Raw genomic sequence first — 57,071 nt, forward strand, 5'->3', positions numbered from 1 at the left:
TGCAGCGGGCATCTGGATGCTGCTGCAAGCTGAATTCCTGGCCATCGTGCTGGTATTGGTGTATGTCGGCGCCGTGATGGTGCTGTTCCTCTTCGTGGTCATGATGCTCGATATTAATATCGATCGCATGCGCGAAGGCTTCTGGGGCTATCTGCCTTTGTCGGTGACGGTGGGCGTGATCATCGTGCTGGAAATGGCCGCTGTCTTGTGGCACGGTTTCCGCAACTTTACGCCTAGCATCGCGCCGGTGAACGTCAACCTGGGCGGCACCAAGGAACTGGGCATGCTGATCTACACGAAATACGTGTTCGCCTTCGAAATCGCGGCCGTCGTGCTGCTGGTCGCCATCGTTGCCGCAGTCGCATTGACTTTGCGCAAACGCAAGGACACCAAGCATTTTGCTCCGGGCGATGCCGTGCGCGTCAAGCGCAACGATCGTCTGAAGATCATCAAGATGGACGCGGTTGTCGAGCGTCCTGCCGCTGAGCCGGAAGTTAAGGAGGCACCATGACATTATCGCTCACACATTTCCTGGTCCTGGGCGCGATCCTGTTCGCAATCTCGATCGTCGGTATTTTCCTGAACCGCAAGAACATCATCGTATTGCTGATGGCAATCGAATTGATGTTGTTGGCGGTGAATATGAATTTCATCGCGTTTTCCCATTTCATGGGCGACGCGGCCGGTCAGATCTTCGTTTTCTTCATCCTGACGGTTGCCGCCGCTGAGTCGGCTATCGGTCTGGCTATTCTGGTGGTGATGTTCCGTAATCTGGATACCATCAACGTCGAAGACCTGGACAGCCTCAAAGGCTGATGTTTTTCAGACTCGATCTCTCGAATAATAACGATTAAGGTTCATCATGGCGGGGCAACTCCTCAACCCTAACCTCCTTCTTGCCGTACCGCTGGCGCCGCTGGCCGGTGCTGCGATTGCAGGCTTGCTTGGCACCCAGTTTCTGGGTAATTTGGTCGGACGCAAGACGTCGCATACCGCGACGATCCTGGGCGTACTGATTGCGTTCATCCTGTCGGTGCAGACACTGCTGGCAGTGATGGATGGCGCGACATTCAATGGCACGATCTATAACTGGATGACGATCGGCACCCTGAAGATGGAAGTGGGCTTCCAGATCGATTCGCTGTCGGCGATGATGATGTGCGTGGTCACCTTTGTCTCCCTGATGGTGCACATCTACACGATCGGCTACATGAAAGACGACGAAGGCTATAACCGCTTCTTCGCCTACATCTCGCTGTTCACGTTCTCGATGCTGATGCTGGTCATGGCCAACAACTTCCTGCAACTGTTCTTCGGTTGGGAAGCCGTGGGCCTGGTCTCTTACCTGCTGATCGGCTTCTGGTACCAGCGTCCGACGGCCATCGTCGCCAACATGAAGGCTTTCCTGGTCAACCGCGTGGGCGACTTCGGCTTCATCCTGGGCATCGGCCTGCTGCTGGCCTACGCCGGCAGCATGAACTACCAGGAAGTGTTCGCCAAGAAAGAGGAACTGGCGCTGTTGAGCTTGCCGGGCACCGACTGGGCCTTGCTGACCGTTGCCTGCATCTGCCTGTTCATCGGCGCGATGGGTAAATCGGCGCAGTTCCCGCTGCACGTGTGGCTGCCTGACTCGATGGAAGGTCCTACCCCGATCTCGGCACTGATACACGCCGCGACGATGGTGACGGCCGGTATCTTCATGGTCTCGCGCATGTCGCCGCTGTTCGAACTGTCCGACACGGCACTATCGTTCATCCTGGTGATCGGCTCCATCACGGCGCTGTTCATGGGTTTCCTGGGCATCATCCAGAACGACATCAAGCGCGTCGTCGCTTACTCGACCCTGTCGCAGCTCGGCTATATGACCGTCGCGCTGGGCTCGTCCGCGTACTCCGTGGCCGTGTTCCACCTGATGACGCACGCTTTCTTCAAGGCATTGCTGTTCCTGGGCGCCGGTTCCGTCATCATCGGCATGCACCATGACCAGGACATCCGCAACATGGGTGGCTTGCGCAAATACATGCCGATCACTTGGATCACGTCCCTGGTCGGTTCGCTGGCCCTGATCGGCACGCCGCTGTTCTCCGGTTTCTACTCGAAAGACAGCATCATCGAAGCTGTCGAAGCGACGCACATCTGGGGTGCTGGCTTTGCCCAGTTCGCTGTGCTCGCTGGCGTCTTCGTGACCGCCTTCTATTCGTTCCGCATGTATTTCCTCGTCTTCCACGGCAAGGAACGTTTCGGCCAAGCGCACGCGCACGGTCACGACGACCATCACGCACCGAAAGCGGCCCATGGCGCGCACGGCGATGCGCATGACGATCATGGTCATGAAGAAGACGAAGACGAGCACGCGCACCACGGTCTGGAACCTGGCCAGAAGCCGCATGAATCGCCGTTCGTCGTGTGGTTCCCGCTGGTGATGCTGGCGATCCCGTCGCTGCTGATCGGTTACCTGACCATCGGCCCGATGCTGCATGGCGATTTCTTCAAGGGCGTGATCTTCGTTGGTGAAAACCATCCAGCAATGCAAGAGTTGTCGCATGAATTCCACGGCGCGATGGCGATGGCGATCCACGGCCTGTCGACGGCACCGTTCTGGCTGGCATTGTCCGGCGTGGTGGCAGCTTACTATTGCTATATGGTCAACCCGCGTGTACCGGCCTGGTTTTTTGCCAAGTTCCACGCGATCCACACCTTGCTCGACAACAAGTACTACCTGGATAAGTTCAATGAAGTCGTGTTCGCCGGCGGTGCCCGTTTGTTGGGCAATGGCCTGTGGAACTTCGGTGACAAGAAGCTGATCGACGGTTTCGTCGTCAATGGCAGCGCCAAGGCCGTCGCCTGGCTGTCCTCGCTGTCGCGAGTGTTGCAGACCGGCTACATCTATCACTATGCATTCGTGATGATCCTGGGCGTGCTGGGCTTCCTGATCTATTTCCTGCCATTCTGGCCCGCTAAGTAAGCTGACCTGATAAAAGAATACTGAGAACCATGATGCAGTCTACGATTTCTACATTACCTCCTTACCTGAGTCTGTCGATCTGGGTGCCGATCATTTGCGGCGTCCTGGTCCTGGCTCTCGGCCGTGACAGCAAAGCGGGCTTCACCCGCTGGCTGTCGCTCGCTGGCGCCGTGCTCAGCATGCTGTGCACCTTGCCGCTGATCCAGCATTTCGACAACGCCGCACACGGCATGCAATTCGTCGAAAAAGCACCGTGGATAGCGACCTTCAATATCTGGTACTCGCTGGGTATCGACGGTCTGTCGCTGTGGTTCGTGCCTCTGACGGCCTTCATCACGGTCATCGTCGTCATTTCCGCTTGGCAAGTGATCGAGAAGCGCGTCGCCCAGTACATGGGTGCCTTCCTGATCCTGTCGGGCTTGATGATCGGCGTGTTCTGCGCGCTCGACGGCTTGCTGTTCTACTTCTTCTTTGAAGCAACCCTGATCCCGATGTTCATCATCATCGGTATCTGGGGCGGTTCAAACCGCGTGTACGCGTCGTTCAAGTTTTTCCTGTACACCTTCTTTGGGTCCTTGCTGACCTTGGTTGCCATCATCTACCTGCGCAATGTGTCGGGCACTTTCGACATCCTGGCCTGGCACGCGTTTAAGCTGACGATGCACGAACAGATCTTCATCTTCTTGGCCTTCCTGATGGCGTTTGCCGTCAAAGTGCCGATGTTCCCGGTCCACACGTGGTTGCCGGACGTCCACGTGGAAGCGCCTACCGGCGGTTCCGCCGTACTGGCCGCCATCATGCTGAAACTGGGCGCCTACGGTTTCCTGCGTTTTTCGCTGCCGATCACGCCCGACGCCAGTCACTACCTGTCCGGTTTCATGATCGCCTTGTCGCTGATCGCCGTGATCTACATCGGTCTGGTTGCCCTGGTGCAAACTGACATGAAAAAACTGGTCGCCTATTCGTCGATCGCGCACATGGGTTTCGTCACCCTGGGTTTCTTTATGTTCAACGACATTTCGGTGCAGGGCGGTATCGTGCAGATGGTCTCGCACGGCTTCATCTCCGGCGCGATGTTCCTGTGCATCGGCGTGCTGTATGACCGCATGCATACCCGCAACATCGCCGACTACGGCGGCGTCGTGAATCGCATGCCGAAATTTGCTGCCTTCTTCGTGCTGTTCTCGATGGCTAACTGCGGCTTGCCAGCCACGTCCGGCTTTGTCGGCGAGTTCATGGTGATCCTGGGCGCGGTGCAATTCAACTTCTGGATCGGCTTGCTGGCTGCAACGGCACTGATCTGGGGCGCGGCGTACTCGCTGTGGATGGCCAAGCGCGTGGTGTTCGGCAAGATCAAGAACAAGCATGTGGCTGAACTGACCGACATCAACAAACGTGAATTCTTCATGCTTGCTGTGCTGGCCATCGCCGTGCTCGTGATGGGTCTGTACCCAGCCCCGTTCACCGACACGATGCAAACTTCGGTTGCCGACCTGCTGCAGCATGTCGCCATCAGCAAGTTGCCTTAAATAGAAGACCGATAACATGACTAATGCACCTAATCTGGTACCGCTGTACGCGGAAATCTTTCTGCTGATCGCCACCTCGGCGATCTTGCTGATCGATATGTTCTTGCCTGCGGCGAAGCGTTCGATCACCTATGCGCTGTCGCTGCTGACCTTGGCCGGCTGCGCCTTGCTGACCGTGGGCGACTTCAACGCGGGCACCACCGTCTACACGTTCCACAATATGTTCGTGTCGGACCCGATGTCGCAGTTGCTCAAACTGTTCTCGTACGGCGCCGTGGCGCTCACCCTGATCTACTCGCGTACCTATGCCACCGACCGCAGCATGCTGTCGGGCAACCTGGGCGGCGAGTTCTACGTGCTGGCCCTGTTTGCACTGCTGGGCCAGATGATCATGATCTCGGCCAACAACTTCCTGATCATCTACCTGGGTCTGGAACTGATGTCGCTGTCGCTGTACGCGCTGATCGCCTTGCGCCGTGACAATGCCAAGGCCACGGAAGCGGCCATGAAATACTTCATCCTGGGCGCACTGGCTTCCGGTTTCATGTTGTACGGTATCTCGATGCTGTACGGTGCCTCCGGCACGCTGGACCTGGGCGAACTGCGCGTGGCGCTGGAAAACGGCAAGACCAACGGTACCATCATGGTCTTCGGCCTGGTCTTCCTGGTCGCCGGCCTGGCCTTCAAACTGGGCGTTGTGCCATTCCACATGTGGGTGCCTGACGTGTATCAAGGTTCGCCGACGGCCGTGACGTTGCTGCTGGGCGCGGCGCCGAAACTGGCTGCGTTTGCCATCACCCTGCGTCTGCTGGGCGAGGGCTTGCTGCCGATGGCGCATGACTGGCAGCAAATGCTGCTGGTGCTGGCCGTGATGTCGCTGGCGATTGGTAACTTCACCGCCATCGCGCAAACCAATTTGAAGCGCATGCTCGCGTATTCGACCATCGCGCAAATGGGCTTCGTGCTGCTGGGCCTGCTGTCCGGTACCGTGGACGCAGCCAACAACACCCTGAACGCGGCTGGCGCAGCGACCGCCTACGGCGCCGCGATGTATTACGTCATTACCTATGTGTTTACCACCCTGGGTACCTTTGGCGTGATTATGTTGCTGGCACGTAACGGTTTTGAAGCGGAAGAACTGGCTGACTTCAAGGGCCTGGGCAAACGCAGCCCGATCTTCGCGCTGGTGATGACGCTGTTCATGTTCTCGCTGGCCGGCGTGCCGCCGCTGATGGGATTCATGGCCAAGTACTCGGTGCTCGCTTCCGTGCTGGCCACGGGCCAGTTGTGGCTGACCATCGCTGCCGTGCTGTTCTCGCTGATCGGTGCCTTCTACTATCTGCGCGTCGTGAAAATGATGTGGTTCGACGAGCCGACCGACAGCAACGCATTGGTCGTGCATGGCGACATGCGCGTCGTGCTGGCCCTGAATGGCGTGTTCGTCCTGGCGCTCGGCGTGATGCCTAACAGCATCCTCGCTGCCTGCGCCACTGCCATCACCAAGACCCTGGCGTCCTGATCGATGGATGTCACCGCCTCAAGTTGGCTGCTGATCGCCCTGGGTATCCTGGGCGCCAACCTGCCATTCTTGAACGAGAAACTGTTTGCCGCCGTGCCCTTGAAAAGGGCGCAGCTGGCAGAGGGCGGCAAAAGCTGGCGCAAGCCGCTGGCACTGCGCTTGCTGGAGATGGTAATTCTGTACTTCATCGTCGGCGCCGTGGCGTTCGGTCTCGAAGCGCGCATCGGTAACGCATTCCCGCAGACGTGGGAGTTCTATGCGATTACCGGCTGTCTGTTCATGGTGCTGGCGTTCCCAGGCTTTGTCGGACGCTACTTGCGTAAACGCCGTTAGCAGCATCTACCGAAAGCGGCGCCTCTGGCGCCGTTTTTTATTGAACATAAGGAAATGCATGGATACCCAATCCACCGATACGCAATTGATTGAAACCAAAGTGGACGGCGAGCTCGTCTACCAAGGCGGCTTCCTGCGCGTGCAGCGCGACCGTGTCGCCCTGCCTGACGGCAAGATCACGGCGCGCGAATTCATCCTGCATCCGGGCGCCGTCGTCATCCTGCCGCTGCTCGACGATGGCAGCGTACTGATGGAACGCCAGTACCGCTATCCGCTGGACCGCGTGTTTATCGAATTCCCGGCCGGCAAGATCGATGCGGGAGAGTCGCACCTGGCGTGCGCCCAGCGCGAGTTGCTGGAAGAGACTGGTTATACGGCCAGCGACTGGCATTTCGTGTCCACCATTCATAACGCCATCGCCTATTCCGACGAACACCTGGAACTGTTTTTGGCGCGTGGCCTGGTGGCCGGTGAGCGCCAGCTCGACGACGGCGAATTCCTCGAAACGTTTACGGCCACCGTGCCGCAGCTGCTCGACTGGGTCAAGGATGGCACGATTACGGATGTCAAAACCGTCATCGGCATCTTCTGGCTCGACAAGATCACCAGCGGCGCCTGGCAAACGGCTTGATCCTGCGCATGCGTAAGGTGATTTTCCTGCTGCTTGCCGGTGTCACCTTCGGTGCCCATGCGCAGGCCCGCACGCCGTTCCAGGTGCGCTGCGAAGACACGATCAGCAAGACGGTGTCGGTACTGACGGCGCAGCAGAACGGCTACAGCATCGACACGCATCTGCCGTACAAGGCCTTGACGGTGATGAAGGGCATGGCACGCGCCAATACCTGGGTGCTGGGCTTGACGAAGACCGAGTCGCAAGTGCAGATTGGCCTGGCCGGACCGATGTTGCAAGACCCTGCCAGCGGCTACGAATGTGTGGCGCCACAGATTTCCGTCAAGCTCAATTACGCTCCCGTGGTCATTTACATCGGCCGCGAGTTCGCCCCCGGCACTTGCGCGTATGATGAAATACTCACGCACGAGCTGCGGCACATGAAAACCTATATGGAACATTTGCCGCGCGTGGAAAAGACCGTGCGCGCGGCACTGGCCAAGCGCTTCGAGGCCCGGCCCTTGTACGCGCCCAGCGGAACGGCCAAGTCGGCGTTGGCGCGCGAGATCGACACGGGCTGGTTGCCGTACGTCAAGGCCGAGATGCGCAAGGTGGAAGTCTTGCAGGCGGCCATCGATACACCGCAAGAATATGCGCGCCTGAGCAAGGCGTGCAATGGCGAAATCCAGACTATATTGGCCGGCAAGACACAAGCCGCCCAGCACTGACACGACAAGGAAACGCATGCCAGCAGTACCGAATCGCCCCCGTTATTTTGCGCTGATCCCCGCCGCTGGCGTGGGCGCGCGCATGCAAGCGGGCAGTCCCAAGCAATACCTGCCCATCGCGGGCAAGCCCATGCTGCGCCACGCCGTGGACGCCTTTCTCGCCAGCGCGCTGATTGCGCACACGTATATTGTCGTCAGCGCTGACGATGGGCAGATCGATGGCCTGCTGCCAGATCAAGGCGCGGAGCACGGCGTCACCGTGTTGCGCTGTGGCGGTGCCACGCGCATGGACACGATCTTGAATGCCTTGCAGGCACTGCACGCCTGCATCGATGCCCACGACCAGGTGCTGGTGCACGACGCAGCGCGGCCCGGCCTGACGCCGGCGCTGATCGCAAAGCTCATCAACGAGGTGGGCGCGCATCCGGCAGGCGGCTTGCTGGCCTTGCCCGTGGTCGATACGGTCAAGCGGGCGGGGGCGGACACGGGTGGCGCCAGCATGTCGGCCCAGACGGTGCCGCGCGACGGTCTGTGGCTGGCGCAGACGCCGCAAATGTTTTCCTATGCCTTGCTGCACCAAGCGCTGTCGCAAGCGCCCGATCCGCACGCCATCACGGACGACGCCAGCGCCGTCGAAGCGCTGGGCCTGGCACCCATGCTCGTCGAGGGCCATCCGCGCAACCTGAAGGTGACCTTGCCGCGCGACATACACACGGCCGAGCTGTATTTGGCCCATTCTTCGCCCATTCCTGAATTTTAAAGAGACTTGCATGCACACGACGACTCCCGTACTGCCTTTCCGTATCGGCCAGGGCTATGACTGCCACGCGCTGGTGGAAAACCGCGACCTCATCATTGGCGGCGTGAACATCCCGCACCACTTGGGCTTGCTTGGACACTCCGACGCCGACGTGTTGCTGCACGCCATCACGGATGCCATCTTCGGCGCCGCCGCGCTGGGCGACATCGGCCGCCATTTCCCCGATACGGACGCGCAATTCAAGGGCGCCGATTCGCGCACGCTGCTGCGCGAAGCCGCGCGCCGCGTGCAAGCGAGCGGTTATAGCATTGGCAATATCGACGCCACCATCATCGCCCAGCGCCCGAAGATGGCGCCGCATATCGCCGCCATGTGCGCCAACGTGGCCGAAGACCTGGGCGTCGCTGTGGGGCAGGTCAACATCAAGGCCAAGACGAATGAAAAGCTGGGCTACCTCGGACGTGAAGAAGGCATCGCGGCCGAAGCCGTGGCCTTGCTGCTGCGCGCCTGAGCCAGCGCCTTCGCATTGTCCTCCGGCAGGACAGAGATCGTGCTTGCGACTTCCTGGCTGGGATATCGACCGCTTCGCCGCCGGGCGTCGTGGCGCAGTCGCACGCCAGGCGCCATCTTCGCTTAAGATGGCGCCTTTCTTCCAGTGAAGGTGGCGCTGATGGCCCGAGATACCTATGCATACCGGCACGTTGCCGTCGAATCGCGCGCGATCAATGGCCATGTGGAAATTCGCCCCGTACCGGGCCAGGCTTTTTCGCCGGAACTGGCCGTGCAGTGCTCGCGTCGTCTGGTCGATCTGCTGCGCTACCCGCTGGGTAGCCGGTTCTTATTATTGGCCAAGCTGACGGACCGCCTGGGCGGCACGCCCTTCCTGTATGCCTATCATGGTGACGCAGACGTCGTGATGACGCCGGCCGAAGTGAGCAAATTCCTAGGCGAGTTTCGCCGCGGGCGTATCTGAGGCGGCTTTCTTGCTATGCCATGCAGGCCGCGCCGGTGGTGTTTGCATGGGGAAGTCCTGAAAGGCGAGAGGTTTTTAACCGGTCGGTATATAGTCAGTCCGGGCAGACATGGTTGTCAATAATTTTTACCGAACGGCATGAAACAAGACAAAGAAGTGCAAGCCCCCAAGGCGAAAATGGGCCGTCCGCGCACCTTCGACGCGGATGAGGCGCTCGATTGCGCCATGAAGGTGTTCTGGGAAAAAGGCTATGAAGGCAGTTCTTTGCCGGAATTGACGAAAGCCATGGGCATGAACCGGCCCAGCCTGTATGCCGTCTTCGGCAATAAGGAACAACTATTCCACAAGGCGCTGGAGCGCTATAGCGACACGCGCATGCAGTTTTTCGATGCGGCGCTCGAGCAGCCGAGCGCGCGCCAGGTGGTGGAAGCCTTGCTGACGCAGTATGTCGACGCGCAAACCATGCCCGATGGCCCGCACGGCTGCATGGGCGTGAATGCGGCGCTCGCCTGCAGCGACGATGCCTTGCCGATCCGCGATGAATTGTTTGCGCGCCGCTTGCGCAGTGAAATCAAATTGCGCGAACGCTTGCGGCGCGCCAAGGAGGAGGGCGATTTGCCGCCCGATTCCTGTCCTGAGCAGCAGGCGCGCTTTGTCGTGACCCTGTCGCAGGGCATGGCGATCCAGGCGGCGGCGGGTGTCTCGCGCGAGCAATTGCAGCAGATGGTGGGATTGCTGCTGCGCAATTGGCCGCTGTAACTACTCTGCCGGCGAGATGGTCTTGGCCAGCTCGCTAGGCGCCTTGCGCCGCCAGGCGGCAGTCAGGGCGGCGGCCAGCATGTCCAGCTCAGCATCGGCCAGGCGCACCGTGATGCCGGTCAGCCGTTCGCCCCACCATAGTTTTTCGCAGCCGGACGGCGAGATGACGGTGGCAATATGCGCCGCTTCCGCATCGAGCAGCACGTTGATATGCTCGTCGTCGGGCAGGGTGGCAAAGATCTTCCCGCCCACGCGAAAGGCTGGACGCTCGTGGTGTTCTTCCTCGGTGGTGTCGGGAAACGACAGTGCCAGATAGCGTAGTTCTTCCAGGTCGACCATTTCCTCTTACTCCCTCAACGAACAGATAGCGGCATGCATGTATTTTGCCACGCTGTTTCGCCGCGTGGTGCAGCCGCATGCGAAAAGAAATGCGCACGATGCGACACTGGCCGGTGACTTTGTGGTGTCTGCGCGACATGTCAGAAGACAGCACAGGACTGCGACAGGCGCGCATCCTGTGGTTTCTGGCCGGTTTTTCTGCCAAAAGTGATGTTGTCATAAAATTATCTTACATGGCAAAAAGAAAAATACTTTTCTTCCATGAAATTTAAGTTAGAATAGATTCATCGTATTACCTGAACCGTCAATTGGCAGGCTTTATCCCGGGAACCCGAACCCTTTCCAGGATGCGCTCAGTGTTGCCATGGCGCTGCCACAAGACCTTGTTTTGTGTGGAGGCTGCGCTCCTGACTGATCAGCCTGCAATTTCCGTGCGACGCGCACACGCCTCAATGCAGCGTGTATTTAGCGCAAGCGCCTTCAAACCTGCTGTGCCCGTTAAATTTTACTGACTGGATACTTATATGAAAAACTTGCCTAAAATCGCCCTGTCCCTGATCGCTGTTGCTGCGTTTGCCCAAGCAAACGCTAGCACCATCACACTCTCCACTGGCTACTCGACTGCCGGTGCGCAAACTTCCGCTGGCGCTTACCAGTCCGTGGTCAATGCTGCCGTCGCCACGCCGGGCGCCGGCTATGGTACGACGACGATTGCCAGCTACAACAACGTCACGAATCGCAGCCTGTTCGGCAGCGGTTCGAACATCGCCTTCAAGGCGGTGATCAATTTCGGTGTCAGCGCAGCCGATGCGGGCGCCTGGAGTTTCCGTAGTGGCGTCGATTTCGGCAAGGGCGGCGCCCTGTTCCTCGACGGCGTGGCGCTGAATATGAAGAGCAACGACCTGTGGTGGGCTGGTAATTACAACAATGCCAATCAGTTCCTCGCCGGTTCGAGCACCTTGTCGGCAGGTAACCATACCTTGAGCATCTTCGGCCTGGAAGGCTGCTGCGATGGCGGCCAGCAAGTCCAGTTCAAGGCCGGCAAAGGCAATTTCACCAGCTTTTCCAGCACCGACGGCCTGGTCTCGGCCGTGCCGGAACCAAGCACCTACGCCATGCTGTTGATCGGCCTGGGCTTGTTGGGTTTTACCGCACGCCGCAAGCAGAACATCAAGTTCTAAGCAACTAGCCTGCGCGCTTCGCGGCGCATGTAAAAAAGCCCGCCGGTCTGTCAAGACCTGGCGGGCTTTTTGTCTGATGGAAGCTTATTCTGCGCTGTCTTCGTCGTCATCGCTGCCCTTGGCCGCTTTGCCGCGCTCGGCGTCCACGGCGCGCTGCAAGGCGGCCGCATCGCGCCAAAAAGCCGCGGTCGTGTGATCCGGACTCAGGCGCAATGCAGGCGGGTAAATCGCCGACATGTAGGCCTCGTCGGCCAGGCGGCCGTTGATTTGCAGGTTGCTCAGCAGGATCAGTGTCGAGCCGATGATGGCCAGCACCACGGCAACGAGGCCGAAGCGGCGCCGGTGTCGCGGTTTGATCGTACACAAGTGGTAGTAGATCATGGCGCAGGCAATGACAATGAATAGATGCCGCCCGTAGCGCGTCAGCACTTCCAGCGACAGCGCATACGCCGCGACGCTGCTGCCCAGTTCCCACACCTCCATGCACAACAAGCCGCAGCCGATGATGAACAGGTGGCGGCCGAAGCGCGCCACATGCCCAAACAGGCGATTTGCCGCGGTCCAGATCGACGCCCATACGAGGCCGCCGGCGAGCGCGTAAGCGATGATCATCAGGCTGGCAATCGGGTCAAAGGCTTCCGCGTCACCGAGCCAGTTACTGAAGGCGGCCGAAGCGCCTATCATGGCCAGGCCGGCGATGGCGGGGCGCAAGCCTTCCCATTCGTGCCTGCTGGTGTCGCTCAGTTCGGGCGCAACAGGGTGGTCGCTGGCGCGCACGCGCAGGAGCGTGTGGCCCAGGCGCACGATGCTGTTGCCGTTCAAGGCCACGCGCAGTTGCCGCTGTCCCCGGTGGATCACGCCATTCTGGCTGCCCAGATCGCGCAACAGCAGGCCGCCGGTGCCATCATCTTCGACGATGGCGTGCTCGGCTGCCGTGTGCGCGTCATCGAGGATGACGTCATTGTCGTAGCCACGGCCGATGCGAATCGGCAGCGATACCATTTGCTGGCGTTGCCGCACCTCGCCATTGTCGGCGAGTATTTCGATGAAGTACGGTGCTTTCATGGCTGGCCTGTCCCGCCGGTGGCCGGTGCCCGCGATAGTGCTTCGAGGAAGGTGCGCGTGACGCGCATACCGTTGGCGTAGGACACGCCGCGCGCATCGATGCGGCTTTGCAAGCTCATGAGTGGCGCATCGGTGCTGGCGGCCAGCAGGGCAAAATCGTACAGGCCGGTAAACTTGCGGTAGGCGCGCACGCACAGCACGGCGCGCAGAGGCAGGGTGCTGTTCTTAACGAACTGTTCGGTGCAATGGGGACCCGTCAGGTGCGCGCTCTTGTAGCTGCCGAAACTTTCATTCTTGAACGAGGTGCTGGCCAGCTCGGAAAAGCGCAGCGCGCCCAGTTCGCTGCTGCGCAAGAATTCGTGGCGCATCGACACTTGCCCCGTCTGCAGGGCGCCAGAAATGAAAATCGCCGATTCCATGGCGCAGCTGGTGTTGTCGAGCATGTAGGGCTTGTCGGCTTTGACGTTGGAGCGGCCCCAGCAGCGCATCTGGTCCGACTCGCGCACGGGCACGCGATATGGGCCCATGGCTTTCAGGCTCAAGGGCGTGTCGAGCAGGCGCGCCAGCATGGCATCCTGGTGCGCGAGCAGCTGCGCCGTCACTAGCGGCTTGAAGTCTTTCGGCGGTTTGCCTTGCAGGGCCACCTTGGCCAGCAATTGCTGGGCATAGCGGGCTGGCACCAGAAAACTGACGAGTTCGCCATCGAGGCGTTTCGATACATTCACGCCGGCCACGTCGCCCGTCGCGGTGACGCTGGGGCCGCCGCTCATGCCGGCATTGATCGGTCCCGTGAACATCAGCTGGTCGTAGAAGCTGCGCGTGACGATGCCGTTGTACGCGCCTTCCGAGATGGCGAAGCCCAGGTCCAGCGGATTGCCCATCGAATAAAGATATTGGCCCTGAACCAAGGGTGCCAGTGGTTCCGGCATCTTGAAAAAACCGGTGCCGTGGCGGTTCACGCGCAAGACGGCCAGGTCGTGCAGCACATCGACGGCCAGCAATTCCACATTGCCGCGCTGGCCGCTGGTGTCGACCCATTCGCCGACATAGGTATCGGGGTCGAGCGCGAATTGCGACACGACATGATAGTTACTCACCACCAAGTTGCCCGTGCCGATCAAAAAGCCTGAGCCGACCGACGATTGCGTGCGGCCGTTCTTCAGCAGCACGCGCACTTGCAGGATGTCGGCACGCGCGGCCGTGTACAGTTTTTGCGCGGCCGACGAGGGCGGTGGCAAGGCCGCATGTTCGGTGGCGACGGACGTAGTGGTGGCCGCTGGCGGCTTGGCGCTTGGAGTCGACGTACTGGTCGCCGCTGCGGTGGCGGTGCCTGCGGCAGCGGAGGCCGCGTGCAGCCCTGCGGCAGCGCACAGGCCGGCCAGCAAGAAGGCGTAGTGAGATAATTTCATGCATCCTTTGTGCGTAAGCCGCAGCGACGCTGGCGCGGGCCGGCGCCCAGGCTGCGCGCGCCGGCCATTACAGGGCGCCGTCTTCCAGCGCCGGCGCCGTTTCCGGCGTCATCATGTGACCCAGTTTGCTTTGCTTGGTATTGAGGTAGTGCTGGTTGAAGGCGTTGCGGTTGACCAGCAGCGGCACCCGTTCGGTCACCGTGATGCCCAGCGCTTCCATGGCGGCGATCTTGCGCGGGTTGTTCGTCATCAAGCGCAGGCTGTGGATGCCGAATTGCGCAAACATGGGCTTGCACAAGGTGTAATTGCGCGCGTCGGCCTTGAATCCCAGCTGTTCATTCGCCTGTACCGTGTCGGCGCCCGCTTCCTGCAGGCGATAGGCGCGGATCTTGTTGATCAGGCCAATGCCGCGGCCTTCCTGGCGCAGGTACAGCAAAATACCGCGGCCTTCCTCGGCGATGCGTTTCAAGGCGCCTTCGAGCTGGGCGCCGCAGTCGCAGCGCTGGGAAAACAGCACGTCGCCTGTCAGGCACTCGGAATGCACGCGCGCCAGTACCGGTTCGCCGTTGCCGACATCGCCCAGCACCATGGCCAGGTGTTCCTTGCCCGTGGCGTGTTCGACAAAGGCGTGCAGCGTGAACTGGGCCCACGGCGTCGGCAGTGCGCAGGAAGTCGTGTAATCCAATTCGCCTGTCGCCAGGAGGTCTGCGCCGCTTTGCATGGTTGTGCTCATATAGGTAATTGTCAAAAATAAAGGCGCGCGGTACCACTGCGGTGCCGACGCGCCCTGCCATCATACCAAAAAGCAGGGGAAACCATTTCCCCTGGCTGAGATTTGAATGCTGGAATGTCTGGTGCTGTTCCTTTATTTGCGGCCGGATCCGGCTTTTGCAAGACGGCTCCCTACCCGGGCAAATCGAAGAGCAGCACTTCCGCCTCGTGCGCCTGGGTCAACGTCACTGCCGCTTCCTGCATTAATTTTAGCGCATCGCCCGCTTTGAGCGCTGTGCCATTGACGACCAGGCTACCGCGGATCAGGTGCACATAAGCGTTGCGGCCTTCGTCCAGCGCATGTTCAGCTTGCTCGCCTTCGTGCAGGATGCTGGCGTAGATGGCCGCATCCTGGTGGATCAGTACGGAACCCTGGCGTCCATCGCTGGAGGCGATCAGGCGCAGCTTGCCGCGTTTGCTTTGCGGCGTGAAATGTTTTTCTTCATAGCTGGGCGCAATGCCTGTCACGTTCGGCTGGATCCATATCTGCAGGAAGTGCAAGCCATCCGTGGCGGAATGGTTGAACTCGCTGTGACGCACGCCGCTGCCGGCGCTCATGCGCTGCACATCGCCGTAATGCAGGACCGAACCGGTGCCCATGCTGTCCTTGTGTTCAAGCGCGCCGTCGAGCACATACGAAATGATTTCCATATCGCGGTGGCCGTGCGTGCCGAAACCCTGGCCTGGCGTGACGCGGTCTTCATTGATGACCAGCAGGGGGCCAAAACCCATGTGCAGCGGATCGTGGTAGCTGCCAAAAGAAAAGCTGTGATGGGAATTGAGCCAGCCGTGGTTGGCGGCACCGCGTTGCTCGCTATGACGAATCTGTAACATGCTGGACTCCGTTTCTATAAGTGAATGTGCGATAATTTCGAAGGACCGTTGCCTGGCAGTTGCTTTGGCGTCTTTTCTCGACTTTTCTGCGCCATTTAGCAAGTATAGGCCGGCCAGGCTGGAAAGAAAAACGGAAAATATATCATGCTATGATCGAAAAAATCGAATGTTAAGACTGAGCCTGGAAGCTTTGCAAATCGTCGATGCCATCGACCGCCGTGGATCGTTTTCAGCGGCCGGCAAGGAGTTGCATAAAGTACCGTCCACCATTTCCTACACGGTGGCCAAGCTGGAAGACGACTTGGGTGTACAGGTATTCCAGCGCAACGGTCCGAAAGTCATGCTGACGACGGCTGGCCAGGAATTGCTGAAAGAGGGCCGCTACCTGCTGAAGGCAGCGCAGGACCTCGAGCATCGCGTGCGCCGGGTGGCTTGCGGCTGGGAGACGGAATTGTCCATCGGCATCGATTCCATGTTTTCCGCCGTGGCGCTGGCCGACGACGTGCGCGCTTTTTATGCGGTAGCCGAGCAGACGCGCTTGCGCCTGTCGCAAGACACCCTGTCGGGCACCTGGGAATCGCTGCTGGAGCGGCGGGTCGACCTGCTGCTGGGCGCGCCCGGCGACGGGCCGGCCGGTGGCGGCTACATTGCGCAGCCGATCGGCATGCTTGACTTTGTGTTTGCCGTCGCCCCCACGCACCCGCTGGCACAGGTGGCGCAACCCTTGTCGCGCGCTCACTTGCAGCAGTACCGGGCAGTGGTGGTGGCTGATTCGGCGCGCCATTTGGCGCCGCGCACCGTGGGTGTGCTGTTGGGGCAAGATGTCTTGAGCGTGCCGAACATGCAGGTCAAGTTCGATTATCAGGTGCTGGGGCTGGGCTTTGGCTTCTTGCCGGGGCCGTGTGCGCGCGCCGCTATCGCCAGCGGCTTGTTGGTGGAAAAGGCCGTGGAAGAGCCAAAACCGTCAGAAACGTTTTACCTGGCGTGGCGCGTGGGTGAGGATGGCGCCGCGCTGCGCTGGTGGATGGCGCGCATGCGCGAACCCGATGTATTTGCCCGCCTGGCACAGCATCTGCCGGGCCGCGCCTGAGCCAAGACCGTGACGCGGTGCGATATGCTTCTGCTGAGGTCTTAAAATGTTGACATACGTCAACATTTTTAAGTTACCATATTCATAGTATTTCCACCGTCTTTCTGTCCTGACCTCCATGCCCCTGAGTGGGATTTTGATGATTACACACACCGCAGCGCCTCTGATATGTTTCCCTGACTTGGCACACGCGCGAGGTTGCCATGCTTGAAGCGAAGGTCGCGCTGTGCCTGCGCCTGGCGCAGGATGCCCGTGAACAGGCCGGGCCGCAGCAGGAGGCCACCCTGTTGCGGCTGGAGCAAGAGCTGCAGCGGCTGCGCGTCGCCGGCCGGCCCGTGGTGCGCGTGGCGCCGGCCGATGCCTTGCTGGAAATCGACCCCGATGGCTTCCTGATCGGCTGGAACCATGGTGCCGAACAGATGTTCGGCTATTCCGAACTCGAGGCGCTGGGCCAGCACATCCTGTTTTTGTATCCCGAAGACGATGCGGAAGCGAGCGTGCTGGAACTGCATTTCATGCAGGGCGACGTGGCGACCGATGTGCGCCGGCGCAAGAAGTCGGGCATGGTGACGTGGCTGCGCATGCACCGCCACCTGATCTACGATCAGTCGGGCAAGGCTTGCGGCATGGCCGTGCGCCTGTCGGCCATGAGCGAACCGCTGTCCGACGTGGATAAGGTGAAGTTGCACGCACGCATCATCGAAGATAGCGAGCAAGCCGTGCTGATCACGGATGCGGAGGAGCGCATCGTCTCCATCAACAGTTCCTTTAGCCGCATCACCGGCTATTCGCCGGCCGAGGCTATCGGCCGCACCCCCGATTTGCTGCGCTCGGGCGTGCACGACCCCGACTTCCGCGCCAAGGTGCGCGCCGCCATGCGGGGCCACGGTTCCTGGCGCGGCGAAATCATCGGTAAGCGCAAGAATGGCCAGCTATTCCCGCAAGATGTCACGATCAGCGTCGTGCGCGATGAATTTGGCGAAATCAGCCATGTGTTTTCCCTGTTTTCCGATATCTCAGTGCACAAGGATGCCGAGGCGCGCATGCAGCGCATGGCCAACTATGACAGCCTGACGGGCTTGCCTAACCGCTGCCTGCTGAACCAGCTGGTGGATCAGGGCCTGGCCGAAGCGAAACGGCAGGGCACGCATGGCGCGCTGATGGTCATCGACATCAGTCGTATCGGTTCCATCAGCGATACCTTGGGCCATGAAGTGGGCGACCAGCTGGTGATCGCCATCGGCCGGCTGTTCCTGGGCGCGCTGCGCGATGCCGACATTCTGGCGCGCGTCGATAACAGCAAATTTGTCGTGGCGTTGTTGCACATCGAAAAGCGCGAACACGCGGCGAATGTGGCGCAAAAACTGCTCAGCTTGCTTGAAGCACCGATCAATATTGATGCGCACGCCCTGCACGTGGGCGCGAGCATCGGCATTACCGTGTATCCGGAAGACGGCCTGGAAGCGCCCGCCCTGTTCCGCTTTGCCGACGTGGCCGTGGCCAAGGCGGGGCAGGCCATCGAATCGACCTTCCTGTTTTATCGTGAAGACATGAACAGGCGGGCCAAGGAGCATTTGCGTCTGGAAAGCGAAATGCGATTGGCGCTGGGCGACAAGGAGCTGGAATTACATTACCAGCCGAAAGTGAGCCTGGCCAGCGGCCGCATCGTGGGCGCGGAAGCCTTGCTGCGCTGGAAGCATCCGATGCGCGGCATGGTCTCGCCCGGCCTCTTCATTCCTGTTGCCGAGGAAACCAGTTTGATTCTGGAGCTGGGCACCTGGGTGCTGGACGAGGCCTGCCGCCAGATCCGCAGCTGGGAAGACCGTGGCTTGCATATGCCGGCTATCGCCGTCAACCTGTCGGCGCGCCAGTTCGATGAGCAGTTGCCGGCGCGCATAGCTGCCGTGCTGGAGCGCTACCAGGTGCGGCCCGACCAAATCATGCTGGAAATCACGGAAAGCCTGCTGATGCGCGGTGCCGACAAGGTGATCGACATCATGAACCAGCTGGTGGCCATGGGCCTGGCGCTGGCGCTGGACGATTTTGGTACCGGTTATTCCAGCCTGGCGTATTTGAAAAAATTCCCCATCAGCACATTAAAAATTGACCGCTCGTTTGTGATCGGCTTGCCCTTCGAGGAAAACGATTGCGCCATCGCCCGCGCCATCGTGACCATGGCGCAACAGTTGCGCCAGGAAATCGTCGCGGAAGGGGTGGAAACGGCCGAGCAAATGCGCTTCTTGCGCGAACTGGGCTGCGATCAGCTGCAAGGCTATCTATTCAGTCCGGCCGTGCCGGCGGCGCAATTCGAGGCGATGCTGCGCGAGGGGCGGCAACTGCGCCTAGAAACGGTGAGCGCTTAAGCGATGCCGAGCTGCACTTTTGCCAGCAGGTCATCGTGCATCACGCGCTTGCAAGCACCGGTGGGCCGGCATTCGCAGGCCCGCCCTCACGACGATGGCGTGCCTGCGTTCCCGCATGCCCACGCCAGCCTGTGCGCATGGCACAATACGTCATTCGCACGCTACGTTCCACCAACCCCAGGACTTTCATGACCCGCGCCATCCTTGACGAAGACCAGATCCATCCCGCCGCCCGCGCTTTGATCGGCAGCAAGCACACGGACATCGTGCGCGAGGTGCAGGCTGCCATCGCCACACACCAGGTGGTGGTGGTCGGCATGGCGTTCAATCCGTTTCCGCGCAAAGCGCGCAAGATGCTCGACGTGTTGGGCACACCTTATCAATACCTGCAATACGGCAGCTATTTGAATCAGTGGCACCGGCGCAATGCTTTAAAAATGTGGACGGGCTGGCCCACGTTCCCCATGATTTTTGTCAACGGCATTCTCATCGGTGGCGCCAGCGAGCTGCAAAAGCTGGTGGAAAATGGCGCGTTCAGCGCCATGCTGGCGAAGAAAATGCGCTAGTTTTAAGGCTGGTCTTACGCTCCTTACTCACCCGGCCGCCACGGCGACTTGTGCGTGCGCAAGGGATCGAGCAGGCTGCGCAAATCGTTGTGGTCGAGCTCGTACATCAGCGCGATTAAACTGCCCAGTTCGCCCGAGGGAAATCCCTCGCGCGCGAACCAGCCCAGGTAGTGCCCCGGCAAGTCGGCCAGCAGCCGTCCTTGATATTTCCCATATGGCATTTCGCGCGCGACTAGCAGCGCCAGTTTTTCTGAATTCATGCAAGGGCCCCGGATGTGATCGGACCAGTGTAGCAGATGCCCAGATGACGGATTTTAGTGCAAGGGCGCTGCCTAGTTCCAGGTGCTGCGGAGGCTGCATGCACGGCGTAGCTGCTACTGTACAAAAAACGCCCAGTCAGCACGAAAAATGCCAGTGTCACTGGGTCTGTCGCTGGTGCTGCAGACCCCGATGCCAACATTGAAACATGCGCTCATGCACGCGTCTATCGCGGTATGGCCACGCGGCCGGCAGTCAGCAAGGCATGCGTCTTGAGGCCGGCATGCGTGATGCTGGCGCTATCTGCCGCATTGGCGGTGAGCTGGAATACGCCGACTACTTCGGCTAGCATCTGCGCTTCTTTCTGCAACGCTGCCGCTGCGCTGCTGGCTTGTTCGACCATGGCGGCATTTTGTTGCGTCGCTTCATCCATCTCGCCCACGGCCTGGTTGACCGATTCGATGCCGGTGTTTTGTTCCTGGCTGGCCAGGCTGATCTCCGCCATGATGGCAGTGACGCGTTTTACGCTGCTCACAATCTCTTCCATCGTCGCGCCGGCATCGTCAACCAGGCGCGCGCCGATTTCAACGCGCTGCACCGAGCTGCCAATCAGGGTCTTGATTTCGCTGGCGGCTGAAGCCGACCGCTGAGCCAGGTTACGCACCTCGGTTGCCACGACAGCAAAGCCGCGGCCCTGCTCGCCGGCGCGCGCCGCTTCCACGGCGGCATTGAGCGCCAGGATATTGGTCTGGAATGCAATCGAGTCGATCACGCCGATGATGTCGACAATTTTCTTCGACGATTCATTGATTGCCGCCATCGTTTCGACCACTTGCGCGACCACGACCCCGCCACGTACCGCCACTGCGGATGCCGACTCGGCCAGTACATTGGCCTGCTGCGCATGCTCGGTATTCTGGCGCACGGTGCCGGTTAATTCCTGCATCGACGAGGCGGTCTCTTCAAGCGTTCCTGCCTGGCGCTCGGTGCGCGATGAGAGATCGAAGTTGCCCGCCGCGATCTCGGTCGAGGCGTTGAAAATCGTTTCGGTGCCGGTGCGCACCTGGGCAACAATGTCGACCAGATTGTCGCGCATTTTTTTCATCGCGAACAACAGGCTGCTGTGGTCGTCTTTCGCGGTGTGTATATCGACGGACAAGTCGCCAGCAGCGATGCGGGTGACGATACTGACGGCGTAATCGGGTTGTCCGCCGAGTTGCAGCAGCAGTCCGCGACCGATATACCAGGCACTGCTTACGCCAGCGGCAATGGCAATTGAACACAGCACCAGCATCCAGGTGAAAAAGCTGCTGCTCAGCTCGCGCGCGCCGGCGGTAGCCTCCTGGCTCATTTTTTCTTCCAAGTCGATCAGCGTGTTCACCGACGCCAACCAGTCGACGAAGGCCGGACTGACCTGCTGTGCCAGCAGGCTCGAAGCCTGCGGCAACTGCCCGGCGTTACGCAACTCAATCACCTTGGAGATCAACGGTTGCACGCGGCGCTCGGTTTCCTTGATGGTGGCCAAGGCCGCTTTTTCGTCGGCAGTCACATCACCGGCAAACAAGGCATCGAGGGGAGCGGCAGATTGCTGGTATTTTTCGTCAAGCGCCTTGATTTTCTTTACCTGCGCCTGCACGGCCGTGTCGTCAGTGGCCAGCACCACGTCGCGCACGGCAATCGCGCGGTCGTGGACGCTGCCGCGAAAGTTGATCGCGTGGCGTTGTTTAACGTTATTGACATCGTTGACGCGGCTGAGCGTTTGGTCGATACTGCCGACCCGATTCATGGCCAGGCCGGTGAGTATGATGGTCAGCGCAAAAGTGATGCCGAAGCCGATTGCCAGCCGGGTGCCGACGCTTTGAGTGGAATTGTTCATGCAAGTGTCCATGTAGGTTGCCGGATGGGGCGATAAGGCAGCTATTGTCCGATAAATGGTGATTCTTTGCTGCGACGGCTGTAGCGAGCAGGCAGGGCTGCGAACTGAAGTGAGTTGCATCGGACTGCTTGCAATGCAGGCGCAGCGCGCAAAGACCGGATGTTCTAAAAATTGTGGATTGCTTCAGTCGCTGAGCGACTTGCCTGGGGGCTAAGCGTTAGCCTTGGGACGTGACTGCTTGTCGAGGATGAAAGCTGGCTCGCCAGTGCTCTGATGGTGCGTCACAGCATGCTGCGTAAATGCCCGGCGAAGCTGGTGCCCAGCAAGCTCGCTGCAGCGACGATAGACAACTGCAGTCGCATCGGCAGATACCAGGCGGGCAGCCCGGCGTGCCTGAAGAGTCGCCAGTCCTGCAAGTAATGGACGCCAAAGCCGGTGGCCAGCAAGGCACTGCCAGCAAGCGGATCAAGCGCCAAGGCCAGCCAAGCGAGCAAGGCGGGAATCACGCTCCAGGCATAGCAGACGTTGCGCTTGCGATCACTGATGAACTGTGTGCTCATGGCGAAACCCCAATGTAGCGCACCGACAAAACTGAGGATCACAGCGCCGTATTGCAGTGATAAATGCTGCCAGATGCCGCTGCGTGGCGTATCGAGACAGGTCGCCGCCAATAAGGCAAGGAACGGTATCAGGCCGGCGTAAGCGAGGCAGGCAACGATGCGCGGCGTGCGGGCCGGGCTCATTTTGCGCGTACCATGTCGTTAGCAGTGCCGCCGCTGGCACCCTCGCGGCAGATCATGCGGCTGACCTTTTCCCGCCTTGAGCTGGCGCCGGCAACGCGCGCACATGCCGACATTGGCGCACCGCTCACACCGGCTTTCAATTCTCGCTTGTTCATGCAGCCCTCTTTGCTTGTTAATGCCATGCGGCATGTTTCGTTGCGCGAGCAACCATGGGCAGATTGTAGCTATAATGAACCGCATAGTCTAATGTAAAATGGGTCAATGTAGGTTCATCGCAACAAGTGCTATATATTTTAAGAGGTCATGTTATGCCCAAACCTGCTGAAAACGGTGTCGCGACGACGGTTTTTTTTGATGGCTCCTGCCCTCTGTGTCGATGGGAAATCAGCCACTATCAAGCTACTGTGCCGGTCAGTGCCATCGACTTTGTCGATGTCAGCAATAACAAGCAAGCCGCAATGGCGGGGTGCAGTTGCAGCGAGTTGATGGCCCGCTTTCATGTGCGGACGAAAGAGGGCGTGATGCTCAGCGGCGCGGCGGCCTTCGTTGCGCTATGGTTGTTATACCCGAGCTGGCGCTGGTTGGGAAAATTGGGCTCATTGCCCGGTATGCCAGTGGTGCTGGAGTTGCTGTATCGCGGCTTCTTGCGCCTGCGTCCCGGCATCCAGTGGCTAGTCAGGAAATTCGCCAATGACAAGGCGCGGTAGTGTCAGCACGGTTGCTCATATTGGGCGCGGCGCAGCTTGGGTGGGGTGGCCATCAGCATGGTAAAAGGTCATGCTGGTAGTTCAATATGCCGATATTTAGAACCGATAATGAACCGCTTTTTGTGCGGGGAGGGCGCAAAACGCGCTGGACACCCCTGGCGCCGGCCGCTAAGCTAAGGCGCGACGGTGTGGCACAAGCCAGACAGCAACACCCCCACCACCCTTGAATGGAGCAACTTGCCATGATGTCTAGTCTTCCTGATCAGTTTCACGCCTTGGTGATCGGAGCCTCGGGCGGCATCGGCGCCGCATTCGTCGACCTGCTCGCTGCCATGCCACGCTGCGCATCTGTGTGCGGCCTGCATCGTCATTCGACACCGCGCATCGACTTTGCCGATGAAAATAGTATTGCCGAGGCCGCAAGAGAGCTTTCTTCCAGGCGGCATTTCCACCTGATCATCAACGCCGCTGGCATGCTGCACGATGGCACTGTCATGCCTGAGAAACGCCTGGCTGACCTCAATTATCAGCAGATGCAAACAATTTTCCAAACCAACACCATGGGTCCGGCATTGCTCATGCGTCATTTCTTGCCGCTGCTCGACGGTGAGCGCGCCATCATGGCCATGTTATCGGCGAAAGTGGGCAGCATTGGCGACAACCAGCTCGGCGGCTGGTATAGCTACCGCGCTTCAAAGGCCGCGCTTAACATGTTGGTCAAGACGGCAGCCATCGAACTGGCGCGCAGCCAGAAGCACAGCGTGCTCGTGGCGCTGCATCCGGGCACCGTCAGCTCGCGCTTGTCGCAGCCATTTCGCGGTGAGCTTATCGGACGTCCGGCGCAGGCCGCCGCCAGCGACATGCTCGCTGTATTAAACACCCTCAGCCCGTCTGACAGCGGTACATTCTTGGCATACGACGGCACGCGCCTGCCCTGGTAGGACACAGCGCGCCGCCACGCGCGCCCCGCTCAAGCGGGGCGGGCGATGATGCGTTGCGCCAGTGCCTGGCCGCTAAGCCAGGCTGCCTCCACTGTGCCGCCATTGAGCCAATCGCCGCACATCCCCAGCCCTTGCGCTGCCTCCCACACGCAGACATCGTTACGCGCCTGCGGCGTACTGGCATAGCGCCAACGGTGCACGCTCCAGCGTTGCGGTACTTGCCCGCCCATACTGATGAAAGAGGCAAGCAGTTGTGCGGCAATGCTGTCGCCATCGAGTTCCATGTGCGCCTCGCTCCATTCCGCGCTGGCATGCAACAACCAGCTTTCGTGACCGTTACGGCCAGGCTTGGCGCTGTCGCGTGCCACCCAGCGCAGCGGACCGGCGTTGATGAAAGCGGCATTGAAGCCCAGCGCTAACGGCTGCGCATACTCCAGCATCATTGCCCAGCAGCCTGCCATGGTTGTCCCGGCCGCCAGCGCGGCCTGCTCTGGGGCCACCTGGCGCAGCAGTGGCACCGCTTGCGGCGCTGGCACCGCAAGCACTACCGCGTCATAGCGATCTGCCAGAGGCTGTGCATCTTGCGCCTGCAAGCGCCAAGCGCTGTCTTCACGTTGCAAGGCACTGATCGCAACCCCGGTGTGCAATGGCAGATCTGCAGCCAGCCAGCTGGCGATGGAGGACATGCGCGGCATGCCGACAAAGCGCTGTGCAGGAGTGTCGTCGCTGCCGCTGGCGCCGTCGGCAGCGGTGCTGGGCAATTGCAGATGCCATTGCCCAGCCACGCCGGCCTGTTCCCAGCGCGTCACTTCGGCGCGAAATTCAGGGTGGCGCGCGGTGAAGTACTGCGCGCCATGGTCGCATTGCCAACCGTCACCGCGTCGTGTGCTCATGCGACCGCCTGCGCCGCGACTTTTTTCAAACAGACTGACCTGCAGGCCTGCCTGGCGCAAGGTCGTGGCACAGGCCAGGCCGGCGATGCCGGCGCCAATGATGGCGATATGAGAAGCGTTAGTCATGGGATTTTTGGTAGTGGTTTGATCATGCTGCTCAGCGTCAGCCTTGCAGCCATGGAGTGGTGTGATTGCGTTCGCGTCAGCGCCAACTGCGCCCGCTCAGTGCGATTTGCGGCACCATTACGTGAAGGCGAGCGCAAGCCGAAGCTGTGCACACTGGGCTTTCATGCTGCTGTCGTGCGGCATAGTGCTTCTGCTTGCGCTCCTGATAGTGGACGATTTTTCGCTCATAGGCCCGCCGGCAAAGGCAGGCCCTCCGCCCGGGCAAGCTGCAATAGCGCGTCCTCCAGGACCATGCGGGCGGCGGCGGCGGCCTGCCCCAACTGCTCATGCAGTAGCGCGTCGTCCACATTGCGTACCGCGCATTGCGCGCTGTAGCGCTCGAAGCTGTTGATCATCAACAGGATTTCCGACATATGGCGCGGGCATTCACAGTGGACGGTACTGCTGGCCGCCGCCAGTTGCGCCAAAGCCTGATCGTCGAAGCGGCGCGGGGCAGGCGCTGCCGGGCGCCGCTGCGCAAGCTGAGCTTGCGCCAAGGGCAATGCCGGCAGTGCCGCTTGGCACAACAACACTATTTCCGCAACATCGCTGGGTGCGCGCGCAACCAGGCAGCCCTGGGTGCGCAACTGTCGTATGGTCGCGCTGGCACCGAAGCGGTACAACACCACCACCGCCATTCCCAGTGCTTGACGCAGCGCGCAAATCGTCGGCACCGCGCGCTCATCGAGTTCCGACATTTCCATCAGCAGCAGTTGCGCGCCGGTGGCAGGCCATGTTGCTGCCACATCGTCCAGATGTTGAAAGCTGGCGACGATATCGAGCGCAAGTAACTCTCGCCCGCCGACGGCCAGGCGTCGCGCCAAATCCGCGCCCATCAGTGCCACGCGCAGTGGCTGTACCGGCGCGCCAGGCTCCGGTGCCAATGCAAACTGGTCCAACTGTTCCAACTGCAGCTTCGCCAGCGCGCCTATCGGATGGCCCTGGTCGACCAGTTGCTTCATCAGCCGCAGCCGACGAACCTGAGCCTCGGAATATAAACGCTGGCCATGCGCGCTGCGGCCGGTGTCGGAGATGCCGTAACGACGCTCCCATACGCGCAAGGTTTCAACGGGCAAGCCAGCAAGTCTGGCAGCGACCCCGCTGCGGTATAGCACAGGCGGGCTATTGCCGGCAGGAAGAGGGAGTAAAGATTGCACCATAAAACGAACCGATACTGAACCTATAATGTCCAATTATATCGCGCAATTGGCTGTTAATTGAGGTGGCATCTCGAAGAAAGCGATACAAATCCGGTTCATCGCCGTTCGAGTGCCGAGCGAGGCGGGGGTAGACTCACATGAAGTGGTGTCAAATGCAACAGAAGTGGGCAATCAGCCGCCGCAAGCGGCTGATTGCTCGCCAGAGTCCGTGTATGGCAGGTGGCACATTGCCACCACTGCACCATCGACGCAATCGCCACCGCGTCTGATTGCGCCAGGGGCTAGTGCAAGCCCGGCATGAGTAGCGTCTGGGCCTGAGAAGTCAGACCGAGACGCATCTGATGCTCAGGCCCCAGTGCGCGAGCGCTGCGTTGATGCCCTGCACGCAGGCGCACCAGGTCTGGACTGCACAGACCGGCGGTGACGCAACTGCGCTGCTTGCGGGGGCGCCGCTGCAGCGTCGTCCTTATGCCCGACCCAGGACGGCGGCGCCAGCCATCAGCTCGTCGATCAGCGAGAGCGAACTTTCTCCGCCTAGCGCGAACGGATCGAACTCGGGCAGCATCGAGTAGCGCAGCACCGTGCCCGGGTTGAGCTTGTCGAGGTTGGTCTGGCCCATGGCCCAGCCAGCGTAGCGGCGCTGGCTAATTTCTTCGTAGCGCAGCAGTGTTACGCCGCGGTGTCGCGTATCGCTGAGTATGCGGGCATACAAGACGTTGACCTGTTCGCGTCCGCCTTCGATCAGCTGCAGGTAGAACCGTTCGCTGTGGCATAGCACGCCGGTGATGCCGCTCGGTGGATTGTGGCGACGAGATTGCTGCAGTATGGCGCCAATGGTTGCAGCATCGATAGTGTCTGCGGCGTGGCTGGCATAGAGTAAGCGGACGAGCATGGTAACTCCTTTGGATGGTATATCAGCGTTTGATCAGTGAGAGGAACTCGCGCCGCAGTGCGGCGTCCTTGAGAAAAGAACCGTGCATGACACTATTGATCATACGCGCATCATTGTCTTTCACGCCACGCCACTGCATGCAAAAGTGATCGGCTTCCATGATGATGGCCAAACCGTCCGGCTTGACCTTTTCCTGCAGCAGTTCTGCCAACTGGACCACGGCTTCTTCCTGGATCTGCGGGCGGCTCATGATCCATCCCGCCAGCCGTGCATATTTGGACAGGCCGATCAGGTTGGAGTGCTGGTTGGGCATCACGCCGATCCACACCTTGCCCATGACGGGGCACAAATGGTGCGAGCAGGCGCTGCGCACGGTGATCGGACCGATAATCATCAGCTCGTTCAGGTTGGCGGCATTGGGGAATTCCGTGACGGCAGGCGGTGCAATGTAACGTCCGCCGAACACTTCGAGCAAATACATCTTGGCGACGCGGCGCGCCGTATCTTGCGAGTTATGGTCGTTGGCGGTGTCGATTACCAGACTTTCCAGTACGCCCTGCATGCGCAGACTGACTTCGTCCAGCAGTTCATCCATTTCGCCCGCTTCGATGTAGTCGGCGATATTGTCGTTGGCGTGGAAGCGCACACCGTTATTCATCAAGCGGGCGCGTATGCGTTCTGACGCTGGCGTACCGGCGACACGGTAGGTAATTTGTTGATTATCCATGATAGAAGTCCTTGTTGTTAGTAATGCGCGGTAGTGTGCGCGGTATCGTTTATTCGAGTAGAGCGGGCTTGTGCTGGCAGACGCTGAAACACAGCACTGCGGCAAAGCTTGCCCACTTCAGGTGGGCCTATAGTAGCACCGCAGCGTGGCGGCCGTGCAGCATGCTGGCTGCCTGTCCCACCGTGTCTGGGGCAGGCGTGGCATGCCACGCCTGCGGCGGTTCGGTAGCATTCATTGCGCCGGCAAGATACGGGAGATTACGGCGAAGCGCCAACGGTAAGGCAGCCAGCGCAGCAGCTTGAGCACCAGCGTGAAGCGCTTCGGAAAATGAATCTCGAACTGCCCGGCCGCCAGCCCTTGCCGGATCGCCTTGGCGGCCGCCTGCGGTGTTTGCAGCGCAGGCATGGCGAAGGTGTTCTGCGCCGTCAGGGGTGTCTGCACGAAGCCGGGATTAATCAGGTAGACGTCGAGCCCGCGCGGCTGCAGGTCAAGGTAAAGCAGTTCCGCCAGGTTGATCAGCGCGGCCTTGCTGGGGCCATACACGCTGGCATTGGGCAGGCCGATGTAACCGGCGACGCTGGCGATGATGGCGATGCCGCCGCTGCCGCGCATCAGCATCGTCGGCAGCACCGCCGCCAGACCCGTGTAGACGCTGCCCAGGTTCACGGCCAGCGTGTGGGCTGCGCCCTCTGGCCTGACTTCCCAGCTGCGTTCCGGCTGATAGGCTGCGGCGCAGAACACGATCAAGTCCACGCCACCCATCTGTTCGCACAGTTCCTGGTGGCGTTCGCGCCAGGCATCCTGGTTCAGGATATCGAAGGGCGCGACGATGGCTTGCGGGTGTCCGTTGGCCACCTCTTGCAGCAGCTCGGAACGGCGTGCTGACACAGCCACGCGTGCGCCTGCCTGCAGCAATTGCTCTGCCAGCGCTGCGCCGATGCCGCTCGATGCGCCAACGAGCCAGACGCGCCGGCCCGCCCATGTACTGATGGGTCGGTTCAAGGGACGCACGTGCGCCTCCCCGATATCAGCACGGTCACAATGGGCCGCCGCGCGAAAACCGGGCCGACCGAGCATGGCCGGGCGGGACTAGGCCTTCTGGAGCAGGAATTGGATAACATCGGTTCGTCCCTCGTCAAAGGCAGCTTCGCAATAGGCGAAGTACATATGCCAGATGCGCATAAAGTGTTCATCGAAGCCCAGGCCTGTGATTTGCGGATGGTGCAAGCGGCAGCGGGCATCCCAGCGGCGCAGCGTTTCGGCGTAGTCGCGGCCGAAGGCGTGGCGTTCGACCGGGCGCAGGCCGCAAAGTGCTGCCTGGCGTTCAAAACGTTCCACGCTGGGCAGCATTCCCCCAGGAAAAATGTACTGCTGAATGAAATCGGTGCTGCTGCGGTAGCGCGCAAAATGCTGTTCGCCGATGGTGATGGACTGTATCAACGCCTGCGCGCCGGGCTTGAGCCGTGCCGTGACGGTGTGGAAATACTGCGGCCAGTACTGCTCGCCCACGGCCTCGAACATTTCAATCGACACCACGGCGTCGTACTCGCCACGCAGGTCGCGGTAGTCGCACAGCTCAAGCTGTACCCGCTCGCTCAGTCCCAGCGCTTGTATGCGGCGCTGCGCCACCTCGAGCTGCGACGGTGAAATCGTCACGCCATGCACGTCGATGCCTTGCTGCCCGGCATGCTCAGCAAAGCCGCCCCAGCCGCAGCCGATTTCCAGCACGCTCTGGCCTGGCTTTAGTTGGAGGACGTCGATAATGCGCTGGTACTTGCGCCGCTGCGCTTCCTGCAGCGTCAGCTGGTAGTCGCCGTCGAACAGTGCGCTCGAGTACGTCCAGCTGGGATCGAGCCAGAGCTGGTAGAAGTCGTTGCCGATGTCGTAATGCGCGTGGATATTGCGCTCGCTGCCCTTGCGCGTATTGGGGCGCAGCCAGTGCCGCAGCCGGTACCAGCAGCGCGCCAGCGCACCGCCGAACACCAAATGGTCGAGCGCCGCTTCGTTGCGCAGCGCCAGGCGCAGCAGCGCTGTCAGGTCGGGCGTGCTGGCCCAGCCAGCTGCATACGCTTCGGCAAAGCCGATGTCACCGGCGCGCAGGATGCGCTGGCAGGCACGCCAGTCGTGCAGTCGCAGCGTCGCGCCCGGCGATGCATGGGCATCGCCGAACACCACGCGTGTATTGCAGGGGGTGATCAGTTCCAGGTGTCCGTGGCTGATATTGTTCAGTAGGCTAAGAAATAGCCGGGCGCCGGCCGGTGCGGACAGCTTGACGGTGGATAAGGTGCGATTCATCGGGCAGTCTCCTGGTGCACGGTGGTTTGATGGATGGGGGCAGGTGGCTTGCTGAAAAATGGCACGTGCTTGAGCCAGAGCCGCAACGCTTGCCAGTGTATGCGCAACATGATGCCCAGCCCCAATAGTGGATAGCGCAGCAGGGCGCCAGCCAATGCGCTGTCGCTCATCGGCATGGCACGGCCGCTCAGTGCGGTGCGCAGCAGCACGCCATCATCGTCGTGATAGTCGAGCTCGGTGCAATGGCTGGCACCGCCCAGGCGGAAGCGAAAGCGGTAGTGTCCGCTCACCTCGCAGAACGGTGACACGTGCATCTGCTTGTCGGCAGTGGCGGTGGACGGGCCACCGGCCGTATCGGCGATGCGCAGCAGGTAGCGGTGGCTTTCGCCGAAGGTGTTGTTAACCTCAGCCAGCACGGCGCGCAGCTGGCCAGCCGTGTCGTAGCAATGCCAGAAACTGACGGGATTGAACACATAGCCAGCGACGCGGGGAAAGGTTTGCAGCCAGATTTCACCGTCGGCATCGATGTGGTGCTCGCGTAGCAGTGTGCGCATCCATTGTTCCAGGCTGGAGCCATCGCGCGGGCCATGGTCGCGCCGGCGTATCGACAGCGGCCGCCAGCGGTCCACGCCGAACCAGCGCGACTGGCATTCGTCCAGCCGGGCCAGGTTCAAACGTACATAAAACAGCGGATAGACGAAGCGGTGCGGCACCGGACGCAGGCGCGCATGCGTCACATGGCCGTGCAACAGCTGGGCGGCAGGCTGCTTCATGGCAGCACATTCCATGTCGGTGCCGTGTCGAAGGCTGCAGCGATGCGCAGTGCCGATTTCAAGCCGTCTTCGTGGAAGCCATAACCGGTCCAGGCACCGGCGAACCAGGCGCCGTCCTTGCCCTGGATCTGCGCCAACTGCTGCTGCGCGCGCACAGTAGCGAGGTCCATCACCGGGTGGGCGTAGTTGAACTTGGCCAGCAGTGTGTTCTCGGCCGGCAAGGTGTGCGGATTGAGCGTCACGATCACCGGTGTCTCGAACGGCAGTGCCTGCAGCTGGTTCAGCCAGTAGCTCACGCACACGGGGCGCTGTCCGTCCGCCTGCGCGCCTGCAAGGTAGTTCCAGGCCGACCAGACCTTGCGTCGCCGTGGCATCAGATTTGCGTCCGTGTGCAGGTAGGCCGTATTGGGCTGGTAGCGCACGCCGCCGAGGATGGCGCGCTCTGTCTGGCTGGCGTCTTGCAACATGGCCAGCGTGGTCGGCGCGTGGGTAGCGAACACGACAGCGTCGAATGGCTCGGCGTCCGCGCTGCTGCTGCACACCTGCATGCTGCCCGCGCTGCGCCGCACGCCCAGTACGGGCGTGTTCAGGCGCACGTCAGGCAGCGTGGCGGCGATCTTGTCGACATAGTTGCGCGCTCCGCCTGCGACCGTGCGCCACTGCGGGCGGCCGTTGACCTGCAACAGGCCGTGGTTGAGACAGAAACGCAAAAAAGTCGCTGCCGGAAATTGCAGGATATCGCGTGGCGAACTGGACCAGATTGCCGCCGCCATCGGCAGCAAGTAGGCATCGCGGAAGCGCGCGCCATAGCCCTCCTGCTGCAGAAGCTGTCCCAGCGTCAGCGCGGTCTGGATTGCGCTTTGTAAAAAGCGCTCCGCGTTGCGGTTGAAATGCAGGATGTCCCATAGCATGCGCAGGAAGCTCGGCGAGCCCGCGTTGGTGCGCTGTGCGAACACGCTGTCGAGGCTGGTGCCTGCCCATTCCAGCGCTCCGCCGTCGACCGACATGCCGAACGACATGTCGCTGGCGATGCTGTCGACGCCGAGTTCCTCAAACAGCGACACAAGGTTGGGATAGGTATGCTCGTTAAAGACCAGGAAGCCCGTGTCGACGCCATGGCAGCGTCCTTCCAGTGTCACGTCCACGGTGTTGGTGTGGCCGCCAAGATAGTCGGCGGCTTCGAACAGCACGACGTCGTGCTTGCGGTTGAGAAAATAGGCGCTGGCCAGGCCTGAAATGCCGGAGCCGATGATGGCGATACGTTTGCGTGGCGGATTCATGTAGTTTTGCTTGGTATACTGACCGTTTTGTACTGGTATGCTAATATTACTACCATCAAACAACAAAAGCTACTAATTAGTATCTAAATTTACCAATGAGTATCCTCCCAAGACTAAGCTTTAAAAATCAAGCATTTAAGCTGCGTGAGAACGCAATCCTCGATGCCGCGACGGCGGTGCTGAGCCAAAAAGGCTATGACTTGATGACCATGGATGACGTCGCCGGCACGGTAGGCATCTCCAAACCGAGCCTTTACAAGCACTTTAAGTCCAAGGAAGAGCTGGTCGGTGAGGCGCTGATACGCCTGCTCGATGGCGCCCTCGATTATGTCGCCGCGCTAGATAGCTCACTTAGTGCCGTGCAGAAATTGTCGTCCCTGCTCGAGTGGGCGCTGCGGGTGCGCCTGGGCGGCGGCTTGCCGTTCTTGCCATCGAGCAGCCCGCATGTGCGCGATATGTTGATCCGCAATGTGAAGTACATGCTGCGAGTCATGAAACTGAACCGGCAGCTGGAGGCTTTGGTCAAGCTGGCGCAGCAGGCGGGGCAATTGAACCCGGAACTACCTACCGACGTTATATTGTTCAGCTATTACGCTCGCACCTGTGACCCTGCGGTCGAGTACTTGCAGAAATACAGCAAGATGGCGCCTGATGATATTGTGCGCCATATGCTCAAAGTAGCGCTTGAAGGCTTGGCGTGAATCAGACTCAAACACCATACCCGCCCTGCGTCAACTGGTGGCACGACGGCGCGTTGCTGCGCCGTTTTGTGTCGGACTTCATGCATGCTGAATTGAGCATGATGCGCCGTGGGCGCGCAGGTTTGCCGTCGTTGCCGTGGCCGCAAAGCTGGCAACTGGAAGCTGATTTGGGTGTCGATTCACTCGAACGCCATGCCCTGGCGACGGCGCTGTCCGCCTGCTTGCATCTGCACCAGAGTGGTGCTGACCAGGCGTTGCTCGAGTGCGTGACGCTGGAACAGTGGATCGCCTGCGCGCGCAAGGGCCTCGACCATTACAGCGCCGAGTTGAGCTTTAAAACCTCAGGCAGCAGCGGCGTGCCCAAAAGCTGCCCCCACATACTCGACATGCTATGGCAAGAGGCGTGCTTTTTTGCAGCGCAATTCGGCCATGCGCGGCGCATCGTGTATGCCGTTCCTGCGCATCATATTTACGGCTTCCTGTTCAGTGTGCTGCTGCCACTGGCACTGGCCCCCGCGCGCGCCGCGCTTGTCGATGCCAGAAACATGCTGCCGATGCAGTTGATCGCGCAGGCCGCAGACGGGGACGTGATTATCGGCTATCCTGAACTGTGGGCCGCCGTTGCGCGACAAGCGCCAAGCTGGCCTGCTGGTGTGACGGGCGTGACGTCGACTGCGCCATGCCCGCGCGACGTGGCGCTGCAACTGACGGCGTCCGGCTTGTTGCTGGCCGAAATATACGGTAGCAGCGAAAGCGCAGGGGTAGGCTGGCGCAGCGATGCGCGCCAGCCTTATGTTTTGCTGCCCTACTGGCGTCGCGGCGAGGCTGGCGATACTTTGCTGCGCCAGGCGTCGAACGGCAGCGAGCTGCGCTGCGACTGCCAGGACCAGATCGACTGGCACGGCGAGCATAGTTTCGTCCCAGTGGGCCGGCATGACCAGGCAGTGCAGGTCGGTGGTACGAACGTTTATCCGGCGCAGGTGGCACAGGTGCTCAAGCGCCATCCTGGCGTCAGCGAGGCCCATGTGCGGCTGATGCGCGCGGACGAAGGGCAGCGGCTGAAGGCCTTCGTGGTGGCCGCGCACCTCGGCGGTGCCGAGTGCCTGCCGGATCAGCTGGTGGCCTGGGTCAGGCAGCGCTTGCCGCCTGCGGCGCGTCCGGTATCGTTCACCATCGGCGCCGCTCTGCCGATGAACCGGCAGGGCAAGCTCATCGACTGGATCATCAGCGATGGCCCTGGGGTAGGCGAACCGTAGAGAGATGGATATGCGTGATGGACAAGTGTGATGGACTCGCAATGCTTGTATGGACGCGCTGCCGGGTGAGGCTTGGAGACCCGCAGTAGCTTGATTAACACGACAACAGAGATCCTCTTGCGATCCGTACAGGAGTTGCTAACAATGAATATGCATACAGAAATACAGTTTGACCAGCCTGGCATCATCATGCTGCTGGAAACGGCAGAGGAAGCGGCGCTCAATGCGTTCGGCTTCGGTGTTATCGGCTTTGGGCGCGATGGCCGGGTACAGCGCTATAACACCTTCGAATCGAAGGCGGCGGGACTCAGCGTCGAGCGCGTGCTGCAGCAGGATCTGTTCATGGTGGTCGCGCCATGCATGAACAATTTCCTGGTCGCGCAGCGCTTTGCGGACGCGTATGAAAGCGGGCAAGTGCTCGACGATACGATCAGCTACGTGCTGACACTGCGCATGCGGCCCACGAGGGTCAAGCTGCGCTTGCTGGCGGATCCAGCGGCCGATCTATCCTACGTCCTGGTGCATCGCTTATGAGTAGCGTCATCAATTCGACGGAGTCCGAGGAGTACGAGGCACTGCTGCAGTTTCTGTACATGGCGCCGGTTGGCCTGGTTCAAATTTCTTCAGACGGTACCATCATCATGCTCAATCCGCTATCGGCCCAGCTGTTGATGCCGCTGAGCCAGGATGGCGAGTTGACCAACCTGTTCGATGCGCTCGCACCGGTTGCGCCAGACCTGCAGTTGCAGTGCAGTCAGTTTGCTGCAAGCTATGGCCAAATCTGTGACGCAACTCGGCTATACCTGCACGCGGACGACGCCGCCAACGGGCCGCAGGTGCTATCGCTGAGTATGCTCAAGCTCGATGAGGAGCGGTTGATGGCAGTGCTCAACGACATCACCTTGCAAGACAGGCGCGAACGGCAGCTGCGCAAGACCGACGCTTGGCTTAACGCGATCATGACCAATATTGCCGACTACGCCTTGGTTAGCCTGGACAAGCAAGGCCGCATCGAGTCCTGGAATGAAAGCATTGCGCGTGTCACTGGCCATGCGCCTGGCGTCAAAGGGCAGCCCTATGCAATTTTCTACCCCGCCGGAGCGACCACGCAAGAGCAGCAAATGGAGCGTTTGCGGGAGGCAGACGAGAACGGCTGGACGCTGCATGAAGGCGCGCGGCTACGTGCCGATGGCCACGAATTCTGGGGTAGTTCGATGATTTCACCATTGCCTGCCCGTATCGAAGAGAACGCAGAGCCTTGCGAGCTGAGCGATGAAGAACCTGCCTATTGCATGATCATCCGGGATATTTCAGATAAGCGTGATGTCAGCGAGAATCTGCGCAAGGCAGCTTATTGCGACCATCTTACCGGCCTGTCAAATCGCCGGGCTTTTTTCGAGGCTGCCGATCTGGAGTTGCTGCGCCGCAATAACGCATTGCGGCCGTTGTCGCTGATCATGCTCGATGCCGACCATTTTAAGGCGATCAACGACCAATACGGTCATCCGGCGGGCGATGCGGTACTGTGCCATCTGGCGGCCACGATGAAGAGCGTATGCCGCCAGATTGACATACTGGCGCGCATCGGAGGCGAGGAATTTGCGGTGATTTTACCGTCTGTGAATTTGGCCGATGTCATGGCGGTAGCGGAGCGCTTAAGGAAGCAAGTTCAACTCATTCCCGCCATGTATGAACAGCATGTCATCGCATACACTATCAGCATCGGCGTTGCGGTAATGGACGATAGTGTGAGCGGATTCGACGCACTGATGAAACGCGCCGATCAAGCCTTGTATGCGGCGAAACGCGCAGGTCGAAACCGCGTCGTATGCCTGGACGCTGAGGCAGCGCATTTTCCCGCACAGCAGACAGGAGTGGGTCATGAGTGGTGAGCAGGATAGTGCCTATGAGTCTTTAGTACAGTTTTTGTATCGTGCTCCTGTTGCGCTCATACAGCTGCAAAAAGATGGCAGTATCGAGATGCTCAACCCAATGGCCGCGCAATTGTTAATGCCGCTGTCTGCCGATGGCGATCTGGTCAATTTATTTCAGGTACTACAGCCGTATGCGCCGGGCCTGCTGCGCCTGTGCGCTAACTTCAAGCCCGAGCAAGGATTGATCTGCGAGGGGATGAGGATCGCGGTCAATGAGCATCAGCGACAGCATCCGGAAAGTCCTGCAGTATTGTCACTGGGCTTGCTGAAAGTCGATGGCAATCGCTTGATGGCCATAGTGATGGACGCTACGCATGAGGTGGTGCGAGAGCAACGACTGCTGGCTAGTCGTCTGGCAAGTGCCGCAAAGCTTGATACCTTGACACAGTTGCCAAACCGCGCAGGTGCGCTCGAATTGTTATCCACGATGACGCAGCGCGCACGTGCGCCGAGCGGCGATTATTGCGCTGTATTGTTCATTAACTTTGATCGCTTCAAGCAGATTAATGACACCTTGGGCAACGAGGTCGGAGATCAGGTCATTGTCCTTGTGGCGGAACGCCTGAGCACTAATCTGAGATCGAGCAGCCGGCCACCTGGAAGCCGCACTTCGACTGAGCTGATAGCCAGAGTCGGCGGCGACGAGTTCGCTGTGCTATTGGATGGCGTCACTGAGCGTGGCGTCGTATCAGCCATTGCCGCGCGCTTGCTTGAGCGCCTGAGCAAACCGTACATGATAGGCAGTCATGAGATCACATGCACCTTCAGCGCCGGCATCGTGGTGCTGAACTCAGAAGCGCATGATGCCGATGATCTGCTGCGTGACGCTGCGATAGCGATGGCCATCGCCAAGGCTGGAGGAGGCGACCGTTTTGCGATATTTCGCCAGCAGATGCGCGAGGATGCGCTGTTGCGCGGCGGCTTGGAAAGCGATCTCCGGTATGCCATAGAGCGCGGTGAATTATACAATTTGTATCAGCCTGTGGTCCGACTCTTGGCGGACGGTAAAGTTGACCCGACAGCAGGCGTCGAAGCCCTGGTAAGGTGGCAACATCCGGTGCGCGGAGTAGTCGGTCCCGTGGAATTCATCGGTATCGCCGAGGACTGTGGCTTGATTGGCGCCATCGGTGAAAAAGTGTTGGAAAGGGCATGCCGCGATTTTGTACGCTGGAAGCAGCGCTTGGGAGCGCGCGCGCCGCGCTTGCTGGCAGTCAATTTATCGCGCGCGCAACTGAGCCAAGACGATTTGTGCGACAAGGTGAGCGCCATTCTTGCGGCCAGCGGCATGGAGCCAGATAAATTGCAGTTGGAAATTACCGAGAGTTTGGCGGCGCAGGGAAAAGACATCCAAGAACAGTTGCTTCGCCTGAAAGCGCTGGGAGTCAAGCTGGCCCTCGATGATTTTGGAACCGGTTATTCCTCGCTATCAAGCTTGCACTTGTTACCCGTCGATACCGTCAAGATTGATCGTTCATTTGTTACCTTGGCCGGTACCAGCCGCCATCATGAAGTGTTAATAGAAGCGACGGTGAAAGTGGCGCGTAGCCTGGGCATGAATACCGTCGCGGAAGGAATCGAGACGCAACAGCAAGCAGCCGTGGTGTACGCCCAGGGATGCGACAAGGGCCAGGGCTATCTGTATAGCCGGCCGATCACTGGAGAGGCAATTGAGGAATGGTTAAGCAACATCGCCTAGCTTGAAAAGTCCCACGTGCCAACGGGCAATCTCAGGCCCCGCGCGTGCCGCAGCGTGCCGGCTGGCAGAAAGCAGCAAAAAGGGCGAAAATAGGGCTTACCTTCCTCTCGTCCTCATTCTCCCATGTCCGATACTGCAACTTCCCCCCTGCGCCTGCGCGCCGATATCAATCCGAAACCACTGGGCCTTGCCCTGCTGCTCATCGTGCTGGGCGCGTGGTATCTGGCGCAGACGGTAGGCGCCACCCAATGCGCGCTGTATGTGGTGGGTGCCTTGCTCGGCATGACGCTGTATCACGCGGCCTTCGGCTTTACCTCGGCCTGGCGCGTCTTTATTGCCGATGGCCGCGGCGATGGCTTGCGCGCGCAAATGTTGATGCTGGCCGTGGGCGTGGCGTTGTTTTTTCCTGCGCTGTCGGCCGGTAGCCTGTTCGGCACGCCCGTCGCGGGCCTCGTCGCGCCGGCCGGCACTTCGGTGATCGTCGGCGCCTTCATCTTCGGCATCGGCATGCAACTGGGCGGTGGTTGCGCCTCCGGCACCCTCTACACGGTCGGTGGTGGCAGCACGCGCATGCTCATCACGCTGGCCGCCTTCATCGTCGGCTCCGTGATCGGTACGGCGCACATGCCATTTTGGACCTCGCTGCCCCAGCTCAAGCCCATTTCCCTGGTGACGACCCTGGGCCTGCTGCCCGCGCTGGCGCTGAACTGGATCGTTTTCGCGCTGATCGCCGGCATTACGGTGCTGGTTGAAAAACGTCGCCATGGCAAGCTCGTCGCGACACCCGTGCGGCCTGCGCAAGCGTCGCCCTGGCTGCATGGCCCCTGGCCTTTGGTGGCGGGCGCCATCGCGCTCGTGGTGCTGAACTTCGCCACCCTGGCGCTGTCGGGCAAGCCGTGGGGCGTGACGTCTGCGTTTGCCCTGTGGGGCGCGAAAGCGGCAGCCGTGGTCGGCATCGACACGGCCAGTTGGGCTTACTGGTCCACCAAGGCCAACGCCGCCGCCCTGGCCGCGCCTTTGATGCAAGACAAGACTTCCGTGATGGATATCGGCATCGTGCTGGGCGCCATGCTGGCGGCGGCGCTGGCCGGTCGCTATGCACCCGTGTGGCGCATCGCGCTGCGCTCGATCGTCGCTGCCGTCGTCGGCGGCTTGCTGCTCGGCTATGGCGCGCGCCTGGCCTACGGCTGCAATATCGGCGCGTATTTCAGCGGCATCGTCTCGGGCAGCTTGCACGGCTGGCTGTGGCTGGTGTGCGCTTTTCTGGGCAACGTCGTCGGCACGCGCTTGCGTCCGTGGTTCGGGCTGGAAGTGGAGCGCGTGAAAGCGGGCGGCTGTTGATGCCGGATTGACTGGGGGCATGGCTGTGCGCTTTGCTGTACGCTTTGCTGTATATTCCTGCCCCTGTTCATCTTTACCGCCAGCGCAACGCCCATGTCCCCAGTCATCCTGTTTGCCGTCGTCCTCGCGTATTTTCTGATCTTGCTGGGCGTAGCATGGCGCACTTCGCGCCACGCCACCAACGAGAGTTTTTTCATCGGCAACAAGGATAGCCACTGGATGCTGGTTGCCTTCGGCATGGTTGGCACCACGCTCACGGGCGTCACCTTCATCAGCGTGCCGGGCGCCGTGGGGAGCAACGGTTTTGGCTACGTGCAGCTGATGATAGGCTATGTGCTCGGCTACCTGGCCGTCACTTTCATTTTGCTGCCGCTGTACTACCGGCTGCAGCTCACTTCCATTTACCGCTACCTGGAATTGCGCCTGGGCCGCCGTTCCTACCAGAGCGGGGCGGCATTTTTCATCCTCTCGCGTCTGCTGGGTGCTACGGCGCGCTTGTATCTGGTGGTCAATATTTTGCAGGTAAGCATCCTCGACAGCTTCGGCGTGCCGTTCTGGCTGACTGCGTGCGTCGTGCTGCTGCTGATCGTGCTCTATACGCTTGAGGGCGGTGTCAAAACCATCGTCTGGACCGATACCCTGCAAACGGCCTGCATGCTGGCAGGGCTGGTGATTTGCAGCGTGTTTTTGCTGCGTGAAATGCACCTGTCCCTCATCGACAGTCTCGAACAGATGCGCGCGCAAGGCCTGACGCGCATCTTCAACGTCGACCCGGACAGCCCCGCCTATGTGTGGAAGCACATCGTGGCCGGCATGTTCATCACCATCGCCATGACGGGCATGGACCAGGAAATGATGCAAAAGAACATTTCCGTGCGCACCTTGCGCGACTCGCAAAAAAATATGCTCAGCCTGACCGTGGTGCTCACTGGCGTACTGCTGCTATTCCTGTTCCTCGGCGGGCTTTTACATCTGTACGCGCCGCTGGCCGGCGTGACGGCCACGGGCGATAAATTGTTCCCGGCCGTGGTGCTCGGGCATTTCCCCGCCGTGGTGCAGCTGATTTTCTTTATCGCCCTCATTTCCGCCCTGTTTCCCAGCGTGGATGGGGCGCTGACGGCGCTCACCTCCACCTTCTGCATCGATATCTTGGGCGTGCAGCGCAGGCCGGAATTGAGTGCGGCGGCGCAGATGCGCTGGCGCCGCCGCGTTCACCTGGGGTTTTCCGCACTGTTCTTGACCCTCATCATGGCCTTCAAGTGGATCGACAGCCCCAGCATGATCGTCGTCATCCTGAAGCTGGCCAGCTATACCTATGGCCCGCTGCTGGGCTTGTTCGCCTTCGGCCTGCTGTGCAAACGCGGCGTGCGTGAGCGCTGGGTGCCGCTGGCGGTCTTGGCGGGGCCGCTGCTGTGCGCGCTGCTCGAAGGGGGGCAGGCGCGCCTGTTTGAACATTACCGTATCGGCCTGGAATTGCTGATCCTGAATGGCGCCCTGGTACTGTGCGCCCTGTTCCTCATTTCCACGCCGCCATCGCCAGCGGGTTCGCGTGCGGCAGACTTGTCAAAATAAGACGAATCCCAAGACGATCGCGGCCATTTTCAGCTATATTGATTTCCTTTCGGTACCTAACCCCACGGAGTATCAATGTCACTCAATCCCTTCCCGCCGCTGCGTCGCGGCTTTGGCGCATTCTGGCGCGCGCTCGACGCCACCCGCCGCACGGTCATCAACCTGATTTTCCTGCTGATCGTCATCGCCATCCTGATCGCCATCTTTGGCGGCGGCGCCAAGCCGCTGGCAGAAAAGACCACCCTGGTGCTGGACTTGCAAGGCCCGCTGGTCGAAGAAACGCCGGGCGGTGTGCGCGAAGCGGTGCTGGCCAATGTCAGTGGCGAAGCCAAGAAAAGCGTGCAGCTGCGCGACGTGCTGGCGGTTCTTGACACAGCATCGAAGGACAAGCACATCGGTTCCATGGTGATCCTGCTCGACGAGCTGCAGGGCGGTGGCCTGGCGTCGCTGCGCGAAGTGGCGGCCGGCGTGGAGCGTTTCCGCGCCACGGGCAAGAAAGTCACGGCCTGGGGTTCGAGCTACAACCAGCGCCAGTACCTGGTGGCGGCCAAGGCCGACGAGGTGTATCTGCATCCGATGGGCGGCGTCTTGCTGGAAGGCTTTGGTCGTTATCGCAATTACTACCGCGATGCGCTCGACAAGGTTGGCGTGACGGTCAACCTGCTGAAAGTGGGCACCTACAAGAGTGCGGCCGAGCCTTTCATCGCCAACGGCCCGTCCGAAGCGGCCGCCGAAGCGGACCGCTACCTGAACAATGGCTTGTGGACGACCTACACGGCGGACGTGGAAAAGGCGCGCAAGCTGCCGGCCGGCGCCATCATGCAGTCGATCGACAATCTGCCTGCCTTGATGACGGCGGCCGGCGGCGACTTGGGCAAGCTGTCGCTCAACGCCAAGCTGGTTGACGGCCTGAAAACGCGCGATGAACTGCGCCAGTTCATGATGGCGCGCGGTGCGAAGAATACCGAAGGCACGAGCTTTCGCCAGATCAATTACACCGATTACCTGGCGCGATTGCGCCCCGTGCATATCGGCGACGCTGTCGGCGTGGTCATCGCTTCCGGTGAAATCGGCGACGGCATCGCGCCACCGGGCGCCATCGGCGGCCTGTCCACCTCGCGCCTGATCCGCCAGGCACGCGAAGACAAATCGATCAAGGCCATCGTGCTGCGCGTCGATTCGCCGGGTGGCAGCGCCTTCGGCTCGGAACTGATCCGTCGCGAACTGGAACTGACGCGCGCCGCCGGCAAACCGGTGGTCGTCTCGATGGGTAACGTGGCCGCTTCGGGCGGCTACTGGATCAGCACCTCGTCCGATGAAGTGATCGCCGACGCGGCCACCATCACCGGTTCCATCGGCGTGTTCGCGATTTTGCCGACGGCCGACAAGGTAGTGGAAAAGCTGGGCATCCACACAGCCGGTTCGCCTACCACCTGGCTGGCCGATGCAGGCAACCCTTTGCGTCCGCTCGATCCGCGTTTTGCACAAGTGATCCAGGGTTCGATTAACCACGTGTATGGCGATTTCCTGAACCTGGCCGCCAAGGCGCGCAAAAGCACGCCGGAAAAGATCAATGAAGTGGCGCAGGGCCGCGTCTGGACAGGCTTGCAGGCGAAAGAGCGCAACCTGGTCGACCGTATCGGCAGCTACGGCGATGCACTGGCATCGGCGGCCAAGCGGGCCAAGCTGGGCAGCGACTACCGCGTGACCTACCTGGAGCAGGAAACGTCGAACGTGGACCGCCTGATCGGCATGTTCGGCTCCAAAGCCATGGCCACCCTGGGGCTGGGCGAGCACGTGAAGCTGGGCCTTGCCACGACCGGCTTGCCGGCCGACGCGGCGCTGGGCATGGCGCAGGACCTCTCCTGGCTGTCGGGCATCACGCGCGAGCACAAGCCGTTCATGGCCCTCACGCATTGCCTGTGCGAGGTGCCCCTGGGCGGCAAATAAGGCCTGAGCAAAGCGTCTGCGCAGGCGACGATTTTGCCAGGTCTTATTTGGCCTTATTTAGCTTTATTCTGCCATATCTGACACCCCCAAGCCGGCTTCGCCCGGCTTGTTTCATTTCAGGAGCAGGAGCAGGAGCAGGAGCAGGCGCTGGCGTAGCCGTGGCCGTAGCCAGGTCAAGTGGGCTGGCGGGAGATTTGTAGCGAGTTTGTATCTGCACGGCACGCGCGCGCGCCGCAGCGTTGCCGTGGCGCTCACCGCCGCAAGCCTGATTTTTCCAACGTTTCTCATCGCGGGCGAGCGCACCGCTGGCGCGCATGGTACGGCCGTGCGCGCGCGACCGTACGGAATTGTTTCAAGCGGAAATAAAACAGATACATGGCTATGCTAAAGTCGTTTTCGTGCTGGGAAACGATGTTTTTTTGAGCTGATTATCAACTTTTGTTCAGCTCTCGATTTCCTGCGGCTTGATATATAACTTCGAAAAACGGCGTCCAGCCTGAGTGTATTCCACCTCTGCCGGCGCCACAGACTCGCCGTGCCAGCGGCCTATAAAAGGATAAGCGATGGATACGCAGACAGCACCCAATTGCCCACGGCGCAGCCGCCGCTCGAAAATCGTCGGCAGTGTCATCGCGCTGGTCGTCATGGCCGCGCTGGGTGGAGGTGCCTGGTACCTGACCCACTCGGGCAGCAGTGCTCAGGGTGGCGCCGGCATGGCCGGTCCCGGTGGCCCAGGAGGCCCTGGCGGACGCCGTGGCGGGCCCTCGACCACCGTGGGTGTGGCCACGGCGGTGAAATCGGACTTGCCCGTGGTGCTCGATGCGCTCGGCACCGTGACGGCGGCCTCTACCGTGACGGTGCGTGCGCAGGTATCGGGCATATTGAAAGAATTGAAATTCAAGGAAGGCGGCATGGTCAAGGCGGGCCAGGTGGTGGCGCAGATCGACCCGGCCCAGTTCGAGATGGCGCTCATGCAAGCCACGGGCCAGCGCCAGCGAGACGAAGCGCAATTAGAAAACGCGCGCCTGACCCTGAAACGCTATCAAACCCTGCTCGGGCAAGACTCCATCGCGCGCCAGGAGGTCGATACGCAGGCTGCCCTGGTCAAGCAGCTGGAAGGTACGGTCATGACCGACCGCGCCGCCGAAGGCACGGCCAGACTGAACCTCGGTTATACAAAAGTGGTGTCGCCGATCAGCGGCCGCGCAGGCTTGAAGGTGGTCGATATCGGCAACCTGGTGAGCACCAGCGACGCTGGCGGCGTGGTGGTGGTGACGCAGCTGTCGCCTATCGACGTGCAGTTTTCCGTGCCACAGGATAAAGTGCAGACTATCGAGGAGCGCCTCAATGCCGGCTCGGTCCTGCCGGCGCTGGCGCTGGACCGCACGCGCACGCACACCCTGGACAAGGGCAGCTTGAGCGCGCTCGATAACCAGGTCGACGTGCAGACGGGCACCGTGCGTGCCAAAGCCCGCTACACGAATGACAAGATGGCCCTGTTCCCCAGCCAGTTTGTCAACGTGCGCCTGGAGCTGGGCAATATCAAGGGCGCCGTGCTGGTACCCGTCACTGCTCTGCGCCACAGCAATAATGGCGACTTCGTGTATGTGCTCAAAGCCGACAAGACCGTTACCGTGCGCCCGGTCACACAGGGCCAGGCGAGCACCGACATGGTGGAAATCCGTGCCGGCCTGGAAGCGGGCGAGCAAGTCATCACGGAAGGCGCCGACCGCTTGAAGGAAGGCGCGAAAGTCACCTTGGCGGGTGACAAGCCGTCCGGCGCCCGCCGGGCTGGCGCTGGCGTCAACGCTGGCACTGGCGCGAACGGCGAACGTCGCCAGCGCCTCCCGCAGGCTGACGGTGCGGTCAGCGCATCGGCGTCGGCATCCGCGCCACCCACGGTGCCAGCCACGGTGCCAGCGAAGGGCGCAGCGCAATGAGTCCATCGACGCCGTTCATCAAGCGCCCCGTCGCCACGGCGCTGCTGATGCTGGCCATCGTGCTGGCGGGGCTGGTCGGCTTCAAGTTGCTGCCGCTGGCCGCCTTGCCGCAGGTCGATTTCCCCACCATCCAGGTGCAGACGCTGTATCCGGGCGCCAGTCCCGAGGTCATGGGACAGACCGTGACGGCGCCGCTGGAGCGCCAGTTCGGGCAAATGTCGGGCTTGCAGCGCATGAGTTCTACCAGTGCCGCCGGCGTCTCCATCATCACCCTGCAGTTCACCCTCGGCCAGACCCTGGACGTGGCCGAGCAGGAAGTGCAGGCGGCCATCAACGCGGGCGGCTCGCTGCTGCCCACCGACTTGCCGGCGCCGCCCGTCTACGCCAAGATCAATCCGGCCGACGCGCCCGTGCTGACGCTGGCCATCACCTCGGACACCATGCCGTTGACGCAGGTGCAAAACATCGTCAATACGCGCCTGGCGCTGAAGATCAGCCAGGTCAACGGCGTGGGCCTGGTGTCGCTGTCGGGCGGCCAGCGTCCCGCCGTGCGCATCCAGGGCGACACCAGGCTGCTCGCTTCATATGGCCTGGGCCTGGACAGCCTGCGCACGGCCATCGCGGCGGCCAACGTCAACAGCGCCAAGGGCAGTTTCGATGGCCCCACGCGCTCGTATACGATCAATGCCAACGACCAGCTGGTGACGGCGCAAGACTACAAGCGCCTGATCATCACGTATAAAAACGGCGCACCCGTGCGCCTGCTTGACGTAGCCAACGTCGTCGACAGCGCGGAAAACATGCGCCTGGGCGCCTGGTCGGGCAAGCAGCCGGCCATCATCTTGAACGTGCAGCGCCAGCCGGGCGCCAACGTCATCAAGACGGTAGACGCCATCAAGGCCCTGTTGCCCGAGTTGCAGGCCAGCCTTCCGGCGGCCATGAAGCTCGACGTCTTGAGCGACCGCACCACGGGCATCCGCGCTTCCGTCGAACACGTGGAAATGGAACTGCTGCTGTCCGTGCTGCTGGTGGTGCTGGTGATCTTCGCGTTCTTGCACAGCCTGCGTGCCACGGTGATCGCCAGCCTGTCCGTGCCGATCTCGCTGATCGGCGCCTGCGGCGTCATGTACTTGCTTGGCTACAGCCTGAACAATCTGTCGCTGATGGCGCTGACGATCGCCACCGGCTTTGTCGTCGACGATGCCATCGTCATGATCGAAAACATCGCCCGCTACATCGAAGAGGGCGAGACACCGATGGCCGCCGCCCTGAAGGGCGCCTCGCAGATCGGCTTTACCATCATTTCGCTGACGGTCTCCTTGATCGCGGTACTCATTCCACTGCTCTTCATGGGCGACGTGGTGGGCCGCTTGTTCCGCGAATTTGCCATGACCCTGGCCATCACGATATTGATTTCCGCCGTCGTTTCGCTCACGCTGGTGCCGATGATGTCGGCGCGCTGGCTGAGAAGCCATGCCGATGAAAACGTTAGCGCCACCGGCCAGCGCCTCCAGGCTTTGCTCGATAAAGTCATCAGTCAGTATGACCATGCGCTCGTGTGGGTATTGCAACGCCAGGGTCTGACCTTGCTGGTGGCCCTGGCCACTTTGCTGCTGACGGTGATTTTGTACATCACGATACCGAAAGGCCTGTTCCCCACGCAGGACACGGGCCAGCTGCAGGCGCGCATTGAAACCTCGCAAGCCGTATCGTACGAACGCATGGCCGCCTTGCAGCAGGCAGCGGCCAGCGCGCTGCTGGAAGACCCCGATGTCGACACCCTCAGTTCACTGGTGGGCGTCGATGCGGCCAACAACACCATGCTGCACACGGGCAGCATGCTGATCAACCTGAAGCGTTCGCGCAGTGGCAAGCAGGACGACATCATGCAGCGCCTGCGCAACCGCGTGGCCAAGGTGGCCGGTGTGACCTTGTACCTGCAGCCGACGCAAGATTTGACCATCGATGCGGAATCGGGGCCGACGCAGTACCGCGTCTCGCTCGAAGGGGCCGATACGGCCACCGTCACCGAGTGGGCGGGCAAACTGGCGGCCCGCATGCGCGAAAAATCACAACTGCGCAACGTGGTCACGGACGCCGGTGCCACCGGCGCCGCCGCCGTGGTAGCCATCGACCGTGACAGCGCTGCGCGCATGTCCGTCACCACGGCCACCGTCGACGACGCCTTATACAACGCCTTCGGCCAGCGCATCATCTCGACAATTTTCACGGAAACCAACCAGTACCGCGTGATTCTCGAAGCGCAGCCCGGCATCGTCACCACGCCGGCCGACTTGTCGCAACTGCAGGTGCGCACGGGTTCCGGCAAGTCGACGCCCTTGTCCGCTTTTGCCAGCGTCAGCGAAAAACAGGTGCCGCTGCAGATCACGCACGTGGCGCAGTACCCGGCCACGACGCTCGGCTTTGATACTACGCAAGGCGTGGCGCTGGGCAGCGCCGTCGACGCCATCCGCCAGGCAGCGAAAGACATCGCCTTGCCCCCTTCGGTGAGCTTGACCTTCCTCGGCGCGGCCGGCGCGTATGAAAATTCGCTGTCGAACCAGCTGTGGCTGATCCTGGCCGCCGTCGTCTGCGTCTACATCGTGTTGGGCGTACTGTACGAAAGCTACATCCACCCGCTGACGATCCTGTCGACCCTGCCGTCGGCTGGCGTGGGCGCCTTGCTGGCGCTGATGATTTCCGGGCAGGACTTGGGCGTGATCGGCATCATCGGCATCATTCTGCTGATCGGCATCGTGAAAAAGAACGCCATCATGATGATCGATTTCGCCATCGAGGCCGAGCGCGACCAGGGCAAGAGCGCGCAGGAAGCCATCCACCAGGCGGCGCTGCTGCGTTTTCGCCCTATCCTGATGACTACCTTGGCAGCGCTGTTCGCGGCCGTGCCGCTGATGCTGGGCTGGGGCGAGGGCGCCGAGTTGCGCCGTCCGCTTGGCCTGGCCATCTTCGGTGGCCTGATCGTCAGCCAGGTGCTGACCCTGTTTACGACGCCCGTCATCTATCTGGGCTTCGACCGCCTGGGCCAGCGCTTTAGGGCCCAGCCGAAGACACGCGAGGCGAGCCTGGAGCAGCCAGGCGATAATGCGGGGAGTGCTGCGTGAACCTGTCCTTACCGTTCGTCAAGCGGCCCATCGCCACCGTGCTGCTCACCATCGGCATCGCGCTCGCGGGCATCGGTGCCTTCTTCGTGCTGCCCGTCTCGCCGCTGCCGCAGGTCGATTATCCGACCATCTCCGTCAGCGCCAGCTTGCCCGGCGCCAGCCCCGCGACCATGGCCAGCTCGGTGGCTACGCCGCTGGAGCGGCGCCTGGGCGTCATTTCCGGCGTCAACGAGATGACCTCCTCGTCCAGCACGGGCTCGACGCGTATCAACCTGCAGTTCGATTTGAACCGCAAGATCGATTCGGCCGCGCGCGAAGTGCAGGCGGCCATTGCCGCCTCGCGCGCCGATTTGCCGGCCACGCTGCGCAGCAACCCGACCTACCGCAAGGCCAACCCGTCCGATGCGCCCGTGATCATCCTGGCGCTGACGTCGAAAATGCGCACGCCGGGCCAGATCTACGATGCCGTATCGAACCTGGTGCAGCAAAAGGTGGCGCAAGTGAAGGGCGTCGGCGACGTCGAGCTCGGTGGCGGCTCGCTGCCTGCCGTGCGCGTGGAATTGCTGCCGTACCAGCTCAATCACTATGCCGTGTCGATGGAAGACGTGCGTGCGGCTATCCAGGCCAGCAACGCCAACCGCCCCAAGGGGGCCATTTCCGGCGACGGGCGCAGCTTGCAGATCTACTCGTCTGCCAGCACGGCCTCGGGCGGGCGTAGCGCGGCCGACTACCGCAGCCTGGTAGTGGCCTGGCGCGACGGTGCCGCCATCCGCCTCGACGACGTGGCCGAAGTGGTCGACGGCGTGGAAAACAAGAATACTCTGGGCTTGTTCAATGGCGATCCGGCCGTCATCGTGCTGATCACGCGCCAGCCGGGCGCCAACGTCATCGCCACGGTCGACGGCGTGCGCGCGCTGCTGCCGCAACTGCAGGCACAGCTGCCCGGCGACATCAAGCTGCACGTGGCATCGGACAGCACCAACTCCATCCGCTCGTCCTTGCACGAGATCGAATTCACCCTGCTCCTTTCCATCGTGCTGGTAGTGCTGGTGGTCAGCGCCTTTTTGCGTAGCGTGCGCGCCACCATTATCCCGGCCGTGGCCACCATCGTTTCCTTGCTGGGGACCTTCGGCGTGATGTATATGCTCGGTTTTAGCCTGAATAACCTTTCCTTGATGGCGCTGACGGTGGCCACGGGCTTTGTCGTCGATGATGCCATCGTGGTGCTGGAAAACACGCAGCGCCACATCGAGGCGGGCATGGAGCGTTTTAAGGCGGCCCTGCTGGGTGCGCAGGAAGTGGGTTTTACCGTGCTGTCGATCAGCCTGTCTCTGGTGGCCGTCTTCATTCCGCTGCTATTCATGGGCGGACAGGTGGGGCGTTTGTTCCGCGAGTTTGCCGTCACGCTGTCGGCGGCCGTGATGATTTCGCTGGTCATTTCACTGACCACCACGCCGATGATGTGCGCCTGGCTGCTGAAAAGCGGCGCGCAGCGCAAGGCGCCGGGCTTGGTCGCGCGCTGGTTCGAACGGGGCTTCGAGCGCATGCTGAAAGTGTATGAGCACTGCCTGGACTGGGCATTGTCCAGCGCCGCGCTGGTGATGACCATTTTGGTGTTCGTCGTCGGGCTCAATGTGTACTTGTTCGCAGCCGCGCCCAAGGGCTTCTTTCCGCAGCAGGATACGGGCCAGATCAGTGGCGGCATGCGCGCCGACCAGAGCATCTCGTTCCAGGCCATGCAGGGCAAGCTGCGCCAACTGGTCGACATCATCAAGGATGATCCCGCCGTCGCCACCGTGGTCGGCTTTACGGGCGGGGGCAGGGCAGGGGGCGGCTTCATGTTCATTGATCTGAAGCCTGCCTCGCAGCGCACGGACAAGGGGCAAGCCGTGATCGCCCGTTTGCGCCCGCAGCTGGCCAAGGTGACGGGTATTTCGCTGTTCCTCAACCCGGTGCAGGACCTGCGCATGGGCGGTCGGGCCAGCAATTCGACCTACCAGTACACCCTGATCAGTGACAACCAGGCCGACTTGAAGAAATGGGCGGCGAAATTGGCCGACCAGATGAAGCTGCAGCCGGCCTTGATCGACGTCGACACGGACCAGGCGGAAAATGGCGTGGAAACCTATGTTGCCATCGACAAGGACCGCGCCACGCAGCTGGGCGTGCAGGTGCGCGACATCGACAATGCGCTCTACAACAGCTTCGGCCAGCGCCAGGTGGCGACCATCTACGATGAGCTGAACCAGTATCACGTGATCATGGAAGTGGCGCCGCGCTATGCGCAAAGCCCGGAAGCGCTGCGCTCCGTGTATGTGCCGGCGTCGAATGCGGCGGCCGTTGCCGCCACGAGCGCTACCGCGTCGGCAACCACCACCGCTGCGACGCCGAATACCACGGCGGCGCGCGACCCGTCCAGTGGTTCGGCTCTGCCCACGACCTTGGCGCGCATGGTGCCGCTGTCGTCGTTCAGCAGCTTCGCCGAAAGCGCGACGGCCACGTCCATCAACCACCAGGGCGGGGAACTGGCCACCACCGTGTCGTTCAACCTGGCCGACGGCTACCCGCTCAGCGACGGGCAGGCGGCCGTGGCCCAGGCGGTATCGGAAATCGGCATGCCGGTGAATGTGCGCGGCAGCTTCCAGGGCTCGGCCAAGAGCGCGCAGGAAAGCAACCAGGAGCAGCCGTTCTTGATCCTGGCGGCCATCGTGGTGATTTACATCGTGCTGGGCATTCTTTACGAAAGCCTGGTGCACCCGATTACCGTACTGTCGACCTTGCCGTCGGCGGGGGTGGGCGCCGTACTGGCGCTGCTGATATTGCGCATGGAGTTTTCCATCATCGCCCTGATCGGCGTATTCCTGTTGATCGGTATCGTGAAGAAAAATGCCATATTGATCATCGACTTCGCGCTGGAGGCCGAGCGTGCGCGCGGGCTGACAGCGTTGGCCGCGGTGCGCGAGGCATGCTTGCTGCGTTTCCGCCCCATTCTGATGACCACCCTGGCAGCGGCGCTTGGCGCCTTGCCGCTGGCGATCGGTTTTGGCGAAGGCTCAGAGCTGCGCCAGCCCTTGGGGGTTGCCATCATCGGCGGGCTCATTGCCAGCCAGTTACTCACATTGCTGACCACCCCGGTGGTCTACATCCTGCTCGACAAGCTGCGCACGCGCAGCGTCGACGAGCAGCAATTGAGCCGCATTCCTGGGCCAGATAAGCCGAGCACACAATCATGAAGCAAGTAAAACCTATGTTGTCCGCCATCCCCGCACGCCATCTACCGTCGCTGGTCGTCGCCACCGCTTGCCTGCTGCTGGCCGGCTGCGCCGTCAGCCCCGCGTATGAGGTGCCAGTGGCCGCCGCACCGCAAACGTTCAAGGAAGCGGCCGGCTGGCTAGCCGCTGCGCCGGCCGACACGCTGGAGCGTGGCCCCTGGTGGACCCTGTTCGGCGATGCGCAATTGAACCAGCTGGCCGACAGCATCGACATCTCGAACCAGAACGTGGCGCAAGCCCTTGCTGCGTACGAGCAGGCGCGCGCGCTGGTGCGCGAACAGCGCGCCTCGCTATTCCCGAGCGTGAAGCTGACGGGTAGCGGCGCGCGTTCCGGCGGCGGTGGCGAGCAGCAGGCCAATAATAACTACAAGGGCGCCATCGGCGCGTCGTGGGAGCCCGATATATGGGGCCGCCTGCGCGCCGGCGTGACGGGAGCCGATGCCAGCGCCAGTGCCAGCGCGGCCGACCTGGCTGCTGCGCGCCTGTCGGCGCAGGGCGAGCTGGCCACCAATTATTTTTCGCTGCGCCAGAGTGATGCGCAGATCGCACTGTTGAACGCCACCATCGCTGGCTACAAGCGCGTGCTCGACATCACCACCAACCGCTTCAATTCCGGCATCGCCGCCAAGTCCGACCTGCTGCAGGCGCAGACGCAGCTGGCCAATGCGCAGATCGACCTGTCGAGCCAGACGCGCGCGCGCGCCCAGCTCGAACACGCGATTGCCATCTTGCTTGGGAAGGCGCCGTCCGACTTCAGCCTGGCCGTGGCGCCGTGGACCCTGAGCGTGCCCGAGGTGCCGCTGGGCGTGCCGTCGACCCTGCTGCAGCGCCGTCCCGACATCGCCGCCGCCGAGCGCCGGGTGGCCGTGGCCAACGAGCAGATCGGCATCGCCCGTTCGGCCTACTATCCTAGCCTGAACCTGACGGCTTCCTATGGCGCCGGCGCCAGCCGTGTGGCTGACCTGTTCAATGCATCGTCGAGCCTGTGGTCGCTGGGCGTGTCGGCCGCGCAAACGCTGTTCAACGCGGGCGCCACCACGGCCAGCGTGGACGCGGCCAAGGCGGGGCATGCGGCGGCCGTGGCGCGCTACCGCCAGACGGTATTGAGTGCCTTTGGCGCAGTAGAGGACCAGTTGTCGGCCACGCGCGCGCTGGCCGAGCAGCTGGCCTTGCGCCAGCAGGCGTCATCGGCCGCCGACCAGGTCGAGCAGCAGATGCTGAACCGCTACAACGCGGGCCAGGTCGGCTACACGGACGTGGTCTCGGCGCAAGTGACGGCCCTGTCGGCGCGCCGTTCGCTGGTGCAGGTGCAGGCGGACCGCCAGACGACGGCCGTGGCCCTGATCCAGTCGCTGGGCGGCGGCTGGCAGGTGCCGCAGGCGCAGTAGGGGGTAAACAGCCCCCGCGCCAAATTCGCGTTTTGCCGTGCGCCTTGGGTGCTAGAATGTCAGATTATCTATCCGCCAGCCAGGCGCACGTGCCGCGGCTGCATTCTTGCCGATGATGACACGCAGCAAACACAGCAAAGCTCCAGCGCAAGAGGTGGCCGCCATCGATTTTCCCGTGGTGGCCATCGGCGCGTCGGCCGGTGGTCTCGATCCGATTGTCGCTTTCCTGACGCATGTGTCGCCGCAGAGCGGCATCGCCTATGTGGTGATCCAGCACCTTGATCCCACGCAAAAAGCCATGTTGCCGCAACTACTGCAGCGCGCCACCAGCATTGCCGTCACGGAAATCACGCAGCGCGTCCAATTGCGCCCGAAGCACATCTATGTGATCCCATCGAACGCCGACCTGGGCTTGTCGGGTAGGCACTTTGTGCTCAGCGAGCCGCTGCAACTGCGCGGACGCCGCTTGCCCATCAATGCTTTCTTCGAAAGTCTGGCCGCTGAGTTGCGCGCATTGGCCGTGGGCGTGACTCTGTCCGGCATGGGCAGCGATGGCACGCCCGGACATTTTTCCGGGCGGTTTGCGCCCCTGACGACGACATCCACCCGGCGCTACCGGCGCCTCGATAATTTGGCCCGCCAGCGCTTGCCGACATGCTTTTCCACGAAGGTAACGTCGGCCATTCTTGCCATCGCCCAGCGACACGAGAGACGTCAGCATGCCCGGGAAAACCCAGTCCCACGTCGAGCAATTATTGTTCCAGAAATACTCGCCAGCGGCCGTGCTGCTGAACCAGGATGGCGATATCCCGTATATCAACGGACGTACGGGTGCCTTGCTGGAACCGGCAGCAGGCAAGGCCAACTGGGATATCCACGCGATGGCGCGCGACGGCTCGCGCCAGCCCGGAGCGCTGCGCGGCATAGCCGCTCGCCTAACCCCAAGGTGCTGGAACTGGAGCAGCAGTTGATCCCGGCGCGCAATAAAATCCAGGCTGCGCGCGACGCCATGCAGACCTCGCGCGAAGAGTTGAAATCGGCTAACAAAGAGCTGACCACCTCGAAGGAAGAGATGCAGTCGCTCAATGAAGCGTTGTACACGGTCCATGCCGAGCTGCAATCGAAGGTCGATGATTTGTCGCTGGTCAACAGCGACATGAAAGACCTGCTTAACAGCACCGATATCGCCACCATTTTCCTCGACAGCGAGCTGCGCATCCGCCGCTTCACGGCGCCGGCCACGCAAATCTATAAGCTGATCCAGACGGACTTGCGCCGTCCGCCCAGCGACATCGTCAACGACCAGACCTACCCGAACCTGGAAACGGATGCACTGGAAGTGATCCGCAGCCTGGTGTTTTGCGAGCGGCAAGTGGAAACCAAGACGGGACGCTGGTACAACGTGCGCATCATGCCGTACCGCACGGTGGACAATAGGATCGATGGCGTGGTGGTGACCTTCATCAACATTACCGAGTCGAAGTTGCTGGACGCCGAGCTGCGCCTAATACAGTCGGGCGCAGCGGCGAGCGCAGGGGCAGGTGAGGGGGCGCAATGAATGAGGCGTGCAATAGCGGACCCGTTGACGGGCATTTGTGCGGGCGTGTGGAGCCAGCGCTGCCAGCGCCAGGGCCGTTGTCGAACGAAGAGTTGATGCGCCACCTGCACGAGTTGCAGGTGAGACAGATCGAGCTGGAAATGCAGAACGCCGGATTGGCGGAGCAGGAACCACTCAAGAATGTATTGAAAAGCAGCCGCGACCGTTATGCGCAGCTGTATGAGCAGGCGCCGGTCAGCTACTTTTCACTGACGCGAGAGGGCTTGATCACGCGCGTCAACGTGGCGGCTTGCGGTTGGCTGCAACGCGACAAGGATCAATTGCTGGGGCGACGTTTCGAGCAATTCATAGCGCTGCAGGCACAGGGTGAATTTCGCCGTTTTCTCGATGCGATTTTTAGCAGTGGCACGCGGCAAGTACTGGAAGTGCGGCTATTCGAAGATGTACTGGGCGGCGGCGGCGTCGTGCGCATCGAAGCCAATGTCGATGTGGACAGCGCCAGCGTGCGCATGCTGGTAACGGACTTGGGTGACGAGCATGCGCGCGAATCGGCCTTGCGGCGCGCCTTCGTCATCCTCGACAGCATCCGCGAAGGCGTGCTGGTGACGGACAGCGACAACCGCATCATTTCCGTCAACCCCGCCTTTACCGCCATCACCGGCTACCAGGCGGAAGAGGCTATCGGGCGCGATCCTTCCTTCTTGGGCGGCGGTACGCACGAGCCGCAATTCTATGCCGCCATGTGGCGCAGCCTGCACCAGGATGGCAGCTGGTATGGCGAACTGGTGAACCGGCGCAAGAACGGCGAGCGCTTCGTCGAATCGCTGTCGATCACGCCCATGCGCAGCCAAGACGGTGCCATCAGCCATTTTGTCGGCGTGTTTTCCGACATCACCGAGCGCAAGCTGGCCGATGCTGCACTGCGCGAATTGCACCGGGAGCTCGACCAACGCGTGCTCGACCGCACCGCCGAGCTGGTGCGGGCCAACCTGCATTTGCAGCGCGAGGTACAGCAACGCGAGCGGGCGCAGGAAGCGTTGCGCGAGGCCGAGCGTTTCTTTCACACCACCATCGATTCGCTGACCGACCGCGTGCTGGTATTGGACCAGGCCGGCTGCCTGGTGCATGCCAATCAGGCTTGCCTGGCCTTTGTCGGCCAGGCGCCGGAGCAGCTCCATTATCTGGACTTCTGTGAACGGGACCCGCGCTGGCAGCGCAGCGCCGGGCGCGAGCTGGCCGATGGCATCCGCGCCGTCATCGCCGGCAACGCGGACACGTTTGCGCTCGAGTATGAGTTTGCCACGCGCTCAGGCCCGCGCTGGTGGCAGGCCAGGATCAGCCGTTTCCTGGGCGAAGGGCCGCTGCGCGTGGTGGTGGCGCACACGGACATTAGCGAACGCAAGCTGATGGAGTGCGCCCTGCGCCAGTCGCATGCGCAGCTGCGCCAGCTGGCGCTGCACATGGAAACGGCCAAGGAAGATGAGCGCAAGCGCATCTCGCGCGATATGCATGACGAACTGGGGCAAAACCTGCTGGCGCTGCGCATCGATATTTCCATGCTCAGCGCGCGCACCGAGGGTTCCCATCCGCGCTTGCACCAGCGGGTTGGTGCCGTGCTCAGCAATGTCGACACCACCATCAAGAGTGTGCGCGGCATCATGAACGAGCTGCGCCCGATGGCGCTGGAGCTGGGCTTGCAGGCCGCCATCGAATGGCAGGTGGGCGACTTTCGCAAGCGCAGCGGCGTCGCTTGCCGCCTGCTGATACGTGACGAGGCCGTGTTTGCCGCCATTGGCAGCCAGGTCGAGATCGTCCTGTTTCGCGTCGTGCAGGAAGCGCTCAGCAACGTCATGCGTCATGCTCAGGCCAGCGAGGTCGAGATCGAACTCGGTTCGGATGCCTGCGCCCTGTATGCGGCCATCAGCGACAACGGTATTGGCATCACGCCGCAGCAGCAGCGCAAAAAGCAGTGTTTTGGCCTGATCGGCATTGCCGAGCGGGTGGCGGCGCTGGGTGGGCAATTCGACGTTGGCATGCCAGCGTGGGGCGTCGGTTGCCGGCTGTCCCTGCAGATTCCCTTGCTGCCGGCGGGGCTGCCTGGCGCCTGATATGGAAATTGCAATGAGGTGATTTTTGCCAACTCAGGGTGCCTGGACAGGCTATACTTTCGCCTGCTATTTATGGAGGGGCATATCGTGTTCAAAACAATCGTTTTACCAGTCGCCTTGTTGGGCGCGTTCGCCGGTGCACACGCCGACGAAGGGCAGTGGCAACCACACCAACTGCCACAGCTGAAAGCCGAACTGAAACGGGTCGGCATCGACATTCCCGCGGAAAAACTGGCCGACCTGAGCAAGCATCCCATGAGTGCCATTGTCTCGCTGGGCGGCTGCTCTGCCGCCTTCGTCTCCGACGCGGGCCTGGTGGTGACGAACCACCATTGCGCGTATGGCGCCGTGCAGCGCAATGCCACGCCGGAGCACAATTACATCACCGACGGCTTTCTGGCCAAGACGCGCGCCAGCGAGTTGCCGGGCGGTCCGAACAGTCTGGTGTATGTGACGGATCAGGTAGAGAACGTCAGCGAGCGCGTACTCAAAGGCTTGACGGCCGACATGACGGGCCGCGCCCGCCACGAAGCGGTGGAAAAGCGCATCAAGGACCTGATCGCCGAATGCGAGACGGACAAGATGTACCGCTGCTCCGTGCCCGCTTTCCACCGTGGCCTCGAGTACTACCGCATCCGCCAGATGATGATACGCGACGTGCGCCTGGTATACGCGCCATCGGACAAGATCGGCAACTTCGGCGGCGACATCGACAACTACGAATGGCCG

The 57,071-nt window shown here is 61.3% G+C and carries 50 protein-coding genes (2 of these 50 cut by a window edge); 34 read left to right on the forward strand and 16 right to left on the reverse strand.

The features are described from left to right. The 12 genes from ACQ4V8_RS02800 to ACQ4V8_RS02855 form a co-directional block, all read left to right on the forward strand. Positions 1-511, forward strand: the 3' portion of a protein-coding gene (locus ACQ4V8_RS02800; RefSeq protein ID WP_196856308.1) for an NADH-quinone oxidoreductase subunit J. It extends 122 nt beyond the left edge of the window; 511 of the gene's 633 nt are visible here — the last part of the coding sequence; its start codon lies off the left edge, out of view; its stop codon occupies positions 509-511. Continuing rightward, on the forward strand, positions 508-816 hold the full coding sequence (gene nuoK / locus ACQ4V8_RS02805; RefSeq protein ID WP_010399724.1) for an NADH-quinone oxidoreductase subunit NuoK: 309 nt from the start codon (positions 508-510) through the stop codon (positions 814-816). Before ACQ4V8_RS02800 ends, nuoK begins: the two co-directional genes overlap by 4 nt. A 46-nt stretch (positions 817-862) precedes the next feature. Next, positions 863-2,965: an NADH-quinone oxidoreductase subunit L gene (nuoL, locus tag ACQ4V8_RS02810; RefSeq protein WP_010399723.1), complete on the forward strand. Its 2,103-nt coding sequence runs from the start codon at positions 863-865 to the stop codon at positions 2,963-2,965. 29 nt (positions 2,966-2,994) lie between these two features. Continuing rightward, positions 2,995-4,494, forward strand: coding sequence for an NADH-quinone oxidoreductase subunit M (locus tag ACQ4V8_RS02815; protein WP_010399722.1), 1,500 nt, complete (start codon positions 2,995-2,997; stop codon positions 4,492-4,494). Positions 4,495-4,510: 16 nt separating this feature from the next. Continuing rightward, complete coding sequence (gene nuoN / locus ACQ4V8_RS02820; protein ID WP_436570840.1) at positions 4,511-6,013, forward strand: NADH-quinone oxidoreductase subunit NuoN; 1,503 nt, start codon at positions 4,511-4,513, stop codon at positions 6,011-6,013. A 3-nt stretch (positions 6,014-6,016) separates the two neighbouring features. Continuing rightward, entirely contained in the window at positions 6,017-6,346 is a 330-nt protein-coding gene (locus tag ACQ4V8_RS02825) for a DUF2818 family protein (RefSeq protein WP_010399720.1), read from the forward strand. Between the two features lie 58 nt (positions 6,347-6,404). Continuing rightward, complete coding sequence (locus ACQ4V8_RS02830; RefSeq protein ID WP_010399719.1) at positions 6,405-6,977, forward strand: NUDIX domain-containing protein; 573 nt, start codon at positions 6,405-6,407, stop codon at positions 6,975-6,977. Between the two features lie 8 nt (positions 6,978-6,985). Continuing rightward, entirely contained in the window at positions 6,986-7,684 is a 699-nt protein-coding gene (locus tag ACQ4V8_RS02835) for a hypothetical protein (RefSeq protein WP_436570841.1), read from the forward strand. Between the two features lie 16 nt (positions 7,685-7,700). Beyond that, positions 7,701-8,444 carry a 2-C-methyl-D-erythritol 4-phosphate cytidylyltransferase gene (ispD, locus tag ACQ4V8_RS02840; protein ID WP_010399717.1) on the forward strand — a complete coding sequence of 248 codons (744 nt, stop codon included), beginning with the start codon at positions 7,701-7,703 and terminating at the stop codon, positions 8,442-8,444. A gap of 10 nt (positions 8,445-8,454) precedes the next feature. Then, entirely contained in the window at positions 8,455-8,955 is a 501-nt protein-coding gene (ispF, locus tag ACQ4V8_RS02845) for a 2-C-methyl-D-erythritol 2,4-cyclodiphosphate synthase (protein WP_010399716.1), read from the forward strand. A gap of 159 nt (positions 8,956-9,114) precedes the next feature. Then, positions 9,115-9,417, forward strand: a complete 303-nt coding sequence (locus ACQ4V8_RS02850) for a hypothetical protein (protein ID WP_043462458.1) — start codon at positions 9,115-9,117, stop codon at positions 9,415-9,417. Positions 9,418-9,555: 138 nt separating this feature from the next. Next, positions 9,556-10,176 carry a TetR/AcrR family transcriptional regulator gene (locus ACQ4V8_RS02855; RefSeq protein WP_070346838.1) on the forward strand — a complete coding sequence of 207 codons (621 nt, stop codon included), beginning with the start codon at positions 9,556-9,558 and terminating at the stop codon, positions 10,174-10,176. Here the strand turns inward: ACQ4V8_RS02855 and ACQ4V8_RS02860 are convergent, their stop codons facing one another. Next, entirely contained in the window at positions 10,177-10,515 is a 339-nt protein-coding gene (locus ACQ4V8_RS02860) for an MmcQ/YjbR family DNA-binding protein (protein ID WP_010399712.1), read from the reverse strand. Between the two features lie 77 nt (positions 10,516-10,592). Between ACQ4V8_RS02860 and ACQ4V8_RS02865 the strand changes: the two genes are divergently transcribed. Both ACQ4V8_RS02865 and ACQ4V8_RS02870 read left to right on the forward strand, forming a co-directional pair. Beyond that, a complete protein-coding gene (locus ACQ4V8_RS02865) occupies positions 10,593-10,787 on the forward strand; it encodes a hypothetical protein (protein WP_436570842.1) in 195 nt (64 codons plus the stop codon). A gap of 252 nt (positions 10,788-11,039) precedes the next feature. Next, on the forward strand, positions 11,040-11,696 hold the full coding sequence (locus ACQ4V8_RS02870; RefSeq protein ID WP_436570843.1) for a CCXG family PEP-CTERM protein: 657 nt from the start codon (positions 11,040-11,042) through the stop codon (positions 11,694-11,696). Between the two features lie 84 nt (positions 11,697-11,780). Here the strand turns inward: ACQ4V8_RS02870 and ACQ4V8_RS02875 are convergent, their stop codons facing one another. From ACQ4V8_RS02875 to ACQ4V8_RS02890, 4 genes are all read right to left on the reverse strand, one after another. Beyond that, complete coding sequence (locus ACQ4V8_RS02875; RefSeq protein WP_436570844.1) at positions 11,781-12,761, reverse strand: FHA domain-containing protein; 981 nt, start codon at positions 12,759-12,761, stop codon at positions 11,781-11,783. Then, positions 12,758-14,170 (reverse strand): S1 family peptidase, encoded by a 1,413-nt coding sequence (locus ACQ4V8_RS02880; protein ID WP_010399709.1) that lies wholly within the window; start codon positions 14,168-14,170, stop codon positions 12,758-12,760. The genes ACQ4V8_RS02875 and ACQ4V8_RS02880 overlap by 4 nt, the downstream gene beginning before the upstream one ends. Positions 14,171-14,237: 67 nt before the next feature. Beyond that, the gene (gene ribA / locus ACQ4V8_RS02885) at positions 14,238-14,891 is read right to left on the reverse strand and encodes a GTP cyclohydrolase II (RefSeq protein WP_070346835.1); all 654 of its coding nucleotides are present in this window, start codon (positions 14,889-14,891) and stop codon (positions 14,238-14,240) included. A 182-nt stretch (positions 14,892-15,073) separates the two neighbouring features. After that, positions 15,074-15,775, reverse strand: coding sequence for a pirin family protein (locus tag ACQ4V8_RS02890; protein ID WP_010399708.1), 702 nt, complete (start codon positions 15,773-15,775; stop codon positions 15,074-15,076). Positions 15,776-15,941: 166 nt separating this feature from the next. Between ACQ4V8_RS02890 and ACQ4V8_RS02895 the strand changes: the two genes are divergently transcribed. The 3 genes from ACQ4V8_RS02895 to ACQ4V8_RS02905 all read left to right on the forward strand — a co-directional run bounded on the left by ACQ4V8_RS02895 (position 15,942) and on the right by ACQ4V8_RS02905 (position 19,794). Further along, positions 15,942-16,865, forward strand: a complete 924-nt coding sequence (locus ACQ4V8_RS02895; protein ID WP_010399707.1) for a LysR family transcriptional regulator — start codon at positions 15,942-15,944, stop codon at positions 16,863-16,865. 203 nt (positions 16,866-17,068) lie between these two features. Beyond that, on the forward strand, positions 17,069-19,228 hold the full coding sequence (locus ACQ4V8_RS02900; protein WP_070346833.1) for a putative bifunctional diguanylate cyclase/phosphodiesterase: 2,160 nt from the start codon (positions 17,069-17,071) through the stop codon (positions 19,226-19,228). Between the two features lie 188 nt (positions 19,229-19,416). Further along, on the forward strand, positions 19,417-19,794 hold the full coding sequence (locus ACQ4V8_RS02905) for a glutaredoxin (protein ID WP_010399705.1): 378 nt from the start codon (positions 19,417-19,419) through the stop codon (positions 19,792-19,794). Between the two features lie 23 nt (positions 19,795-19,817). Here the strand turns inward: ACQ4V8_RS02905 and ACQ4V8_RS02910 are convergent, their stop codons facing one another. From ACQ4V8_RS02910 to ACQ4V8_RS02920, 3 genes are all read right to left on the reverse strand, one after another. Next, positions 19,818-20,054 (reverse strand): DUF3820 family protein, encoded by a 237-nt coding sequence (locus ACQ4V8_RS02910; RefSeq protein ID WP_010399704.1) that lies wholly within the window; start codon positions 20,052-20,054, stop codon positions 19,818-19,820. A 224-nt stretch (positions 20,055-20,278) separates the two neighbouring features. Next, positions 20,279-21,928 (reverse strand): methyl-accepting chemotaxis protein, encoded by a 1,650-nt coding sequence (locus tag ACQ4V8_RS02915; RefSeq protein WP_043462350.1) that lies wholly within the window; start codon positions 21,926-21,928, stop codon positions 20,279-20,281. Between the two features lie 281 nt (positions 21,929-22,209). Continuing rightward, positions 22,210-22,671 carry a DUF3429 domain-containing protein gene (locus ACQ4V8_RS02920; RefSeq protein ID WP_010399702.1) on the reverse strand — a complete coding sequence of 154 codons (462 nt, stop codon included), beginning with the start codon at positions 22,669-22,671 and terminating at the stop codon, positions 22,210-22,212. Positions 22,672-22,979: 308 nt separating this feature from the next. Between ACQ4V8_RS02920 and ACQ4V8_RS02925 the strand changes: the two genes are divergently transcribed. Then, the gene (locus ACQ4V8_RS02925; RefSeq protein WP_436570845.1) at positions 22,980-23,378 is read left to right on the forward strand and encodes a thiol-disulfide oxidoreductase DCC family protein; all 399 of its coding nucleotides are present in this window, start codon (positions 22,980-22,982) and stop codon (positions 23,376-23,378) included. Between the two features lie 227 nt (positions 23,379-23,605). Then, positions 23,606-24,319 (forward strand): SDR family NAD(P)-dependent oxidoreductase, encoded by a 714-nt coding sequence (locus ACQ4V8_RS02930; protein ID WP_029496537.1) that lies wholly within the window; start codon positions 23,606-23,608, stop codon positions 24,317-24,319. Between the two features lie 29 nt (positions 24,320-24,348). Here ACQ4V8_RS02930 and ACQ4V8_RS02935 read toward each other — a convergent pair whose 3' ends face one another. From ACQ4V8_RS02935 to ACQ4V8_RS02970, 8 genes are all read right to left on the reverse strand, one after another. Beyond that, entirely contained in the window at positions 24,349-25,338 is a 990-nt protein-coding gene (locus tag ACQ4V8_RS02935; protein ID WP_010399696.1) for an NAD(P)/FAD-dependent oxidoreductase, read from the reverse strand. A gap of 224 nt (positions 25,339-25,562) precedes the next feature. Beyond that, a complete protein-coding gene (locus ACQ4V8_RS02940) occupies positions 25,563-26,537 on the reverse strand; it encodes a MerR family transcriptional regulator (protein WP_436570846.1) in 975 nt (324 codons plus the stop codon). A 466-nt stretch (positions 26,538-27,003) separates the two neighbouring features. Further along, positions 27,004-27,429: a BLUF domain-containing protein gene (locus tag ACQ4V8_RS02945; RefSeq protein WP_010399694.1), complete on the reverse strand. Its 426-nt coding sequence runs from the start codon at positions 27,427-27,429 to the stop codon at positions 27,004-27,006. 22 nt (positions 27,430-27,451) lie between these two features. Next, complete coding sequence (folE, locus tag ACQ4V8_RS02950) at positions 27,452-28,156, reverse strand: GTP cyclohydrolase I (protein WP_010399693.1); 705 nt, start codon at positions 28,154-28,156, stop codon at positions 27,452-27,454. Positions 28,157-28,387: 231 nt separating this feature from the next. Then, entirely contained in the window at positions 28,388-29,167 is a 780-nt protein-coding gene (locus ACQ4V8_RS02955) for an SDR family NAD(P)-dependent oxidoreductase (protein WP_436570847.1), read from the reverse strand. A gap of 78 nt (positions 29,168-29,245) precedes the next feature. Beyond that, positions 29,246-30,451: a class I SAM-dependent methyltransferase gene (locus ACQ4V8_RS02960; protein WP_010399689.1), complete on the reverse strand. Its 1,206-nt coding sequence runs from the start codon at positions 30,449-30,451 to the stop codon at positions 29,246-29,248. Next, on the reverse strand, positions 30,448-31,224 hold the full coding sequence (locus ACQ4V8_RS02965; RefSeq protein ID WP_436570848.1) for a DUF1365 domain-containing protein: 777 nt from the start codon (positions 31,222-31,224) through the stop codon (positions 30,448-30,450). The genes ACQ4V8_RS02960 and ACQ4V8_RS02965 overlap by 4 nt, the downstream gene beginning before the upstream one ends. Then, positions 31,221-32,504, reverse strand: a complete 1,284-nt coding sequence (locus ACQ4V8_RS02970; RefSeq protein ID WP_436570849.1) for an NAD(P)/FAD-dependent oxidoreductase — start codon at positions 32,502-32,504, stop codon at positions 31,221-31,223. The genes ACQ4V8_RS02965 and ACQ4V8_RS02970 overlap by 4 nt, the downstream gene beginning before the upstream one ends. Positions 32,505-32,599: 95 nt before the next feature. Between ACQ4V8_RS02970 and ACQ4V8_RS02975 the strand changes: the two genes are divergently transcribed. From ACQ4V8_RS02975 to ACQ4V8_RS03045, 15 genes are all read left to right on the forward strand, one after another. After that, a complete protein-coding gene (locus tag ACQ4V8_RS02975; RefSeq protein WP_029496535.1) occupies positions 32,600-33,205 on the forward strand; it encodes a TetR/AcrR family transcriptional regulator in 606 nt (201 codons plus the stop codon). Next, positions 33,202-34,461, forward strand: a complete 1,260-nt coding sequence (locus ACQ4V8_RS02980; protein WP_436570850.1) for an AMP-binding enzyme — start codon at positions 33,202-33,204, stop codon at positions 34,459-34,461. Before ACQ4V8_RS02975 ends, ACQ4V8_RS02980 begins: the two co-directional genes overlap by 4 nt. A 144-nt stretch (positions 34,462-34,605) precedes the next feature. Further along, positions 34,606-34,995 carry a phosphonate transporter gene (locus tag ACQ4V8_RS02985; RefSeq protein ID WP_436570851.1) on the forward strand — a complete coding sequence of 130 codons (390 nt, stop codon included), beginning with the start codon at positions 34,606-34,608 and terminating at the stop codon, positions 34,993-34,995. Further along, positions 34,992-36,353 (forward strand): sensor domain-containing diguanylate cyclase, encoded by a 1,362-nt coding sequence (locus tag ACQ4V8_RS02990; RefSeq protein ID WP_010399673.1) that lies wholly within the window; start codon positions 34,992-34,994, stop codon positions 36,351-36,353. The genes ACQ4V8_RS02985 and ACQ4V8_RS02990 overlap by 4 nt, the downstream gene beginning before the upstream one ends. Further along, positions 36,343-38,091: a putative bifunctional diguanylate cyclase/phosphodiesterase gene (locus ACQ4V8_RS02995; RefSeq protein WP_010399671.1), complete on the forward strand. Its 1,749-nt coding sequence runs from the start codon at positions 36,343-36,345 to the stop codon at positions 38,089-38,091. Before ACQ4V8_RS02990 ends, ACQ4V8_RS02995 begins: the two co-directional genes overlap by 11 nt. Before the next feature lie 123 nt (positions 38,092-38,214). Next, on the forward strand, positions 38,215-39,432 hold the full coding sequence (locus ACQ4V8_RS03000) for a YeeE/YedE family protein (protein WP_436570852.1): 1,218 nt from the start codon (positions 38,215-38,217) through the stop codon (positions 39,430-39,432). A 93-nt stretch (positions 39,433-39,525) separates the two neighbouring features. Continuing rightward, positions 39,526-41,004 (forward strand): sodium:solute symporter, encoded by a 1,479-nt coding sequence (locus tag ACQ4V8_RS03005; RefSeq protein WP_070346830.1) that lies wholly within the window; start codon positions 39,526-39,528, stop codon positions 41,002-41,004. A 75-nt stretch (positions 41,005-41,079) separates the two neighbouring features. Then, positions 41,080-42,954, forward strand: a complete 1,875-nt coding sequence (sppA, locus tag ACQ4V8_RS03010) for a signal peptide peptidase SppA (protein ID WP_070346829.1) — start codon at positions 41,080-41,082, stop codon at positions 42,952-42,954. A 563-nt stretch (positions 42,955-43,517) separates the two neighbouring features. After that, on the forward strand, positions 43,518-44,894 hold the full coding sequence (locus ACQ4V8_RS03015) for an efflux RND transporter periplasmic adaptor subunit (RefSeq protein WP_436570853.1): 1,377 nt from the start codon (positions 43,518-43,520) through the stop codon (positions 44,892-44,894). Continuing rightward, a complete protein-coding gene (locus ACQ4V8_RS03020; protein ID WP_436570854.1) occupies positions 44,891-48,016 on the forward strand; it encodes an efflux RND transporter permease subunit in 3,126 nt (1,041 codons plus the stop codon). Before ACQ4V8_RS03015 ends, ACQ4V8_RS03020 begins: the two co-directional genes overlap by 4 nt. Beyond that, positions 48,013-51,249: an efflux RND transporter permease subunit gene (locus ACQ4V8_RS03025; RefSeq protein WP_436570855.1), complete on the forward strand. Its 3,237-nt coding sequence runs from the start codon at positions 48,013-48,015 to the stop codon at positions 51,247-51,249. The genes ACQ4V8_RS03020 and ACQ4V8_RS03025 overlap by 4 nt, the downstream gene beginning before the upstream one ends. Further along, the gene (locus ACQ4V8_RS03030; RefSeq protein WP_436570856.1) at positions 51,246-52,676 is read left to right on the forward strand and encodes an efflux transporter outer membrane subunit; all 1,431 of its coding nucleotides are present in this window, start codon (positions 51,246-51,248) and stop codon (positions 52,674-52,676) included. Before ACQ4V8_RS03025 ends, ACQ4V8_RS03030 begins: the two co-directional genes overlap by 4 nt. Positions 52,677-52,788: 112 nt before the next feature. After that, entirely contained in the window at positions 52,789-54,234 is a 1,446-nt protein-coding gene (locus ACQ4V8_RS03035) for a chemotaxis protein CheB (RefSeq protein WP_436570857.1), read from the forward strand. 95 nt (positions 54,235-54,329) lie between these two features. Continuing rightward, complete coding sequence (locus ACQ4V8_RS03040) at positions 54,330-56,342, forward strand: sensor histidine kinase (RefSeq protein ID WP_010399654.1); 2,013 nt, start codon at positions 54,330-54,332, stop codon at positions 56,340-56,342. An 87-nt stretch (positions 56,343-56,429) separates the two neighbouring features. Beyond that, positions 56,430-57,071: the start of a S46 family peptidase gene (locus ACQ4V8_RS03045; RefSeq protein WP_436570858.1), read on the forward strand. Its footprint extends 1,515 nt past the window's final position; the window shows 642 of its 2,157 coding nt (coding positions 1-642); its start codon is at positions 56,430-56,432; its stop codon lies off the right edge, out of view.

The organism is Janthinobacterium paucivorans, from assembly GCF_051380805.1.
In the GTDB taxonomy this organism is placed as follows: Bacteria; Pseudomonadota; Gammaproteobacteria; order Burkholderiales; family Burkholderiaceae_D; genus Janthinobacterium; species Janthinobacterium lividum_D.

Excerpts from the sequence above, each read along its gene's own strand:
- nuoK (WP_010399724.1), top strand. The coding sequence starts at position 508 with ATGACATTATCGCTCACACATTTCCTGGTCCTGGGCGCGATCCTGTTC.
- nuoL (WP_010399723.1), top strand. The coding sequence starts at position 863 with ATGGCGGGGCAACTCCTCAACCCTAACCTCCTTCTTGCCGTACCGCTG.
- ACQ4V8_RS02815 (WP_010399722.1), top strand. The coding sequence starts at position 2,995 with ATGATGCAGTCTACGATTTCTACATTACCTCCTTACCTGAGTCTGTCG.
- nuoN (WP_436570840.1), top strand. The coding sequence starts at position 4,511 with ATGACTAATGCACCTAATCTGGTACCGCTGTACGCGGAAATCTTTCTG.
- ACQ4V8_RS02825 (WP_010399720.1), top strand. The coding sequence starts at position 6,017 with ATGGATGTCACCGCCTCAAGTTGGCTGCTGATCGCCCTGGGTATCCTG.
- ACQ4V8_RS02830 (WP_010399719.1), top strand. The coding sequence starts at position 6,405 with ATGGATACCCAATCCACCGATACGCAATTGATTGAAACCAAAGTGGAC.
- ACQ4V8_RS02835 (WP_436570841.1), top strand. The coding sequence starts at position 6,986 with ATGCGTAAGGTGATTTTCCTGCTGCTTGCCGGTGTCACCTTCGGTGCC.
- ispD (WP_010399717.1), top strand. The coding sequence starts at position 7,701 with ATGCCAGCAGTACCGAATCGCCCCCGTTATTTTGCGCTGATCCCCGCC.
- ispF (WP_010399716.1), top strand. The coding sequence starts at position 8,455 with ATGCACACGACGACTCCCGTACTGCCTTTCCGTATCGGCCAGGGCTAT.
- ACQ4V8_RS02850 (WP_043462458.1), top strand. The coding sequence starts at position 9,115 with ATGGCCCGAGATACCTATGCATACCGGCACGTTGCCGTCGAATCGCGC.
- ACQ4V8_RS02855 (WP_070346838.1), top strand. The coding sequence starts at position 9,556 with ATGAAACAAGACAAAGAAGTGCAAGCCCCCAAGGCGAAAATGGGCCGT.
- ACQ4V8_RS02860 (WP_010399712.1), bottom strand. The coding sequence starts at position 10,515 with ATGGTCGACCTGGAAGAACTACGCTATCTGGCACTGTCGTTTCCCGAC.
- ACQ4V8_RS02865 (WP_436570842.1), top strand. The coding sequence starts at position 10,593 with ATGCGAAAAGAAATGCGCACGATGCGACACTGGCCGGTGACTTTGTGG.
- ACQ4V8_RS02870 (WP_436570843.1), top strand. The coding sequence starts at position 11,040 with ATGAAAAACTTGCCTAAAATCGCCCTGTCCCTGATCGCTGTTGCTGCG.
- ACQ4V8_RS02875 (WP_436570844.1), bottom strand. The coding sequence starts at position 12,761 with ATGAAAGCACCGTACTTCATCGAAATACTCGCCGACAATGGCGAGGTG.
- ACQ4V8_RS02880 (WP_010399709.1), bottom strand. The coding sequence starts at position 14,170 with ATGAAATTATCTCACTACGCCTTCTTGCTGGCCGGCCTGTGCGCTGCC.
- ribA (WP_070346835.1), bottom strand. The coding sequence starts at position 14,891 with ATGCAAAGCGGCGCAGACCTCCTGGCGACAGGCGAATTGGATTACACG.
- ACQ4V8_RS02890 (WP_010399708.1), bottom strand. The coding sequence starts at position 15,775 with ATGTTACAGATTCGTCATAGCGAGCAACGCGGTGCCGCCAACCACGGC.
- ACQ4V8_RS02895 (WP_010399707.1), top strand. The coding sequence starts at position 15,942 with ATGTTAAGACTGAGCCTGGAAGCTTTGCAAATCGTCGATGCCATCGAC.
- ACQ4V8_RS02900 (WP_070346833.1), top strand. The coding sequence starts at position 17,069 with ATGCTTGAAGCGAAGGTCGCGCTGTGCCTGCGCCTGGCGCAGGATGCC.
- ACQ4V8_RS02905 (WP_010399705.1), top strand. The coding sequence starts at position 19,417 with ATGACCCGCGCCATCCTTGACGAAGACCAGATCCATCCCGCCGCCCGC.
- ACQ4V8_RS02910 (WP_010399704.1), bottom strand. The coding sequence starts at position 20,054 with ATGAATTCAGAAAAACTGGCGCTGCTAGTCGCGCGCGAAATGCCATAT.
- ACQ4V8_RS02915 (WP_043462350.1), bottom strand. The coding sequence starts at position 21,928 with ATGAACAATTCCACTCAAAGCGTCGGCACCCGGCTGGCAATCGGCTTC.
- ACQ4V8_RS02920 (WP_010399702.1), bottom strand. The coding sequence starts at position 22,671 with ATGAGCCCGGCCCGCACGCCGCGCATCGTTGCCTGCCTCGCTTACGCC.
- ACQ4V8_RS02925 (WP_436570845.1), top strand. The coding sequence starts at position 22,980 with ATGCCCAAACCTGCTGAAAACGGTGTCGCGACGACGGTTTTTTTTGAT.
- ACQ4V8_RS02930 (WP_029496537.1), top strand. The coding sequence starts at position 23,606 with ATGGAGCAACTTGCCATGATGTCTAGTCTTCCTGATCAGTTTCACGCC.
- ACQ4V8_RS02935 (WP_010399696.1), bottom strand. The coding sequence starts at position 25,338 with ATGACTAACGCTTCTCATATCGCCATCATTGGCGCCGGCATCGCCGGC.
- ACQ4V8_RS02940 (WP_436570846.1), bottom strand. The coding sequence starts at position 26,537 with ATGGTGCAATCTTTACTCCCTCTTCCTGCCGGCAATAGCCCGCCTGTG.
- ACQ4V8_RS02945 (WP_010399694.1), bottom strand. The coding sequence starts at position 27,429 with ATGCTCGTCCGCTTACTCTATGCCAGCCACGCCGCAGACACTATCGAT.
- folE (WP_010399693.1), bottom strand. The coding sequence starts at position 28,156 with ATGGATAATCAACAAATTACCTACCGTGTCGCCGGTACGCCAGCGTCA.
- ACQ4V8_RS02960 (WP_010399689.1), bottom strand. The coding sequence starts at position 30,451 with ATGAATCGCACCTTATCCACCGTCAAGCTGTCCGCACCGGCCGGCGCC.
- ACQ4V8_RS02965 (WP_436570848.1), bottom strand. The coding sequence starts at position 31,224 with ATGAAGCAGCCTGCCGCCCAGCTGTTGCACGGCCATGTGACGCATGCG.
- ACQ4V8_RS02970 (WP_436570849.1), bottom strand. The coding sequence starts at position 32,504 with ATGAATCCGCCACGCAAACGTATCGCCATCATCGGCTCCGGCATTTCA.
- ACQ4V8_RS02975 (WP_029496535.1), top strand. The coding sequence starts at position 32,600 with ATGAGTATCCTCCCAAGACTAAGCTTTAAAAATCAAGCATTTAAGCTG.
- ACQ4V8_RS02985 (WP_436570851.1), top strand. The coding sequence starts at position 34,606 with ATGAATATGCATACAGAAATACAGTTTGACCAGCCTGGCATCATCATG.
- ACQ4V8_RS02990 (WP_010399673.1), top strand. The coding sequence starts at position 34,992 with ATGAGTAGCGTCATCAATTCGACGGAGTCCGAGGAGTACGAGGCACTG.
- ACQ4V8_RS02995 (WP_010399671.1), top strand. The coding sequence starts at position 36,343 with ATGAGTGGTGAGCAGGATAGTGCCTATGAGTCTTTAGTACAGTTTTTG.
- ACQ4V8_RS03000 (WP_436570852.1), top strand. The coding sequence starts at position 38,215 with ATGTCCGATACTGCAACTTCCCCCCTGCGCCTGCGCGCCGATATCAAT.
- ACQ4V8_RS03005 (WP_070346830.1), top strand. The coding sequence starts at position 39,526 with ATGTCCCCAGTCATCCTGTTTGCCGTCGTCCTCGCGTATTTTCTGATC.
- sppA (WP_070346829.1), top strand. The coding sequence starts at position 41,080 with ATGTCACTCAATCCCTTCCCGCCGCTGCGTCGCGGCTTTGGCGCATTC.
- ACQ4V8_RS03015 (WP_436570853.1), top strand. The coding sequence starts at position 43,518 with ATGGATACGCAGACAGCACCCAATTGCCCACGGCGCAGCCGCCGCTCG.
- ACQ4V8_RS03020 (WP_436570854.1), top strand. The coding sequence starts at position 44,891 with ATGAGTCCATCGACGCCGTTCATCAAGCGCCCCGTCGCCACGGCGCTG.
- ACQ4V8_RS03030 (WP_436570856.1), top strand. The coding sequence starts at position 51,246 with ATGAAGCAAGTAAAACCTATGTTGTCCGCCATCCCCGCACGCCATCTA.
- ACQ4V8_RS03035 (WP_436570857.1), top strand. The coding sequence starts at position 52,789 with ATGATGACACGCAGCAAACACAGCAAAGCTCCAGCGCAAGAGGTGGCC.
- ACQ4V8_RS03040 (WP_010399654.1), top strand. The coding sequence starts at position 54,330 with ATGCGCCACCTGCACGAGTTGCAGGTGAGACAGATCGAGCTGGAAATG.